The organism is Halobacillus sp. ABA4_118 (assembly GCF_056160205.1).
Map to the genome: position 1 here is coordinate 2848494 of NZ_JBSWWS010000001.1, position 56111 is coordinate 2904604.

63 protein-coding genes and 1 pseudogene (2 of these 64 cut by a window edge) are annotated in these 56111 nt (G+C 46.5%); 51 read left to right on the forward strand and 13 right to left on the reverse strand.

Going from position 1 to position 56111, the window contains the following annotated elements:
• The 4 genes from ACXAGL_RS14375 to ACXAGL_RS14390 form a co-directional block, all read left to right on the forward strand.
• Positions 1-19, forward strand: the final stretch of a protein-coding gene (locus tag ACXAGL_RS14375; RefSeq protein ID WP_027953702.1) for a lipid II flippase Amj family protein. Its footprint begins 797 nt before the window's first position; the window shows 19 of its 816 coding nt (coding positions 798-816); its start codon lies off the left edge, out of view; it ends in the stop codon at positions 17-19.
• Positions 20-37: 18 nt separating this feature from the next.
• Positions 38-481 carry a GNAT family N-acetyltransferase gene (locus tag ACXAGL_RS14380; protein ID WP_474991493.1) on the forward strand — a complete coding sequence of 148 codons (444 nt, stop codon included), beginning with the start codon at positions 38-40 and terminating at the stop codon, positions 479-481.
• A gap of 493 nt (positions 482-974) precedes the next feature.
• On the forward strand, positions 975-2027 hold the full coding sequence (locus ACXAGL_RS14385; RefSeq protein ID WP_474991495.1) for a DUF2332 domain-containing protein: 1053 nt from the start codon (positions 975-977) through the stop codon (positions 2025-2027).
• Complete coding sequence (locus tag ACXAGL_RS14390; RefSeq protein ID WP_474968032.1) at positions 2024-2554, forward strand: GNAT family N-acetyltransferase; 531 nt, start codon at positions 2024-2026, stop codon at positions 2552-2554. Before ACXAGL_RS14385 ends, ACXAGL_RS14390 begins: the two co-directional genes overlap by 4 nt.
• A 39-nt stretch (positions 2555-2593) precedes the next feature.
• On the opposite strand, the gene ACXAGL_RS14395 is transcribed toward ACXAGL_RS14390, so the two are convergent.
• On the reverse strand, positions 2594-2776 hold the full coding sequence (locus ACXAGL_RS14395) for a hypothetical protein (RefSeq protein WP_474991497.1): 183 nt from the start codon (positions 2774-2776) through the stop codon (positions 2594-2596).
• A gap of 191 nt (positions 2777-2967) precedes the next feature.
• Here ACXAGL_RS14395 and ACXAGL_RS14400 point away from each other — a divergent pair, with 191 nt between their 5' ends.
• The 9 genes from ACXAGL_RS14400 (at position 2968) to ACXAGL_RS14440 (ending at position 10582) form a co-directional block, all read left to right on the forward strand.
• Positions 2968-3201 carry a hypothetical protein gene (locus tag ACXAGL_RS14400; protein WP_474968034.1) on the forward strand — a complete coding sequence of 78 codons (234 nt, stop codon included), beginning with the start codon at positions 2968-2970 and terminating at the stop codon, positions 3199-3201.
• 572 nt (positions 3202-3773) lie between these two features.
• Positions 3774-5306 carry a glycosyltransferase family 2 protein gene (locus ACXAGL_RS14405; RefSeq protein WP_474968035.1) on the forward strand — a complete coding sequence of 511 codons (1533 nt, stop codon included), beginning with the start codon at positions 3774-3776 and terminating at the stop codon, positions 5304-5306.
• 27 nt (positions 5307-5333) lie between these two features.
• Positions 5334-6233: a UTP--glucose-1-phosphate uridylyltransferase GalU gene (gene galU / locus ACXAGL_RS14410; RefSeq protein ID WP_474991498.1), complete on the forward strand. Its 900-nt coding sequence runs from the start codon at positions 5334-5336 to the stop codon at positions 6231-6233.
• 154 nt (positions 6234-6387) lie between these two features.
• A complete protein-coding gene (locus ACXAGL_RS14415; RefSeq protein WP_474968037.1) occupies positions 6388-6549 on the forward strand; it encodes a hypothetical protein in 162 nt (53 codons plus the stop codon).
• A 96-nt stretch (positions 6550-6645) separates the two neighbouring features.
• Complete coding sequence (locus tag ACXAGL_RS14420) at positions 6646-6831, forward strand: hypothetical protein (RefSeq protein ID WP_474991500.1); 186 nt, start codon at positions 6646-6648, stop codon at positions 6829-6831.
• Between the two features lie 188 nt (positions 6832-7019).
• Positions 7020-7370 (forward strand): DUF4181 domain-containing protein, encoded by a 351-nt coding sequence (locus ACXAGL_RS14425; RefSeq protein ID WP_474991502.1) that lies wholly within the window; start codon positions 7020-7022, stop codon positions 7368-7370.
• 21 nt (positions 7371-7391) lie between these two features.
• A complete protein-coding gene (locus ACXAGL_RS14430; protein WP_474991504.1) occupies positions 7392-8660 on the forward strand; it encodes an amidohydrolase family protein in 1269 nt (422 codons plus the stop codon).
• Entirely contained in the window at positions 8660-10180 is a 1521-nt protein-coding gene (locus ACXAGL_RS14435) for an HAD-IA family hydrolase (RefSeq protein ID WP_474991506.1), read from the forward strand. Before ACXAGL_RS14430 ends, ACXAGL_RS14435 begins: the two co-directional genes overlap by 1 nt.
• 21 nt (positions 10181-10201) lie before the next feature.
• Entirely contained in the window at positions 10202-10582 is a 381-nt protein-coding gene (locus ACXAGL_RS14440) for an avidin-fold protein (protein WP_474991508.1), read from the forward strand.
• A 61-nt stretch (positions 10583-10643) separates the two neighbouring features.
• Here ACXAGL_RS14440 and ACXAGL_RS14445 read toward each other — a convergent pair whose 3' ends face one another.
• Positions 10644-11513: an SDR family oxidoreductase gene (locus ACXAGL_RS14445; RefSeq protein WP_474991510.1), complete on the reverse strand. Its 870-nt coding sequence runs from the start codon at positions 11511-11513 to the stop codon at positions 10644-10646.
• Between the two features lie 87 nt (positions 11514-11600).
• Between ACXAGL_RS14445 and ACXAGL_RS14450 the strand changes: the two genes are divergently transcribed.
• Positions 11601-12563 carry a helix-turn-helix transcriptional regulator gene (locus ACXAGL_RS14450; protein ID WP_474991512.1) on the forward strand — a complete coding sequence of 321 codons (963 nt, stop codon included), beginning with the start codon at positions 11601-11603 and terminating at the stop codon, positions 12561-12563.
• 82 nt (positions 12564-12645) lie between these two features.
• Positions 12646-13743 carry a D-alanine--D-alanine ligase gene (gene ddlA, locus ACXAGL_RS14455; protein WP_474991514.1) on the forward strand — a complete coding sequence of 366 codons (1098 nt, stop codon included), beginning with the start codon at positions 12646-12648 and terminating at the stop codon, positions 13741-13743.
• On the opposite strand, the gene ACXAGL_RS14460 is transcribed toward ddlA, so the two are convergent.
• Together ACXAGL_RS14460 and ACXAGL_RS14465 are read right to left on the reverse strand one after the other, a co-directional pair.
• Entirely contained in the window at positions 13740-14036 is a 297-nt protein-coding gene (locus tag ACXAGL_RS14460) for a hypothetical protein (RefSeq protein WP_474991516.1), read from the reverse strand. The genes ddlA and ACXAGL_RS14460 overlap by 4 nt on opposite strands.
• 551 nt (positions 14037-14587) lie before the next feature.
• Positions 14588-14776, reverse strand: coding sequence for a YjzC family protein (locus ACXAGL_RS14465; protein ID WP_027953719.1), 189 nt, complete (start codon positions 14774-14776; stop codon positions 14588-14590).
• 555 nt (positions 14777-15331) lie between these two features.
• On the opposite strand from ACXAGL_RS14465, the gene ACXAGL_RS14470 reads away from it, so the two are divergent.
• Positions 15332-16669: a hypothetical protein gene (locus ACXAGL_RS14470; protein WP_474991518.1), complete on the forward strand. Its 1338-nt coding sequence runs from the start codon at positions 15332-15334 to the stop codon at positions 16667-16669.
• A gap of 47 nt (positions 16670-16716) precedes the next feature.
• On the opposite strand, the gene ACXAGL_RS14475 is transcribed toward ACXAGL_RS14470, so the two are convergent.
• Positions 16717-17112: a hypothetical protein gene (locus ACXAGL_RS14475; protein WP_474991519.1), complete on the reverse strand. Its 396-nt coding sequence runs from the start codon at positions 17110-17112 to the stop codon at positions 16717-16719.
• A 499-nt stretch (positions 17113-17611) separates the two neighbouring features.
• On the opposite strand from ACXAGL_RS14475, the gene nfsB reads away from it, so the two are divergent.
• Positions 17612-18265, forward strand: coding sequence for an oxygen-insensitive NAD(P)H nitroreductase (gene nfsB, locus ACXAGL_RS14480; RefSeq protein ID WP_474991521.1), 654 nt, complete (start codon positions 17612-17614; stop codon positions 18263-18265).
• Positions 18266-18315: 50 nt separating this feature from the next.
• Here nfsB and ACXAGL_RS14485 read toward each other — a convergent pair whose 3' ends face one another.
• On the reverse strand, positions 18316-18789 hold the full coding sequence (locus ACXAGL_RS14485) for a hypothetical protein (RefSeq protein ID WP_474991523.1): 474 nt from the start codon (positions 18787-18789) through the stop codon (positions 18316-18318).
• A 211-nt stretch (positions 18790-19000) separates the two neighbouring features.
• On the opposite strand from ACXAGL_RS14485, the gene ytxJ reads away from it, so the two are divergent.
• A complete protein-coding gene (gene ytxJ / locus ACXAGL_RS14490; RefSeq protein ID WP_474991525.1) occupies positions 19001-19339 on the forward strand; it encodes a bacillithiol system redox-active protein YtxJ in 339 nt (112 codons plus the stop codon).
• 123 nt (positions 19340-19462) lie between these two features.
• Here the strand turns inward: ytxJ and ACXAGL_RS14495 are convergent, their stop codons facing one another.
• Positions 19463-19660: a cold-shock protein gene (locus ACXAGL_RS14495; protein ID WP_027953723.1), complete on the reverse strand. Its 198-nt coding sequence runs from the start codon at positions 19658-19660 to the stop codon at positions 19463-19465.
• Positions 19661-20040: 380 nt separating this feature from the next.
• Between ACXAGL_RS14495 and ACXAGL_RS14500 the strand changes: the two genes are divergently transcribed.
• The 13 genes from ACXAGL_RS14500 (at position 20041) to ACXAGL_RS14560 (ending at position 34932) form a co-directional block, all read left to right on the forward strand.
• Positions 20041-21561, forward strand: a complete 1521-nt coding sequence (locus tag ACXAGL_RS14500) for an AbgT family transporter (protein ID WP_474991527.1) — start codon at positions 20041-20043, stop codon at positions 21559-21561.
• Between the two features lie 456 nt (positions 21562-22017).
• Positions 22018-23223 (forward strand): iron-containing alcohol dehydrogenase, encoded by a 1206-nt coding sequence (locus ACXAGL_RS14505; RefSeq protein ID WP_474991528.1) that lies wholly within the window; start codon positions 22018-22020, stop codon positions 23221-23223.
• 216 nt (positions 23224-23439) lie between these two features.
• Positions 23440-24813: a glycoside hydrolase family 32 protein gene (locus ACXAGL_RS14510; RefSeq protein ID WP_474991530.1), complete on the forward strand. Its 1374-nt coding sequence runs from the start codon at positions 23440-23442 to the stop codon at positions 24811-24813.
• Positions 24814-24927: 114 nt separating this feature from the next.
• The gene (locus ACXAGL_RS14515) at positions 24928-25938 is read left to right on the forward strand and encodes a LacI family DNA-binding transcriptional regulator (protein ID WP_474991532.1); all 1011 of its coding nucleotides are present in this window, start codon (positions 24928-24930) and stop codon (positions 25936-25938) included.
• A 106-nt stretch (positions 25939-26044) separates the two neighbouring features.
• On the forward strand, positions 26045-28153 hold the full coding sequence (locus ACXAGL_RS14520; RefSeq protein WP_474991534.1) for an amylo-alpha-1,6-glucosidase: 2109 nt from the start codon (positions 26045-26047) through the stop codon (positions 28151-28153).
• 34 nt (positions 28154-28187) lie between these two features.
• Positions 28188-29456, forward strand: coding sequence for an ABC transporter substrate-binding protein (locus tag ACXAGL_RS14525; protein WP_474991536.1), 1269 nt, complete (start codon positions 28188-28190; stop codon positions 29454-29456).
• Positions 29457-29628: 172 nt separating this feature from the next.
• Positions 29629-30471, forward strand: coding sequence for a carbohydrate ABC transporter permease (locus tag ACXAGL_RS14530; protein ID WP_474991537.1), 843 nt, complete (start codon positions 29629-29631; stop codon positions 30469-30471).
• An 11-nt stretch (positions 30472-30482) separates the two neighbouring features.
• The gene (locus ACXAGL_RS14535) at positions 30483-31310 is read left to right on the forward strand and encodes a carbohydrate ABC transporter permease (RefSeq protein WP_474991538.1); all 828 of its coding nucleotides are present in this window, start codon (positions 30483-30485) and stop codon (positions 31308-31310) included.
• A gap of 381 nt (positions 31311-31691) precedes the next feature.
• Positions 31692-32003 carry a hypothetical protein gene (locus tag ACXAGL_RS14540; RefSeq protein ID WP_474991540.1) on the forward strand — a complete coding sequence of 104 codons (312 nt, stop codon included), beginning with the start codon at positions 31692-31694 and terminating at the stop codon, positions 32001-32003.
• Positions 32004-32021: 18 nt separating this feature from the next.
• A complete protein-coding gene (locus ACXAGL_RS14545; protein ID WP_474991542.1) occupies positions 32022-32282 on the forward strand; it encodes a hypothetical protein in 261 nt (86 codons plus the stop codon).
• 200 nt (positions 32283-32482) lie between these two features.
• The gene (locus ACXAGL_RS14550) at positions 32483-32626 is read left to right on the forward strand and encodes a hypothetical protein (RefSeq protein ID WP_474991543.1); all 144 of its coding nucleotides are present in this window, start codon (positions 32483-32485) and stop codon (positions 32624-32626) included.
• Between the two features lie 100 nt (positions 32627-32726).
• Complete coding sequence (locus tag ACXAGL_RS14555; RefSeq protein WP_474991545.1) at positions 32727-33503, forward strand: DUF975 family protein; 777 nt, start codon at positions 32727-32729, stop codon at positions 33501-33503.
• 283 nt (positions 33504-33786) lie between these two features.
• Positions 33787-34932, forward strand: a complete 1146-nt coding sequence (locus ACXAGL_RS14560) for an MFS transporter (protein WP_474991547.1) — start codon at positions 33787-33789, stop codon at positions 34930-34932.
• 655 nt (positions 34933-35587) lie between these two features.
• Here the strand turns inward: ACXAGL_RS14560 and ACXAGL_RS14565 are convergent.
• On the reverse strand, positions 35588-36472 hold the full coding sequence (locus ACXAGL_RS14565; RefSeq protein ID WP_474991549.1) for an NAD(P)-dependent oxidoreductase: 885 nt from the start codon (positions 36470-36472) through the stop codon (positions 35588-35590).
• A gap of 105 nt (positions 36473-36577) precedes the next feature.
• Here ACXAGL_RS14565 and ACXAGL_RS14570 point away from each other — a divergent pair, with 105 nt between their 5' ends.
• Together ACXAGL_RS14570 and ACXAGL_RS14575 are read left to right on the forward strand one after the other, a co-directional pair.
• Positions 36578-36769 carry a hypothetical protein gene (locus ACXAGL_RS14570; RefSeq protein ID WP_474991551.1) on the forward strand — a complete coding sequence of 64 codons (192 nt, stop codon included), beginning with the start codon at positions 36578-36580 and terminating at the stop codon, positions 36767-36769.
• 71 nt (positions 36770-36840) lie between these two features.
• Positions 36841-37344, forward strand: coding sequence for an SRPBCC family protein (locus tag ACXAGL_RS14575; protein WP_474971725.1), 504 nt, complete (start codon positions 36841-36843; stop codon positions 37342-37344).
• 64 nt (positions 37345-37408) lie between these two features.
• On the opposite strand, the gene ACXAGL_RS14580 is transcribed toward ACXAGL_RS14575, so the two are convergent.
• On the reverse strand, positions 37409-38251 hold the full coding sequence (locus ACXAGL_RS14580; RefSeq protein WP_474991552.1) for an aldo/keto reductase: 843 nt from the start codon (positions 38249-38251) through the stop codon (positions 37409-37411).
• 216 nt (positions 38252-38467) lie between these two features.
• Between ACXAGL_RS14580 and ACXAGL_RS14585 the strand changes: the two genes are divergently transcribed.
• The 13 genes and pseudogenes from ACXAGL_RS14585 (at position 38468) to ACXAGL_RS14645 (ending at position 49792) form a co-directional block, all read left to right on the forward strand.
• Positions 38468-39235 (forward strand): PAS domain S-box protein, encoded by a 768-nt coding sequence (locus ACXAGL_RS14585; protein WP_474968067.1) that lies wholly within the window; start codon positions 38468-38470, stop codon positions 39233-39235.
• A 74-nt stretch (positions 39236-39309) separates the two neighbouring features.
• A complete protein-coding gene (locus ACXAGL_RS14590; protein ID WP_474968068.1) occupies positions 39310-39711 on the forward strand; it encodes a hypothetical protein in 402 nt (133 codons plus the stop codon).
• Between the two features lie 104 nt (positions 39712-39815).
• The gene (locus ACXAGL_RS14595) at positions 39816-40922 is read left to right on the forward strand and encodes an NADH:flavin oxidoreductase (protein WP_474991553.1); all 1107 of its coding nucleotides are present in this window, start codon (positions 39816-39818) and stop codon (positions 40920-40922) included.
• A gap of 321 nt (positions 40923-41243) precedes the next feature.
• On the forward strand, positions 41244-41726 hold the full coding sequence (rraA, locus tag ACXAGL_RS14600; protein WP_474991555.1) for a ribonuclease E activity regulator RraA: 483 nt from the start codon (positions 41244-41246) through the stop codon (positions 41724-41726).
• A 68-nt stretch (positions 41727-41794) separates the two neighbouring features.
• Positions 41795-41983 (forward strand): hypothetical protein, encoded by a 189-nt coding sequence (locus ACXAGL_RS14605; RefSeq protein WP_474991557.1) that lies wholly within the window; start codon positions 41795-41797, stop codon positions 41981-41983.
• Positions 41984-42235: 252 nt separating this feature from the next.
• On the forward strand, positions 42236-43237 hold the full coding sequence (locus ACXAGL_RS14610) for an aldo/keto reductase (protein WP_474971720.1): 1002 nt from the start codon (positions 42236-42238) through the stop codon (positions 43235-43237).
• A gap of 139 nt (positions 43238-43376) precedes the next feature.
• Positions 43377-44420 carry a zinc-binding dehydrogenase gene (locus ACXAGL_RS14615; protein ID WP_474991559.1) on the forward strand — a complete coding sequence of 348 codons (1044 nt, stop codon included), beginning with the start codon at positions 43377-43379 and terminating at the stop codon, positions 44418-44420.
• A gap of 108 nt (positions 44421-44528) precedes the next feature.
• Complete coding sequence (locus tag ACXAGL_RS14620; protein WP_474991561.1) at positions 44529-45068, forward strand: hypothetical protein; 540 nt, start codon at positions 44529-44531, stop codon at positions 45066-45068.
• Positions 45069-45639: 571 nt separating this feature from the next.
• Complete coding sequence (gene qoxA / locus ACXAGL_RS14625) at positions 45640-46587, forward strand: cytochrome aa3 quinol oxidase subunit II (RefSeq protein WP_474968075.1); 948 nt, start codon at positions 45640-45642, stop codon at positions 46585-46587.
• 24 nt (positions 46588-46611) lie between these two features.
• Positions 46612-48556, forward strand: a pseudogene (gene qoxB, locus ACXAGL_RS14630) (cytochrome aa3 quinol oxidase subunit I).
• A gap of 1 nt (position 48557) precedes the next feature.
• Positions 48558-49163: a cytochrome aa3 quinol oxidase subunit III gene (gene qoxC, locus ACXAGL_RS14635; protein WP_474968077.1), complete on the forward strand. Its 606-nt coding sequence runs from the start codon at positions 48558-48560 to the stop codon at positions 49161-49163.
• 1 nt (position 49164) lies between these two features.
• Complete coding sequence (gene qoxD / locus ACXAGL_RS14640; RefSeq protein ID WP_474968078.1) at positions 49165-49548, forward strand: cytochrome aa3 quinol oxidase subunit IV; 384 nt, start codon at positions 49165-49167, stop codon at positions 49546-49548.
• A 25-nt stretch (positions 49549-49573) separates the two neighbouring features.
• The gene (locus ACXAGL_RS14645) at positions 49574-49792 is read left to right on the forward strand and encodes a cytochrome C oxidase subunit IV family protein (RefSeq protein ID WP_474968079.1); all 219 of its coding nucleotides are present in this window, start codon (positions 49574-49576) and stop codon (positions 49790-49792) included.
• A 27-nt stretch (positions 49793-49819) separates the two neighbouring features.
• On the opposite strand, the gene ACXAGL_RS14650 is transcribed toward ACXAGL_RS14645, so the two are convergent.
• Both ACXAGL_RS14650 and ACXAGL_RS14655 read right to left on the reverse strand, forming a co-directional pair.
• Positions 49820-50116, reverse strand: coding sequence for a hypothetical protein (locus ACXAGL_RS14650; RefSeq protein WP_027953750.1), 297 nt, complete (start codon positions 50114-50116; stop codon positions 49820-49822).
• Between the two features lie 239 nt (positions 50117-50355).
• Positions 50356-51759 carry a cell wall-binding repeat-containing protein gene (locus ACXAGL_RS14655; RefSeq protein ID WP_474991563.1) on the reverse strand — a complete coding sequence of 468 codons (1404 nt, stop codon included), beginning with the start codon at positions 51757-51759 and terminating at the stop codon, positions 50356-50358.
• 272 nt (positions 51760-52031) lie between these two features.
• Here ACXAGL_RS14655 and ACXAGL_RS14660 point away from each other — a divergent pair, with 272 nt between their 5' ends.
• Positions 52032-52589, forward strand: coding sequence for a GNAT family N-acetyltransferase (locus ACXAGL_RS14660; protein WP_027953751.1), 558 nt, complete (start codon positions 52032-52034; stop codon positions 52587-52589).
• A 19-nt stretch (positions 52590-52608) separates the two neighbouring features.
• Positions 52609-52956 (forward strand): VOC family protein, encoded by a 348-nt coding sequence (locus ACXAGL_RS14665; RefSeq protein ID WP_474968081.1) that lies wholly within the window; start codon positions 52609-52611, stop codon positions 52954-52956.
• Between the two features lie 49 nt (positions 52957-53005).
• Here ACXAGL_RS14665 and ACXAGL_RS14670 read toward each other — a convergent pair whose 3' ends face one another.
• Together ACXAGL_RS14670 and ACXAGL_RS14675 are read right to left on the reverse strand one after the other, a co-directional pair.
• Positions 53006-53185 carry a hypothetical protein gene (locus ACXAGL_RS14670; RefSeq protein WP_474968082.1) on the reverse strand — a complete coding sequence of 60 codons (180 nt, stop codon included), beginning with the start codon at positions 53183-53185 and terminating at the stop codon, positions 53006-53008.
• A gap of 224 nt (positions 53186-53409) precedes the next feature.
• Complete coding sequence (locus tag ACXAGL_RS14675) at positions 53410-54366, reverse strand: alpha/beta hydrolase (protein ID WP_474991565.1); 957 nt, start codon at positions 54364-54366, stop codon at positions 53410-53412.
• A gap of 157 nt (positions 54367-54523) precedes the next feature.
• Here ACXAGL_RS14675 and ACXAGL_RS14680 point away from each other — a divergent pair, with 157 nt between their 5' ends.
• The 3 genes from ACXAGL_RS14680 to ACXAGL_RS14690 all read left to right on the forward strand — a co-directional run.
• On the forward strand, positions 54524-54952 hold the full coding sequence (locus ACXAGL_RS14680) for an Rrf2 family transcriptional regulator (RefSeq protein WP_474991566.1): 429 nt from the start codon (positions 54524-54526) through the stop codon (positions 54950-54952).
• A gap of 101 nt (positions 54953-55053) precedes the next feature.
• Complete coding sequence (locus tag ACXAGL_RS14685; RefSeq protein ID WP_474991568.1) at positions 55054-55851, forward strand: helix-turn-helix domain-containing protein; 798 nt, start codon at positions 55054-55056, stop codon at positions 55849-55851.
• A 198-nt stretch (positions 55852-56049) separates the two neighbouring features.
• Positions 56050-56111, forward strand: partial view of an ABC transporter substrate-binding protein gene (locus ACXAGL_RS14690; RefSeq protein ID WP_474968086.1) — the 5' portion only. The gene runs 949 nt beyond the window's last position; only the first 62 of its 1011 coding nucleotides appear in the window; its start codon is at positions 56050-56052; its stop codon lies beyond the right edge, outside the window.

The window sequence follows — 56111 nt, forward strand, 5'->3', positions numbered from 1 at the left end:
TACGAAGTTTATCGTTTAATATAAAGGAGAGAATGGAATGATGTTTACATTTGTCCCTCTGACTATGGACCTGGTGGATGAGATTGACACCTGGGATTACGAAGGGTTCGTCGAGCAAGTAATGATGATCCCGTATTATGAATCGTACAACAGAGACGGAATGCTGAAGGGCCCTGGCGGCTGTGATGGTTATGCCGCTCTTTTCGATGGAAAAACGGTGGGGTTGTTCGAGTTTACTCAAAAGAAGGAGTTCCTGGAAATCGGACTCGCCCTGAAGCCTGAGTGGATCGGGCGGGGATTTGGAGAGACCTTCGTCCGTGAAGGGATCGCTTTTGGTGTTCGACAGTATGAGGGGATCAGTTCAATTATCCTCACTGTTTCCGTGGAAAATGAACCCGCAGTGACGGTCTATAAGAAAGCGGGTTTTTCCATTGTACGTGAACAGGCCGGGGAAGTGGAGATGGAGAAGGTCATGAATTAAACACCCGCCCTTATGTACTGGTGGTACCTTCAGGTGCTCCGACGATTCCCTTTCCGCGGACGAACGTCCGAGCCTCCTCGGGAAAACCACCCTGTGGGGTCTCGTCCGTCCGTTTTTCCGCAGGAGTGGAATCGTCTGCGCACCTTCTGGAATATAAATAGACTCCCTTGCACTCACTCTCAGCCGTAAGAACCTTGAGGAATGCCCCTTTGTTTAATAGATGTCATTCATCAAGGTCTCTTTATATGGCGGTCACGTTCCGCTTATCGGTGGTGACGCCCGCGGCAAGCATCCACCGATAAGCGGAACGTGACCACTTCAACAACCTGATGGCAGCTGCAGCTATTGATATGATATTGCGTTTAGTATGCCGTTAGCCTTTTCCTTTGTTAACACTGTTTTCTTAACTTTTCAACATCAAACGCTTTCATGTGAAAAGTGGGTATAACCTTATGCTAAGATAGTATAAAAGAGTGAAAACGTAGAGAGGAGAATGGCTGTGTCATCCATGTCTGAACGTTTCTATCAGTTTGCTGAGGAGGAGTGTAACGGGTCAAGTCCACTGTACCAGCACCTGGCTGAACAGATTGCTGAAGACAAAGAAATCCTTCAGCTGGCAGCACAGGCTCCCGCTGGACAGCCTGTGCCAAACCTGCTGCTGGGGGCTGTACATTACCTTTTAATGATAAGGAATGAGCATCCGCTGCACTCCTTTTATCCGACTTTTACAAATGTTCCCAAGCCGAAAGAGCAGGCGTATCCGGTTTTTCGGGAATTTGTTTTTTTATATGAACATGACATACAAAAGCTCATGCAGGAGAAGCGTGTGCAGACGAATGAAGTACGCCGGTGTGCCTACCTTTACCCTGTCTTCTGCCACATCGCAGCCCGTACGAACCGTCCGCTCGGCCTGATCGAAATCGGCACGAGTGCGGGACTGCAGCTGCTTGTTGACCGCTATTCGTACAGCTACGGCAGGGATACGATCTATGGTTCGGCCCGTTCCCAGCTGCATCTGAAGTCCGAGGTCCGTCATGGTAAGCTGCCGGGCTTTATTCAACAGCCGCCGGTCATGAAAGAAAGAATCGGTGTGGATCTTCACATCTGTGATGTGACCCATGAGGAGACGATGCTGTGGTTGAAGGCGCTCATCTGGCCGGAACATAAAGAAAGGCGTGAAAATCTGGAACAAGCCGTGCAGGAGCTGCGGCTGAACCCACCGGATTTCTACGAGGGAGATGGGGTAGAGGTACTTCCTGAACTGGCTCAACGTATACCACAAAATCGGGTGCTCTGCATCTTCCACACCCATGTGGCCAATCAGATGACGGGTGAAGTCAAAGCACGACTTCATGAGCATCTTGTGGACATCAGCCGTACCCGCCCTGTGTTTCATATCTATAACCATATGAAGGACGAAAATCTTCATATGGATGTTTATGAGAACGGGAGAATTGAAACCCATACCATTGGAGCGACAGACGGCCACGGCCGCTGGTTCGACTGGTTTCTTGAAGAACCCGTTCCAGAAAGGACAAAACAATGACGACGACTTTTGATAGGTTAACGGTTCCCACCGAGGAGCACGTCGCGGCCTTCAACCGCTGGAACAATGATGAGAAGCTGATCCCGCTGATCCGTCCCAACAAAAATGCCGAAGAGCTGTCCGGCCGAAGCTCTATGACACTGGCGGACTTGGAAAAACGCTTGAGCGACCATACGATTTTTCTGATCTATGAGGATGGAAAGCTTGTCGGCGAGGTGAATTACATGATTGACCCTCCACACCTTTTCAAAAAAACACCCCGGTCGGCGTGGATCGGCATTACAATCGGTGAACCTGAAGGGCGTGGAAAGGGGATTGGTGTTCTCGCCATGGCTCATATAGAGGAAAAAATCAAGGAAGCTGGGTTGAAGAGGATTGAACTTGGCGTATTTGAATACAATACAAGAGCCCGGCGGCTGTACGAAAAAATGGGCTACAGTGAACTGACGCAGCAGGCTGATTTCACGTACTGGCAGGGCCGGATGTGGGCAGACGTGCGGATGGAGAAGCAGATCATTCATATATAGGAGAAGTTGAGAAAGGAGCGGCCTGTCGGCAGCTCCTTTCTATATCTCACTCTTCTGTTTCTTTGAAAAAAACGTGTACACAACATAAGCGATAACAGCCACGATCCCGATGTTTTTGAACGTCGTATATCCAATGTCACCTTGAACGATCTCAAACACAATAAACCCAAGTATAACCAATCCTCCGAGCGCTATAAGGATGGCTTTCGTTTTCTTTTTCATAATATCCTCCCTTTCCTTTTCTTCTCCACTACCCTTTCTGGTGAGTGATAAACAGAAATTGGAAAGCGGGGAATATCCGTTCTTGTGGGATCCTTTTCTGATAATTTGCGATTTTTCTGAAAAAAAGGATTGCCAGGATGTGAAGAATTTGGCATAATTATTCTCGTCATTACATTTCAGGGGGTGGAAGGGTGGAACAGATAGTAGCCATTTGGAAAGATGAGAAGAATGGGCTCGGCATTATTGAGGTGAAAGATCAAGTGTTTGGTTCATCATTTCACCCGGTCTGTTATCAGAAAGAAAGCGAAGGAAAGTATTCCATTATCAATGGTTTGTGGTATACGACCTATCACGGTGCCCGCCAGTATTTCCGTGCGAAAACAAACCCTTATAGTGGGTACGGACGTATGCGCAAAATCCAGTAGCTCTTCCTTTAGGGAAGCAAAGCTGTAAAGGGAAACATAGATGAGGAAGCACGTCCGGAAGAATAGCTGGACGCAGCCGGTGCACGCTTGGGATTACATAGGTAAGTCCGGCTGAAAGAGCTTCTTTTTCTTCCTGAAAGCTGGAACACGTCATGTGCAGCTCAAATCATCCGCTTCATCAGCAGTCCTTGATCATCCGTGAAAACGAAGGGCTGAGACGAAGGCTGATGACCTCTGCTTTTTTGTCAGACCTATGGAAGGAACCTGGCCTTATAGGATTGTATTTTAGTTATGAACGAACCCCGGTGGATGCACCGGGGTATTTTTTATGCATCAAAAGAATTAGTTCGTTTGTTCTAAATACGTGAAATTAGTTAAAAATGGGAGGGAAATTGAAAAAAACATTGGTTTTTGGTTCGTTATAAAGGAATACCCGTGAATATAGAACTTTTCTATTTGAAAAAAGCATTTTATAATGAACACAATCATTCGTTAAAAAGAACGAAAAAGAACGAGACGTTCTGCTGAGAGTGTCCTACAGGACTGCGGAGCGAACCAATGGAGGTAATCGAATGGAAAATGTGGTATCCATCCCGTCTGTTCAGGATGACCGGCCGACGCTGAATATCCACGGCGTCAAACATACGTACATGAAACCGAGAATTACAGCATTCATTCCCGCCCACAATGAAGAAAAGTCCATCCGCGACTGCCTGGCCGGCCTCGGTGATCAGACGCTGCCAAAGGACGTGGAGCTTGATGTTATTGTCATCGCCGACAACTGTACAGACCGGACAGAGGAAGTTGCGCTCGCTGCAGGGGAAGAATTCAACCTGAACTTGAAAGTGTTGACGACCGTCAATAACAAGCAGCGCAAAGTAGGCGCCTTAAACGCTGCCTGGAAGAGCATCTACGGTGATCCTCTGGACCTCTACGATAAGAAACCGAGTGTTTATGAGGAGTTTTACAAAACCTCGGTCAAGGCGATCCTCGGGATGGATGCCGACAGCCGCCTTGCCCCGGATGCTTTGACGCAGCTCTGGGAAGGCTTGATGAGCGCCCGGAACATCGGCGGGGTGATGGCGAAGTATACGATGCGGATGCCGAAAAAGAAAAGCCTGATTTCTAAAGATGATGTTCATTATGAAGAAATGATTGCAAGCGGCCAATATGGCGGTCCGATCACGCGTTGGTGGACCCATCAGCAGAAGCAGGACATGGCAAGCTGGCTGCTCGATCTTCAGTACCGGGGTGGAAGCACCTATGTTCTCGGTGGGCAGGCAACGTTGTTCCGGCCGGAAGCTCTCCAGGATATTATTGAGGAAAACAAACTCGATGGCCCGTGGCAGGATGAAAGTGATGTGGAAGATATGCTGTTAACCTGGCAGATCCAGAAAAAATGGAAAACACTTATCAGCCCCAAAGCCCGCTGCTTCGTAGACTCGATGCGTTCCTACCACACCTTCCGTCAGCAGCGGAACAAATGGCAGGGGGGGACGGTCGAACTTCTGACCAACAGCGACATCGGCGTGAAATCGAAACACCGTTCGAAAATCTGGCGTTCCCAGATTAAAACCTTCATCGATTTGATGATCCGTCTGTTGTTCATCAGCCTTCTGACCGTATCGGTGGCAACCGATCAATTCTTCTGGGCGTGGATCTGGCTGACCCCGATCATCCTTGCTTCTGTCCTGAATACGATTCTTGCCTTGAAAACACCGATGCACCGACCCATTGACGTGATTCTCGCCGGGTTATTGATCAGTCCTGAGATGTATTTGTGGGTCAACTTTGTGACCTTTTCCCATGTCTGGCTGGGCAAGCTTTCCGCCCATAAAAAAGATGGGTGGGCGATCCAGTACAGTGCGGAAAGAGGAACAACACGGAGTAAACTGGCGGAAGGTTTGGTCGGCATCGCAGCCGCTGTCGGAGTGCTCGTTTATCTCGCCTTCCATTACCGTGACTTCCTGACAAGTACCCCTGTACAGGAAGCGGTATACCCTTATCTCGACACCGGCTGGGTGATCTTAACCGTACTTACCATCTATACCTCATTGTTGATGGCGTACCAAATCTGGACGCTTCGTGGAAGACATACAGCATAACCACTTGAAATAAAGGAGGACATTAGGATGAAAGTGAAAAAAGCGATTATTCCAGCAGCGGGTTTTGGAACGAGGTTTCTTCCAGCTACGAAAGCGCAGCCGAAGGAAATGCTGCCGATTGTCGACAAGCCGACCATCCAATACATTGTAGAAGAAGCCATTCAAGCGGGTATCGAAGAAATCATTATTGTGACAGGAAAAGGGAAGCGGTCGATCGAGGATCATTTTGACACGGCCTTCGAATTGGAAAAAACGCTGCTGGATAAAGGCAAGCAGAAACTGCTGGATCAAGTCCGTTACACGACCAACCTCGCTGATATCCATTACATTCGGCAGAAAGAGCAGAAGGGACTGGGTCATGCGGTCTGGTGTGCCCGCCACTTCATCGGGGACGAGCCGTTCGCTGTGCTTCTCGGTGACGATATTATGCGCAGTGCAAGACCGGGCATCCGCCAGCTGATGGATATTTATGAAGAAACACAGTCCCCTGTTATCGGTGTGAAAGCTGTACCTATGGAAGAGACCCATAAATACGGGATCATCCAGCCGGCTGCCCAGCAAGGACGGTGGTATGACGTGGAAGGCTTTGTTGAAAAGCCGAAACCGGGAACGGCTCCGTCCAATATGGCGATCATCGGCCGCTACGTCCTGACACCTGAAATATTCGCCTTCCTGGACCGCCTCGAAATCGGAGCGGGTGGGGAAATCCAACTGACGGACGCCATTGACCGGCTGAATACCATCCACTCTGTCCATGCCTGGGAGATGGAAGGGCGCCGCTATGATGTAGGGGAGAAACTGGGGTTTGTCCAGACCACGATTGATCTTGCTCTTGAACGTGAGGAGCTTCAAGAAGACCTGTATGAGTATATGAAAAAAGTGGTCGAAAACTATGAAACCATGCGGATGAAAACACAGATTTCGTAAATAAGAACCGTTTCTGTCTGTTCACAGACAGAGACGGTTTTTTAGATGGTCGCTTAACATGCGTATGGAAATGACGCCCCGGACCATGGCTGATCCATGTTACGATGGAAACAGGCTGGAAAATGTAGATAATTCTTATAAGGAGAGAGGGAACATGGACAACTCATACGCCGTTGGGTGGGGAACACTCGCCTTGATCAACGCCGGCCTCGCTCAGGGGAAAAATCGGACAGGATTGAACTGGTTTTTGTTATCGCTCCTCTTAGGTCCGCTGGCGACATTGGTTCTTTTATTCGTGGAAAAAAGGGGCGGGTGATCTTAAAAAGGCAGGTCGGCTTCTGTTCGGAATGGACGACATACATACAAAGAAAGATAACCTGATGATGAAAAGAAAGATGGAGGGACATATGTTGTGATTGTCGGACGGATTGTATTTGTTTTAGGATTGTTTTTTGTGTTTTTTAGTGCGGTCGCTGCGATTGTGATGCTTTTTTCAGACGGGGGAGGATCCGTCCTTCCGTGGTTTGGTCTGTTGAATGGATTCACAGCCATGGGCGTCGGCGACCTTGTGATCAAAGCGAATCAGACGGTGGAGTAGGTGATGATGATGGGTGGATTTTTGGTCCTTGCAGGCTTAGTTTTGTTGTTATATGTCGTCTTTACGGTAAGTTATATGGATAAAAAGATGAGCAAGCAGGAGAGGGATATAGAGGAAGTGAAATCTCTTTTAAAAGTAGTGATAAAGGAGCAGCGGAGTAAGGAGAATACAGGAAAGGAATGAATGCTGTGAATCTATGGATTTTTATCGTTAGCGGGATTGTACTTGTCATTGCCATGGATTTTGTGTTGAAAAAGATGCTGGGGATAAAGAAGACCCAGCATATCCATGAAACATCAGGAAAAAAAGCTTATCAATGGGTGAGAGGTGGGGTGGCCGTTGTTTTTGTAAGTCTGCTCTGGCTTGTGCTCTCCTTGGATTCCACCTTTTATCTAAGGGTATTCTGGGTCAGCTTTCTTGTTATCATGACAGGCATTGAGGTTTGGTTTGAATACCGATACATCAAAGCATCCAGGCAGTTTATCAAAACACTCGCCCTCGGGTCGGTGTTGATCTCTTTTGCCCTGTTCATCCATTAAATAGGAAAGGCGGGAAAGAAGATGAAGCTTGAAAATGCCGTTTTTTTGAATGCGGAAGGGTATTTAGAAAGGGGCGGTTTTCGCATTGTGAACGGGAAAATCACCTTTCAACCTGACGCTCAGGAGGAAGAAGTAATGGATTGTGAGGAGTACATCATTGTGCCTGGATTAGTGAATGCCCACTTTCACAGCTATTCCCCTTTAACAGCCGGGTTGATGAAAGAGATGGCTATTCAGGACTGGGCTGGGGATTCTGACCAGGGCCGCATCCAGCAGCTGTTTTTTGATTATCTGGATCATTATATGTCCCGGGAGCTTTTCTATAAGGTGGCGCAGAAGAGTTACATCGAAATGGTGAAAAGCGGGATAACCTTCGTGAGCGACTCGGATCCAGGCCCATCTCCGTGGCAGCTGAGTGAAGCGGTGAACGGCCTCGGGATCAGGGGAATCGTAGATACATATGAAGAAATCGGGGAGTATCATAACAACATCAACGGACGAGTGATGTTCGGAACGCACTTGCTGGAAGAGGAAGACCTGACCCAAGAGGAACTGCTGAAGCTGCAAGATGAGAACGAAGCGTACAAGGCGGTCCGGATGACCCACTGCATGGAAAACAAGTGGCGCCACAACCTTGTTTACGAGGCGTTCGGCCGGTCCAGCGTCGAGCTCTATCAGGAGCGCGGCCTGTTGGATGAGGAGACCGTCCTTTTTCACGGCGTCTATCTATCAGAAAGAGATATTGAAATCATTGCAGATCAGGAAAGTTCCGTTGTGCACTGTCCGTTATCCAACCTCGACACCGGGGCAGGGGTGGCGGATGTTCCTCTTATGATTGAAAAAGGGGTGAACGTCTCTCTCGGCACCGATTTCGTCCACACGAATATGTGGGACCTTATGAAGATGGTGTATTACGGATTGAAAATCCACCAGCCGGTCGACCGCTTTTCCGCCGTAGACGTGTGGAAGATGGCAACAGAGAACGGCGCGGCCGCGTATGGAATGCAGGATAGGCTGGGCCGGATCGAAGAAGGCTTTGAAGCGGATCTTGTGTTCATCAGAAAAAATGAATATACAAACACTTTTTTTGAGAACGAACAATTTTCCACTGCTCTGCACAACCTGCTGTTCCAAGTGAGGGACGAGGATGTGGCGCACGTCATGGTCGAGGGGGACTGGGTGATGAAAGATAGAAGGATGATGAACATCGATGAAAAGGAAATCAACGAGGCGTTCTCCAAAGCGTTGAAGGGGTTTCAGGAATATGTGAACGAGCGGAGGGATGGCTGATGCAGGCAGTCCTGTTTGATCTGGATGGCACGCTGCTTGACCGGGACGCTTCTGTACGGATGTTTATCACCGGGCAGTATGAGAGATGGCAGGAGGCGCTCAGCATCATACCTAAAGAAACCTACGTGCAGCGGTTTATCGAACTGGATGACCACGGATACGTTTGGAAAGATGTTGTCTATCAGCAGCTGATCGAGGAATTTGATATCAAAGGTGCAGCGTGGGAAGAACTGCTGGACGACTATTTGAAACATCTTCAAGATTCTTGTGTACCCTTTCCTTTTCTCATCGAACTGTTAGATGGGCTGCAAGGCAATGGGTGGAAGCTCGGAATCCTGACAAATGGACGCCATCCCTTTCAAATGGACAACATCCAGGCACTCGGAATCGATACTTATATAAAGGACATTCTTATCTCCGAATCTGAAGGCGTAAAAAAGCCTGATGCAGCCATTTTTCAAAGGGCAGCCCGCCGTCTGGGAGTGCCGGTGGAATCCTGTGTATTTGTTGGCGATCATCCGGAAAAAGATGTCCAGGCAGCAGCAAAAGCCGGCATGAAAACCGTTTGGAAGAAGAACCCGCTTTGGAAAACAGCAGAAGCTGATGCTGTGATTACCGGATTAGAGGAAATTCCTGTAGTGCTGCGTAACTTACAGAAAAAAGAGAAAGCGGACATCATTCAAGGGCACTGTCCCGGTCTGTCTGTGCATGCTATGGAAAAATATGAGCTTGGTCAGAACAATGACGTCTACGTCATCAATGGGAAGTATGTGTTCCGCTTTCCGAAATACAAGGAAGGGGTTCAGAAGCTCATTCAGGAAACGCGTGTCCTTGATCATATCCAAGGGAAGCTCCCTCTTCCTATTCCTGAACCTGCATACAGGTTTTTGGATAATCAGGCGCCGGAGAATATTTTTTCGGGCGTCCGGTGGATCGAAGGAGAGCCGTTGTGGCCTGCGGATATGGAAAGACTGGAGGAGTCGTTGCAGAAACACATCGCAGGACAGTTGTCCTCGTTCCTCTATAGACTTCACAACATACCGACCGATCGTAGGACAGTGGAGAAGACGACAGCGGCACAGATAAAAGCTGGCCTTGAAACGTTATATGCAGACATCCAGCACCGATTGTTTCCTTTCATGTGCGGCTCTTCCAGGATAGAGGTGAAAGATACGTTCGAAACTTTTTTTGAGCAGGAACGGTTTACGTTTTCCACGACGCTTATTCACGGAGATTTCGGTCCGTCCAACCTGCTCTGGGATAAAGAGGGCAGGCAGGTCACAGGTGTGATAGACTTCGGTGAAACAGGCATCGGCGATCCTGCCTATGATTTTGCAGGTCTTCTGGCCGGCTACGGCGAAGCTTTTGTTAAAGAGGCATGGTCTCTGTATCCAGGCGGGGCGCAGATGTTTGAGCGTGCCCATTTCTATAAACAGACGTTTGCTTTGCAGGAGGCGCTCTACGGTCTGAACTATGGGGACAGGGCGGCTTTTGAAAGCGGAATGAGCAGGTATCAGTGATGGGAAAAGGAGGGGAATGCATTGGTCAACTATCATAACCGTACGTTTGTATCCGTTGAAAACAGCCCAGGTGGAGAAGTTTCGTCCAAAACGCAGTTTACGTATTACCAGGAGGGCCGCATCCTTTATGCGGATTATGCAGGTGGAGATATTATCAAAGGGCGCCTGATTGGCCTTGTCCATGACGATGATACGCTTGAATTCAGATACAACCATATCAACACCGATCATGAAATCAGGGGAGGAAAGTGCCGGTCTGTGCCGCACATCAACGAAGACGGACAGCTGGAGCTGCATGAACTATGGCAGTGGATGGACGAGGAACAGACAACGGGCTCGTCCATCATTAAAGAGGTCGAGTCACGGGAACTGCACCGCACATTTAAAGAGAAGAACCTGTAAATGCACCATCCAGAGTAAGAAAGAAGGCACGATCACCGACAGATCGGGATCGTGCCTTTTTTTATTCCTTTACATACTTTTCAAAGTGCCGGCCCCAGTGCGGCTGAGTGCCGTCCGCATCCTTAAATCCATAAACGTCGGTGAGGCCCCATGTACTCAGTGCCTGTCCGTTAAACCGGGCGGCATCCGGATCGAGTACGAGATGTTTCAACGCTTCTCCAATGTAAGCCGGCGATTCTGAGGCGATGAAGTGGGGGTCTACCTCGGCGCCCTCCTTCCAGTTTTCCTCTGTCACACCAAAGTGTTCCAGCATCGCTTCGGAACGGAGGAATCCCGGTGTCAACGAAACAGCGGTAATGCCAAAGCCTTTCAAGTCCTCCGCCATCGCTGCGGCCATGTGGATATTCGAGACTTTGGCAAGGCTGTAATAGAAACTGCCGCGGTAATTGTAGTCGGTGCCATCCGTTATTTCTACAATCAAACCGGAGCGGTTCTTTTTCATCAGCGGTACAGCATGATGTGCCGTAATGATGTGAGCCTTCACAGCCTGATTCAGGAGCTGCAGCCCTTTGGTCATATCATGTTCCGCGATATCTTTGCCCCATTCAGTCAGCGGGTCCCCGCCCCAGATATCATTGACGAGGATGTCGAGTTTTCCGTCTTGTTCCTCTTCAATCTTTTGAAAAAGTTTTTGAACATCTTCTTCTTTCGTGTGGTCGACTTTGACCGGGATGCCTGTCCCGCCGGCTTTTGTAACAAGTTCCGCACTTTCTTCAATCGTTTCCTTCCGTTCCATCGGGGACTGTTCTTCTCTTGTCGTCCGTCCGGTGACGTAAACGACAGCTCCGGCTTCTCCGAGCTTGACAGCCATTGCTCTGCCGGCGCCTCTTGTGGCTCCTGCGACAACTGCGATTGTATTGTTCAGGGTCATGGAATCATCCTTTCTTTTGCGTTATCTTTATCCTATCTTTAAAGTATGACAAAGAGTGTCATACTTTAAAAAGGGAGGGATTTTTTTATGAAAGCGGAACGATTGATAAAAATCCTTCTGCTTCTCCAGCATGGACAGACGGTGACGACGCGACGGATGGCTGAGGAGCTGGAAGTATCAGAACGGACCATCCACCGTGATATGGAATCCTTGAGTGCTGCCGGACTTCCGGTGTATGCAGAGAAAGGAAGAGCGGGGGGATGGAGACTCGTCGATCATTGGAAACAGAAGCTCAGCTGGCTGAAGGAACAGGAGATGCTGGCTTTATTTCTTCCACCCGCAGATAAAATCATACAGGATCTCCACATGGATGATGGCGGGGACGACCGGATGCAGAAGCTGCTTTTATCACTGCCGGAACAATCCAGGGAGATGGCGCGGAATGTATGGTCCCGGATATATGTAGATATGGGAACATGGAAAGACCGGGGGGAGGAGACAGGTCCTTCTCTGGATATGTTGAAAAAAGCGGTCATGGAGGAGAAAAGGGTTCAAATGATTTACGAAAAAGCTGATGGAACGGTGACAGAGGGAACCATCTGCCCGCTCGGTCTGATTGCCAAGGCGAACCAATGGTACGTGGCTGCGCTGAATGATCAGGGAGAGTACCGGAACTATAAACACGCGCGGATCCGAACGGTAACTGAAACAGAAGAAACGTTCGAAAGACCTGTGGACTTTCATCTGCCTTCCTATTGGGAAGCGTCTAAAAAACAGTTCACACGCAACCTTCCCAAGTATCCTGTTATACTCCGCGTTTCACCGGAGGCCTACCGCCGCATCTTTTTTACTCCGCGTTTTGTCACACCGGATGGAGAAGGACGTTTAGAGGCTGATGGCTGGGTGGAGCAGTCCCTGCTGTTCAACACAGAAGAAGAAGCGGTCGGTTTTGTCACAGGCTTCGGCAGTCAAGTGAAGGTGATAGAGCCTAAAGCGCTCATTGAAAAGATTAAAGCAAAAGCACAGGGCCTTCTGGACCTTTATCAATGAATCTCAGGAAAGGCATGAACCCTCCCGTTTTTTTGATATGATAAAGAAGAAGGAAATGTCAGGAAAAGGGAGGACGAAAATCATGGGAAAAATAAAAGTAGGCCTGTTGTTCGGCGGGAAATCCTCGGAGCATGAAGTGTCGCTTCAGTCTGCGAAAAACATCATGGAAGCTGTGGACCATGAACGGTATGAAGTGACGTTGATCGGTATTGATAAGCAGGGGGGCTGGCATTTAAGCAGCCCGAATAATTACTTAATCAATGAAGACCATCCGGACAAGATTGAGCTCCATGTATCCAACAATAATGTTGCAGTGGTCCCGGGCCGGGAAAAGGATCAAATGATTTCCCTCACAGGATCAGAAGCATTGGAGCAGCTGGATGTCATCTTTCCGATCCTCCACGGTCCGCTTGGAGAAGACGGGAGTGTGCAGGGGATGATCCGGATGGCCAATCTTCCTTACGTCGGCCCCAATGTACTAAGCTCCGCGGTGTGCATGGATAAAGACATTACAAAAAAGCTGCTACAATCGGCCGGATTTCTAGTCGCTGACTGGTTTACCGTGAAGCGGTCCGCATCAAGCGCCCCATCCTTTGAAGAAGTCGAGAACAACCTTGGTGTTCCTTTCTTCATTAAACCGGCGAATCAAGGATCATCCGTGGGCGTCAGCAAAATCAGGACAGAAGCAGAGTATAGAGAAGGCCTGGACAAAGCGCTCCAGTATGACCACAAGGTGATGATCGAAGCGTGTATCGAAGGCAGGGAAATCGAGTGTGCTGTACTCGGAAATGAGCAGCCCGCCGCTTCTACAGCCGGGGAAGTGCTGCCCAACAGCGACTTCTACTCCTATGAGACGAAGTATATAGATGAAAACGGGGCATCACTGAAAATCCCGGCCGACTTGGATGAGACCGTTATGGAAGATATCCGGATCCAGTCCATCCAGGCATTTGAAGCTCTGGAATGTCAGGGGCTTGCACGGGTGGACTTCTTCCTGAAAGAGAATGGTGAGCTGATCATCAATGAGGTGAACACGCTGCCCGGTTTTACTAAAATCAGTATGTATCCAAAACTGTGGGAAGCGAGCGGTATTTCTTATTCGAAGCTGATTGAGAAGCTGCTGGATCTCGCCATCGAACGCCATCACCAGGATCAAGCATTGAAAAATACTGTTGACTAATCGACGGAAGAACGCTTCATAAGCGAGGCTTCCCGTGTAAGCAGAATCGCTGCGATAAGATGAAAGAACCAGTCCCATGGTGTGTAGAAAATCATAAGTGAAGCGGCTATCCCGACCAGGTTTCCTGCGATAGGGAGGCCGCTTTTTTTTGCGAGTAGAAGGACAAGCAAATGAACGGCTGCCATTACCGTGAACGAATAAGGAATAAAGATTAAAACCAATCCGTAAACGGGGACAATGGCCATAAACTCTATACTGCCGGTGATCCATTTTAGGACCTTGATCGTATTCATAGTCGTGCTCCCCCTTTCTCTTTCATTTAAAGGGTGGGAGGAAAAATCGTCAAGGGAATGGACTGATATATTGGGGGTTTCATCGATATATTTGGATTTTGATTGATATATCTCAAAAAAAATTGATATATCCACTATTTAATTGATATCCTTCCATAACGCCATAAAAAAGAAAGCTGTCTTTCAACCGCTTTCTCAGACAAACCTGCTTTCCTTTACCTTCCACTGCTTATCTGAATCGATGACCCGGTTCAGTTTAGTACAGAACGTTTCCGCTTCCAAGAGGGTCGTGAAGGTCTTAGTCAGATGGCTGCTTGAATCTTTTAATGTTTCTACTTTCCCATTCCGTGTGCGTTCTATAAGGAACATCTTTGCTCAGCCTTTCAATATCAACAGGTTTATTTACTATATTTATATAACATTGTCTCATGGATCTGGATAGAAAGGAACAGCTCGATGTGTTTTGAAATATTCCTTTAATATTGTAAAGGATTCTGTAATAAAAACCATAAGAAAACCCTCCAGTCAAATCTGGAGGGTTTTCTTATGGTTTACTTGGCTTTCTTCCAATAAGCAGCGTCCTTATTGGAGCGCGTTGGCGGGAATGTATCTCCGTTGCTCAGTTCAATATGTTTTTCATCTTCCGTTACATCCGCATCGTTCCCGCCGTTTACCAATCCGTCAAATTCGTATGTGCCGTTTTCAGGTGCTTTTTCTCCAGTCTTATAACGATCTGCCATTTCAAAAAACCCCTTTTCATTTATTTTTGTTACATAGAGAATATACCCATCTCGATTTCCTATAAACGTAAAAAGCACATAGAAATGGAAGTTATTTATTATTTAGGAAAAATGATTGGTGTAATAAAATGGAAGGTGTGTATAAAGGAGGAGGAAAGATGATTCCGTCTGTTACGATTGGATGAATCGGTCCGGTTAATCATGGTCTTTGAGTTTATCTTTTTCCTTAAAATGGACCAGCGTATCAGAGGGCATTTTGTTCATTTTATAAAAAACAGACGATCAGCATGAAAGGATACTAATAAAAGAGTCTTTTTTTTATATGGGTGTGAGTTGTTTCATCTGAAAATAGGCTAGAGAACAAGCGGTCTGTCCTCTAGTTAATAAAATATTAGTAAAAAGTAATGAGTGAGTGATGATATGTATTACAAATCAGGAGGTTGTATTTACTGCGGGCTGCCGGCGCACTATTGTAAGTGCCGAGGTCGTCATCGCAGGGCATCGAAATGCTCGGAGTGCTGTAATAACCGCTGCAAGGGCAGTGCGCCGTCCTGCATGTTGTGCAAGAAGAAACCATGCTGCTGCAACTGCTATTTCATAACAAGACCAAAATCTTTTCCTGTCACCTACAAATGTCCGCCTGCCAGTAAGTGTCACAGAAAACCGCTTCCTCATCGGAAAAAAAAGAAGAAGGACTGCGACAAATATTGTCCCCCGTCTTTTGTTTATAAGAAATTCAAACAGGAAGGGCAGACTCAGGTTCTTGGGGAGCAGGTCCAGAATCAGGCACAGGCTCACGGGGATCAAGGTGGCCAATTCCAAGGCCCTCAGGAGCAGAATCTTGCTCAAGGCTACGGTGATCAAGGCGGTCAGACGCAGGGGCCGCAGGAGCAGAATCAAAGTCAGGGATACGGAGATCAGGGCGGGCAGACGCAAGGCCCGCAGGAACAGAATGTATCTCAAGGGTATGGGGATCAGGCCGGCCAGACGCAGGGTCCTCAAGACCTCACCCAGAACCAGGGATACGGAGATCAGGGCGGTCAGACGCAGGGCCCGCAGGAACAGAATGTATCTCAAGGGTATGGGGATCAGGCTGGGCAGACGCAGGGGCCGCAGGACCTTACCCAGACTCAGGGCTATGGGGACCAAAGTGGGCAGAACCTGGAGGGTCATACGAATAATTCTCCACTGAATAATGAGCAGACCATTGATACTTCCGTCAGTGGAGTAACTGTGAATGTCACCACAACTTGTGATGACGATAAAGACTGTGGGTGTTATGACTACGGCTGCCGTGGGAAGAAGAAATCGAATGGAAAGCCATACAATAAAGATTGCGATTGCTGTACAAAGAATTTATCAGACCTGTTGGAAGATATACGCAGCACCCAGCAGACAGACCCAGCCGGCAATCCCATTTCCATTTATTTAACGACTCCTGAGGGAGATCCAATCGAGAATCAGCAGATTTTTAACGTGAACGGGTGTGCGACGGTAACGTATATTGAAGCTGGACAGACGACCGCTGTACCGAATGCTACGTCACAACTGTGTAAAGTGGCTGGAATCCAAGCGGATGACGCGTCAGCAGATGTGTTTGCCCTCTTAACAACATTGTCCAATTCGTGTGAGGAGGAGTACGGGTCTTCCTGTGGATGTGAAAATTGCGCGAATGGTATAGGCGAGGATTTGGCATGTACGACCAGGTTTGGCATTCAGATTAATCTTAATGTCGAGGGCCAGGCTGCACCAATCCCCGATCTATTTGTACAATCGATCTGCGGATGCTTAGGGTTTTTTGTCGACGATTTGATCAATCCGACCATTATATATGTCTTTACGTTATGTTCAGTAACCGGATATACAGTTCTTTCCCAAACATTGGGATCATAAAAAAACAACCACCTCTGATCGAATTCAGCGGGTGGTTGTTTTTATAGTCAAAGTGTTTCGGAGTCGTTATTCTGCTCCGTTTCAGAAGTGAATTTTTCCACTGTTTCATTTAATTTCTTAACTTGGTCCGACAAATCCTGTAGAAGCCGGGCCATTTCCTCATTACTCACCGGTTTTTCACTTGTTGACGATTCCTGGATGGAGTACTCTTTTCCGTTTATCGTAACTTTATTCGATTTTCCCTGCTTCGTCACGTGACCTTTTAGATCGCTTGCTTCTTTAATTTTCTTTTTCAGCTCATCGTTTTTGCCTTTGAGAAGTGCTTTTAAATCTGACTGAAACCCCTTCATCATGGTGTTCATCTCTTTGCTGAGGTTTTTTTGTTTTTCAGTAAGAGACTTTTCATCAGACCCATTTTCATTATTCATATGATTTTCACTCATCGTTCCACTCCTAAGCATGTTAGATCTACGGTATTGTATGAATCAAAAAGCTGGTTCGTGTGAAAAGTTTCAAGGTATAAAAAAGGGTACCATGCCACAAAAATGTGCATACTTACGTGGCCTTGAGTGCTGTGCTATGCTAGGTCTGCATCACCGAAACCAACCAGATTCAAGGAGGGAAGCGTGCGGGTGAAACCATCATAGGGACGATCGAAAGTTCGGAGGGAACGGACAGCGGGACGCCTGTGAAGCCTTGGTATTGGAATGGGCCTCGGAAAGAGAGAAAGCAGAGACCCTCTGTATCCAATGGGCGGATGTTGATGACAGCTCTACTTTGAATGAGCTCTATAGGCGGAAGCCGTTTTACCTTTTCAGCCGGATTTATTGTGAACGATAGTGACCGGCTGTAACAAATCCCGGTCTGCATGAAATTTTCAGGTGCTTTAAACAAACCATAGAGAGAGTAATAAAATCATTATATTCAAAGGAGACGATTGGAATGGAACCGATTCAAGCATTAAATCAAAGATACTCAACAAAGGAATTCGATCAGTCGAAAAAAATCTCAGCTGAAGATATAGAAAAAATCAAAGGGATGCTGCAGCTGGCCCCATCTTCTACAAACGTCCAGCCGTGGCATTTCATCCTGGCAGCGACAGAAGAAGGAAAAAAGCGTGTAGCTAAAGGAGCAGAAGGAATGTTCAGCTTCAACGAACCAAAAGTGCTGGACGCTTCAGCTGTTGTCGTTTTCGCAACAAGAACAGAGATTACCGATGAATTCCTGCATCATATCAGTGAAAAAGAGGATCAGGACGGCCGATTTGCTGAACAGAAATTCAAAGAGATGAACCATAACGTAAGAAAAATGTTTGTGGATACCCACAAATATGATGTGAAGGATCTTTATCACTGGTCTGAAAAGCAAACCTATTTGAATGTAGGAAGCTTCCTGCTTGGTGTGGCTGAGCTTGGAATCGATGCTGTTCCAATGGAAGGCATGGATATGAAGGCATTGGATGAGGAGTTCAATCTCCGTGAAAAAGGATTCACGTCCAGCGTAGTTGTATCTCTCGGCTACCGTACATCCACAGACTTTAACGCGGATCTGCCGAAATCAAGACTGGATCAGGCGGAAATCATTGAGGAAGTGTAACGGTATAGAGGAACAACGAAAACAGGTGGGGCTGCAGCCTCACCTGTTTTTTATTTACCGCTGTTTTTAATGGCTTTTTCCATCAAGAACTGTACGCCGTATATGATGATGGATAGATGAACGCAGATGACATACCAGATCGTATGATTGATTTTTTTCAATTTGAATAACCCCAGCCGCTCCCAGACCTCTGCTAAAGCATAGGCATTGATGATATTTAAGAGCGCATTCAGCAGTACATACTTTTTGAATGTCCCATAGGTGAATTTGAAAATCCAAATGGTTGCCAGAAAGAACGGTCCGATTTTATACGTGTAATCCACAGGTCCGGGGGAGAGGGGGTTTTTGTTCTCCCACCATTTCCTCTGATTCGACACGACGCTGAGGACGCTGATGATTAAACTCGTAAAGCTGGCGATCGGTAAATACCTGAAAAAGGTACGTCTGCCAAGCAGGAAAGCCGACAGCCAGGAAAGGATGAACAGAGTAACGGGGAAGATGGTCTTCCATTTTGGTCCAGCCATTTTTCCGCTCCTTACATACAATTGTTGCGGTTAGGATGCCCCTGAACTGATAAAACAATCCTCACTTCCACAGTCTTCAGCAGAGAATGACCACTCTTGTCACTTAGGGTTGTGAAACGTGTTTTACCGGATGCTGAAACCGAAAGGGATTTCTAATCGTACTTCTATAAAGGAGTTTGATCGATGAATATAAAAAGGGAGGAAGACGGCTATGTATGAAATGACTGCGTTGGAAGACTGGATGAGGGTATGGGAGCGATCAGTCCAGCATCCGGTATTTGTATTTAAACACAGCACCTCCTGTATGATCAGTGCCAGAGCCAACAGGCAGGTGAAAAAATACCGATTAAAGGAAGGGAGTGTGGACGTTTACCGGGTGAAAGTGATTGAAGAAAGACACCTGTCGAATCAGATCGCAGCCGATACGAATATCCCGCATAAATCCCCTCAAATTCTCCTTATCCATAAAAAGAAGATCCTGTGGCACACATCCCATTGGAAAATAACAGAACACCAGCTGCAGAAAGTGATGCGTGGAAAGGCCCTGTGATGTAAATGAGGGGGGAGGAATCAGAGGGTCCCATGGGGGTATACCTCAGCTATGTTCGGGAGAACTCAAAAAATACACAAAAAAAGACTTCCCAAAAGGGAAGTCTTTTTCAACGAGTAACGATTACTTTTGAACGTTAGCCGCTTGTGGTCCGCGGTCGCCTTCAACGATTTCGAATGTTACTGTTTGGTTTTCTTCTAGAGTTTTGAAACCTTCGCCTTGAATAGCAGAGAAGTGTACGAATACATCGTCTTGTCCTTCTACTTCAATAAAACCGAAACCTTTGCTTTCGTTAAACCATTTCACATTACCTTGTAACATAAATTGTTACCTCCTGCGTGGAACTGATCCACAATGTATTACTATAATTGCTCTGCATATTCATTCCAGACGAAAGTCACTCAATAGTTCCTTCTGCTTTCATTCCTAAACGAACAAGAATAATTAATTACTACTATATCAGCGTAAAGACGAAACGTCAACCTTCCGTGAAAAAGAAATTAACTTTCCTGACTTTGCACGAATCATCACTAGGAAAATCACTAATTATTTTCAGAATAGAGCTAATATTGATTATTATTGGAAGCGTCTTCATTTTTAAAATCATTGCATATATACTGAAAGCGGCAGGAGTATATAAAAGCGGCGGAAAGGTTTCTCAGCCGTTTTTTTATTTTGCAACAAGAGAGGAGAAATGTGTTTTGGAAAACAAACGTAAAGGATTGTTTCAAAAAGGGTTGGATGTCATTGAGCGTGTCGGGAATAAACTTCCGCATCCAATCACATTGTTTGCTGTCCTGGCTCTGTTGGTTGTTCTTATATCGGCTGTCGTCTCAAGCTTTGGAGTCAGTGTGGAGCATCCCGGGGAAGAAGGGGAAAGGGTTGAAGTTAAGAACCTGCTCAGCGCCGATGGGATCGAGTACATTTTTTCCAGTATGACAGAAAACTTTATCGGGTTCGCTCCGCTTGGAGTTGTACTCGTGACGATGATCGGAATCGGGCTCGCAGAACGGACAGGGCTGATCAGCGCGTGTCTCCGCGGTTTCGTCTTATCTGTTCCTCGAGCATTGATTACATATGGACTCGTATTCGCTGGTGTCATGTCCAGTGTAGCGTCTGACGCCGGGTATGTAGTGCTTCCGCCACTGGGAGCCGTGATTTTTGCTGCTCTCGGACGCCACCCGCTTGCAGGTCTGGCTGCGGCTTTTGCCGGTGTTTCCGCCGGGTTCAGTGCCAACTTGTTTTTATCAGCGACCGATCCCCTGCTGGGAGAGCTGACGATTGACGCGGCAGCGATCATTGATCCTGCTTATGCAGATGGCATGAACATTGCGATGAACTATTACTTTATCATCGTATCCGTGTTTCTTCTGACCTTCGTAGGCGGGCTTGTAACTGAAAAAGTTGTGGAGCCGCGTCTTGGTGAGTACAAGGGGCAGTTCCGCGAAGAGTTGAAAGGTCTTGAGGCTGTTGAAAAGAAAGGGTTGAAATGGGCAGGTATTTCCATTGTCATTGCTGCTGTATTGACGGCTCTGTTGATTCTTCCGCCGGGCGCACCGCTGAGAGGGGAAGATGGAGCGATTATCCAGTCGCCGTTCATGAGCTCTCTTGTACCAATCATAACGATTCTGTTCTTTATTCCAGGGTTGTTTTACGGCATCGCCACGAAGGAAATTAAAAATGACAAGGATGTAGCCGAACAGCTTTCAGATACGATGGCATCAATGGGGATGTTCATTGTGCTCGCTTTCACAGCTGGTCAGTTTGTCGCGTACTTTTCAGAGACCAATATGGGGCTTGTGATCGGCGTGTACGGAGCTGAACTGCTCGAATCCGCCAATCTTTCAGGCATCCCATTGATATTAGGGTTCATCCTTGTGGCTGCTGTGATTAACTTATTCATCGGCAGCGCCTCTGCAAAATGGGCGATGATGGCCCCGGTGTTCGTACCGATCATGATGCAGCTCGGCTATTCCCCGGAGCTGACACAAATGGCGTACCGGGTAGCCGATTCAACGACGAACATCATAACACCACTGATGACTTATTTTGCGATCATCATCGCCTTCGCTCAGAAGTACGATAAGAAAATGGGAATTGGAACACTCATATCCGTCATGTTCCCGTACACCGTCTTCTTCCTGATTTCCTGGACGATCATGCTGATCATCTGGATGATGACAGGAGCGGATTTAGGGCCGGGATCACCGATTCAATATTAAAAAATCAAAAGGACGTCCGCTGTTACGGCGGGCGTCCTTTTGTATTCTTCTTTAAAAAATAATTGTGTTACAATACAGATAATTACAAAAAATAGGAGGTGCCATACTTGGAGAAAGGTCGAAAGAAACGGTTGTATGGGATAGATGAGCACCGGAGTGCCAACCTGAAAAAAGCTGACAGACCACGGGCTTTATGAGCCGGTGGAAAGGGGAAGGGTTCTGATCGATTCGGAGCATCCCCATCAGCGTAAAATATGGGATATCGGTAACGAATACATCTGTATTATGAAAGCGAACAAACACCGCAGGCAGCAGAATGACACCCTTCATCCACGAGTTTGCTACCTACATAACACCTCTTTAAAACTTCAAAGCTGTACACGAGAGATCTTTCCCACCAGGCTGCGGTCGTCCGTTCCAAGTTTTGTGATTAAAAAATCAAAAGGTGGGGTTGTCGTGAAGCACTATGCCGTCTTTCAAATGCCTGAAACGATCCACTATGGGCGTGGAGCCTTTCAAACGATCGGAGAAGAAGCCGCTCTCAGGGGAAGGAGAGCGTTGATGATCAGCGATCCTGTCATGGACGAGCTGGGATATGTCAACGAAGGCCGGAAGTACTTAACTGAATCGAATATGGAAAGCGTGGTTTATTCAGGAGTTGAATCTGAACCGACAGATGTTTATGTAGCCGAAGCCCTCGAATTGTTCCGGACGAAGCAGTGTGATGTAGTGATCTCTCTGGGAGGCGGAAGCTGTATAGATACAGCTAAAGCCGTTGCTGTCCTTGCGTCGAATGAAGGGTATATCGGTGATTACCGGGGCGGGAAGAAAACAGTGGGTGTAAAGCCGGCGCCTCATCTGGCGGTGCCGACGACAGCGGGAACCGGTTCAGAAGCAACCGATGTAACCGTCATTACGAACACCACGGATGACGTGAAAATGATGATCAAACAGCCGGCCTTTTTGCCGGATGTGGCGATTGTTGATCCGACCCTCACTCTTTCTTCACCGAAACATGTGACAGCGGCTACAGGAATTGATGCCTTAAGCCATGCGATTGAAGCCTATGTATCGAAAAAGTCCCATCCAATGGCCGATGTTATGGCTCTTTCCGCAATGAATTTAATTGTCCAGCATTTGAAAACGGCTTATCATGATGGAGATAACATGGATGCGAGAGAAGCGATGTCCCAGGCTGCGATGCAGGCAGGGGTTGCATTTTCCAATGCCTCTGTCTGCCTGGTTCACGGCATGTCGAGACCGGTTGGTGCATTATTTCATGTTCCCCACGGTTACTCAAACGCGATACTGCTTCCCGCTGTTCTGGAGTTCAGCAGAAAGGAGGCGGTTGATCGACTGGCCGATGTAGGAAGGATTTTTTCTCCGGACGGGCTGTCTTCCAATGAACAAGCAGCGGATCATGCGGTGTCTTCCGTCAAAGAATTATGCCGGGAGCTGAACATCCCTAATTTAAACGAATGGGGCATCGATAGACAGGAATTTGAAAGCGTTATCAGTAAAATGTCTGCGGATGCATGGGACAGTGGAAGTCCAGCCAGCAATCCGAGAGTACCGACGCTTTATGAAATCGAAGAGCTTTACCGCGTCTGTTATGACTATGATTTTTCACAAATGTCCCCGGTGGTAAGGAACAGAGGGTAGATTGAATTGCGGAAGATCCCTCACATCCTGTGGGGGATTTTTTATGAACACACTCCCTCATCAGGAAAGAGGAACAGTATGACATGGTTATTTTAAGAAGGTCGTTTGTCGAATTCACCATGATTTCCATTGAATCCGTTTTCATTATGAGTTAAGATAGCTCATATATCCGAAACGTTTCGGGTTAGGAGCAAAAATAAGGGAGGTATGAAGCTCATGAACTTACATCAACCTATTTACCATTTCAGTCCGGAAAAAAACTGGATGAATGATCCAAACGGTCCAATTTACTATAAGGGGGAATATCACTTATTCTATCAGCATAATCCAAATGGAGACACATGGGGATCTATCCATTGGGGGCATGCCAAGAGCAGGGATTTAGTTTATTGGGAGCATCTGCCGTTAGCTTTGTATCCATCCATTGAGCATGGAGAGGAGCATTGTTTTTCCGGGTGCACAGTCGTAGAAGGAGAGACGGCTAGAATCTTTTACACTAGTATCGGTCCAAATAAGCATCCCTTTGATGGTGCTGACCAATGGATGGCTGTGAGTCAAGATGGTATGATGACGTGGCGAAAAGATGAGAGTAACCCGGTTTTGACAGCGGATATTCATGGCGAAACAAAGATTTTGGAATGGCGGGATCCGTTTGTATGGCAGGAAGACCATTTATGGTATATGGTCATCGGTGGTAAACACGATGGTCATGGATGTGCAGCTTTATATAGTTCTGAAAACCTTTATGATTGGAGATTTGTATCCATTTTTGCTTCCGGTAAAGAAGAGATATGGGAGTGTCCGAATGTTTTTAAACTGAACGACAAACGTGTCCTTTTGTATTCCCCCAGTGGACCTGTCCAATATCGGATTGGAGAAGTGCAGGATGGTCGTTTTAAAGGAGAGTTTCAGGGGACTCTGGATTTCAGCGGGTGGGAGGGTTTTTATGCACCAAACAGTCTTGAGGATGAGAATGGGGATCGCATTATTATAGGTTGGCTCACTGAAAATGCTCGTGGAGATTTATCCCTTTCTGGGATGTGGGCAGGTGTCCAGTCTATTCCTCGCAAAATTGGTATTCAATCAGACGCCCTGTACATGGAGCCTATCCCTGCTTTAAAGTCTCTTCGCTACAACGCCTCTTCTTTTCAGATGGGCCGTTTGCCGAGCGACCCGGTGAGAGCAGAGGGAAAGGGACGTGCTTTAGAAATTGATGCGGTATTTTCGCTGGCAGATCCTTCGTCTTCTTTTCAAATTTCGGTATTAGAATCTTTAGAAAGGGATGAGCAGACGAAAATTGTCTACGATGATGGAAATTTGATTCTTGATCGTACTATGTCAAGCGTGTCTGAAGAGGTACATAAGTGGAAGATCAGCGGAACAATGGCTTTCCCAGAGAATGGAGAGGTTCATTTAAGAGTGTTTGTCGATCACTCTACTATCGAAGTGTTCGCTAATGGAATGACCTGTATTTCATCCAGAGTCTATCCTCTAAAGAAAGACAGCATACATGTGAGTGTTCAATCACTACGCGGAGAGGTTTGTTTGAGGGATATGCACGTGTGGAACATGAAATCTATTTGGGATTGAAAAAGTTTTGAAAAGAATTTAAAAACAAGGGTTGAATTCGCTTTCATCATCTTATATACTTTTCTTAACTCTTATCCGAAACGTTTCGGATGAATTGGATAGTAGGAGATAATTATGGCTACGATTAAAGATATTGCCAGAACGGCAGGTGTATCCGTTACAACCGTATCCAGAGCTTTAAATGGTTACTCGGATGTAAGCGAGAAAACCAGGAAAAAAATTAAAGAGATTGCAGAGGAGTTGGAGTATAGTCCAAACTCTTTAGCTAGAAGCCTGGTGATGAATCAGACGAAAACGATTGGATTACTCGTATCTGGTATTACAAGAGAAGGTTCCAAGGATAATATCGTTTATGAAGTACTGACAGGGATTAACGAATACTGCGGACAAGTGGAATATGATCTCGTGTTGTTCAACACCAATACTTCGAAGCAGAAACAAAAATCCTACACACAGCTCTGCAGGGAGCGTCGTGTCGATGGTGTGATCATCCAGGGGATAAAGACAGAAGACCCTTACTTAATGGAAGTGGTGGAAAGTGATATTCCCTGTGTGCTGGTTGATATTCCTATTGAAGGAGAAAGCGTTGGCTATGTTTCTTCAGACAATATTAAAGGCGCTTTTGATGCTGTCACACATCTCATCGAACGGAATCATCGGAAAATTGCCATGGTCAATGGGCACGAACAAGCTTTTGTCAGTCAAGAGCGTTTAAAAGGATTCCGTCAGGGGATGATCGATAATGGCTTAGACATCCGAGAAGAGTGGATTGTAAATGGCCACTTTGAAGAAGAGCGTGCTGAAGAAGCGGCATTTCAGCTGTTGTCAGAAAATGAGGATATTACAGCTGTCGTCTGCGCCAGCGACTTAATGGCATTAGGCGTGATGCGTGCCGCACGCAGGATAGGAAAACGAATTCCTGAAGACCTTTCTGTTACTGGTTATGATGATATTATTTTAGCGTCTTATGTAACGCCGGCCCTTACAACCGTTGGTCAGGATACATTTGAGATCGGCAGTTCAGCAGCAGCATTATTAATAAATATGTTGGAAGGAAAGACTCAAAACAGACATATGTCTGTCGGTCACCAACTGGAAATTCGTCAATCAACAAGGTTTAATTAATTTTTTTCATTAGTTTCCAAAACGTTTCGGTTTTTATTTCCTTAAAGTCGGGATCGTTTTGGAACCTTTATAAATATTTTCCAAAACGTTTAAGTAGGAGGTTCTTATGGATTATCGAGTGATTAAAAGCAATGATGTTTTTCTATTAACAGACAAGGCGGGGAATATTCCATTAAATCATACTTATGGACTGGGACTTTATACAAAGGATACCCGTTTCCTCAGTCAGTTTGACATTCAGATTAATGGTGAAGATCTTGTACTTCTTTCTTCAGAAGCTGATGACAACAGCAGGAATGAATTCATTTTAACCAATCCTCATATGGAGGAAGACGGTGAAATCAAGCTTTGGAGAGAGTCTATTGAAGTGAAGAGGACCCGCTTTATTGTAGACGGGGTATGGTATGAATCGATTAAGCTGAAAAGTTACTATCCTGAGGGCGTCTCCTTCCAGACGAGCATCCATTTCAATGTGGATTTTGCTGATATGTTTATCGTAAGAGGGTTTCAAAATGGAAAGACAGGTTCAATAACGGAGAGGGAAATGACAGATCACTCTTACACTTATCATTACCTCGGGACAGATGACTTGAAGCGTTCTACGACTATTACATGGAACAGAGAAGCAGCATCTGTGGATGAAGATGGACATTTGTATTTTGATTTTAGCCTGCGGCACGGAGAGGAAGAAGAAATTGTCCTGACGATTGTTCCTGAGGTTGGAGAAGAAGCTAAAGCTATCGATGATATTGAAACCGCTTCAAAAAAACTTTTGGATTCCCAAAGAAAATGGGATGCTTCTACAGCTAAGGTGAAGACGGATCTTCATCCTTTACAGAAGTTAATTGACCGTGGATTGGATGATCTTCATATTCTTCAAACAGATCTGGGCTACGGATCATTTCCGGTGGCGGGTCTCCCATGGTTTGGTGTTCCTTTTGGAAGAGACAGCTTGATCGCTGCTCTTCAACTGCTTCCTTTGAACCCGGAAATCGCAGAAGGGACGCTTCGTACGATGGCCCGTTATCAAGGAACAACCGTTGATACATGGCGTGATGAGCAGCCCGGGAAAATTATGCACGAGCTTAGGTTCGGTGAACTGGCTAATACCAACCAAGTTCCATTCACACCTTATTACGGTTCCATTGATTCGACTCCATTGTTTTTAGTCCTCCTTGTTGAATATGTGAAGTGGACGGGGAATAAGGAGCTGGTAAAAGATCTATGGGAGAATATGGAGGCCGCTTTGAACTGGATTGATGAATATGGCGACCGTGATCATGATGGATTTGTGGAATACTTCCAGGAAGCAGGTAAGGGAATTGCGAACCAGGGGTGGAAAGACTCCGGGGACTCGATTGTTCATAATGACGGACGCTATGCAGAAGCTCCTATTGCACTGGCTGAAGTTCAAGGATATGTGTATCAAGCAAAAATGGGGATAGCAGATGTATACAAGAGTATGGGATTCCAAGCAAAAGGGGAGATACTTGTAGATCAGTGTCGTGCCCTTCAATCCAATTTTGAACGGGCATTTTGGATGGAAGATAAACAGTATTTTGCAATTGCTTTGGATAAGGATAAAAAACAGGTAGGAACCATGACCTCAAACCCAGGCCATGTCTTGTCCACTGGTATACTATTTGAACATCGTACGCAACAAGTGGCTGAAACTCTGATTTCCGACCGTTTCTTTTCGGGATATGGGGTCAGAACAATGGCTGAAGGAGAAGCTGGTTATAACCCAATGAGCTACCATGATGGAAGCGTCTGGCCGCATGATAACAGCATGATTCTTCTTGGGCTTGGCAGATGTAAGCACTTTGAAGAGGCTTCTGTCATCATGAACGGACTGGTTAAGGCTGCGGGTCATTTTGAGTATAACCGCCTCCCAGAATTGTTTTGTGGTTACAGTGACAATAGGGGCAGACCCGTGCATTATCCTGTTGCCTGCTCACCCCAGGCATGGGCAGCAGGAACTCCGTTAACCTTTATTCCATCTCTTCTTGGGTTGTTCCCGAATGTATTGGAAGGAACAGTGGACATCCATCCGAACCTTTTGGACGGGATGAATGAACTTCATATCGATACTATGCGCCTTGGAGATGGGCATATATCATTCATCATTCGAAGAGGTGAGCATGAAAACGAAGTTGAGGTCACTCAAAATACAACTGGATTAACGATAAACGTACAGCAGAGTATGCTTATTTGAAAAAACACTCAATCTTGAGAGGAGATTCAGTACCATGAAAAAAAGAGTTTCGCTGCTTGGAATGACAGCCGTTTTGGTTGGTGGTTTATTAGCTGGATGCAGTGGAGGAGAAGCTTCTGGAAATGAAGAGGGACAAGTGGAAGTAAAGATGAGTGGTTGGAGTGCCAGTCCTGAAGAGCAGGCCCTTTTAGAAGAAACCATTGCTGATTTTGAGGAAAAGCACCCTCATATCGATGTCAATTTCCAAACGATTTCTGATCAATATATGGACGTACTGAAGACGCGTCTTATTGGAGGAGAAGCAGCTGATCTTTTTTACTTAGATGCGTCAGAAGCTCCTGCACTGATGTCTAAAGGCGTACTTGAACCACTCAATGAGTATGTGACGGATGACTTTGATATCAATGACTTTGAAGATCCTCTTTTGAATGCTTTTAAACAAGGAGAGGAAATCTATGGTTTTCCAAAAGATTTCTCAACGCTGGCTCTTTTCTATAATAAACAGGCCTTTGAAGATGCAGGGTTATCAGGTCCTCCCCAGACTTGGGAAGAAGTCATCGAGTATTCGGAGAAGCTGACCGTTGATGCGGATGGAGATGGTAAGCCGGAACAATATGGGCTTGGAATTGCGAAGGAACTGGCACGCCAATTTTATAAACTGGAACCTTATGGAGCTGAACTGGTAGACGAAAATGGCAAAGCTTCTTTCGCAAGTGAGCAGGCCGTCGATGCATTACAACCGATCGTCGATCAGTACCGTGAAGATCAAACAGCGGCTTTTCCGAGTGATGTCGGAGCCGGCTGGGGAGGAGAAATGTTTGGTCAAGGAAAAGCAGCGATGGTGATAGAAGGGAACTGGGCGGTGCCGTTTATTGAGAATAATTTCTCAAACATTGATTATGGTACAAGCGAAATCCCGACCGTTAACGACCAAAAGGTGACGGCTGCCTTTCCGGTTGCTTACGTCATGAACAAACAATCAGAGAAGAAAGAAGCGGCTTGGGAACTGCTTTCTTACTTGACAGGTAAGGAAGGAATGAAGACATGGACGAGTAAAGGTTTTGCTTTGCCTACCCGGAAATCTGTAGCTGAAGAACTTGGATATGACAGCGATGAAATTAGAGGATCACTCGTGAAAGGAGCCTCGTATGCTCAGCCGTGGCAGGCAGGTGCGAATCTCTCCATTATCATGAACAACTTTGACAACCAATTTTCCAGCGCTTTACTTGGAGAACAATCGCTTGATGAGGCACTCCAAAAAGCACAGGAAACAGCCAATAAAGAAATAGAAGCGTCTAATTAAAGAAGGTTGGGAGGATACATCCTCCCAGCTCCTGATTATGACTAAGGAGGGAAAAGCGTGGAGCCTTCTCGAAAACCGGAGTATGATCTGGAACACCGTTAAGAAGCCCAGGACGGTCAAAAAGCCTATCCTAGGCAAAAAGACGAAAGAATCACTAACAGGTTATGGGTTTATGGGACCGGCAATTTTTATCATAAGTGTGTTTATTATTGCGCCTATCTTATATGCGCTGTTCTTATCTGTGAACAATGTCCAGCTTTTAGGGGGGACACAGTTTAAATTCTCTGGTCTCGAAAACTATACTCGGATGATAGATGATGAACGGGCCCTTATCTCCTTAAAGAACACAGCAGAATATGTGCTCATTGTCGTTCCTGTGCAGGTGTTTCTAGCTCTTATCTTAGCAGCCACTTTGAATTCCAATATTAAAGGAAAGAATATTTTCCGTATTATCTTTTTCCTGCCTACCGTTACATCATCCGCTGTTCTGACTTTAATTTTTATGTGGATTTATAATCCGAATGGTTTGTTGAACAGTTTTTTAACCTTTATCAATCTCCCTACCTACGACTGGCTCAGTGACCCGAATATTGCGTTAAAGTCCATCATGATTATGAATATATGGGCTACCGCACCCTTTTTCATGATCATCTACCTGGCAGCTATGCAGGATATTCCAGAGTCTTTGTATGAGGCTGCAACAATCGATGGGGCTAATTGGTGGCAGAAGTTTACGAAGATTACGATCCCTATGTTAAAACCGGTTACGTTTTTCGCCGTTGTAATGTCCGTGATTGGGACATTTCAATTGTTTGATCAATCGTATATCTTCTCCGGTGGTTCGGGGGGACCAAATAACTCTACACTGACCATTGTGCTTCTTATTTACCAATATGCTTTCCGATCACTGGAAATGGGATATGCTTCAGCTTTAGCTGTTGTCCTGGCTGTTATCATCCTTGCTGTGACCATTATTCAGAGAGTCTTCTTTAAAGAAGAAAAACTTCATGATTAGGAGGTGATCGAGTGAAGAAAAAACAAATGTTTTCTAAGCCGCTGCTTTACACGGTTTTAATTATTTATGCAGCGTTAACCTTTATTCCATTTTTATGGGCCATTTCTTCTTCTTTCAAGCCGTTGGCTGAGATTGTTTCCGGTGATATATCGTTTATTCCTAAGGATTTTACATTTAGTAACTACACCGATCTTTTTGAGCAGGAACCTCTATTTCTCAGATGGATGTTAAATAGTATGTTTGTGACGACGATTATGGTGATGTTGAATATCATCTTCAATTCAATGGCAGGATATGCGCTCGCAAGAATAGATTTTAAAGGGAAAAAGGTCTGGTTTTTTGTTATCCTATCGGTTTTGATGATTCCCGGACAAGTGACTATGATTCCAAGCTATTTGATTCTGAAAGAGCTGGACTGGCTGAATACGTATCAGGGACTTATCATTCCCGGTGCTGTAAACGCGACTTTTATTTTTATGATGAGGCAGTTCTTCATCAATTTCCCGAAAGAGTTGGAAGAAGCAGCTCAAATGGACGGTTTAAGCAGAATCGGAACCTTTTTTAGAATTGTTCTTCCATTAGCTAAACCAGCCCTGGCTGCTCAAGCCGTCTTCACTTTTATGGCGAGCTGGAACGATTTTATGCGTCCTCTCATCGTTATGTCGGACAAGGAAATGTTTACATTGACACTTGGATTGAATGCTTTTAAAGGACAGTATATCAGTTTCTGGAACTATATCATGGCTGCATCTACTTTAATGACCATCCCTTCCCTTTTGATTTATGCGTTCTTCAATCGCTTCTTCATTAAAGGTGTGACGTTTACGGGAGGGAAATAAAAGGGGTGATTATTTTGAGCTTACCATCTATGAATCATAGATGGTAAGCTCTTTTTATCTTCACCAACGTTCCACTCAGTGCCCGTTGTGCGTCATCTTAAAACTGGGGAGACGGTTTATGCTTGAGTGATTGCTTTAGAATTCATCGATGTAACGTAAAATTCCGTTTCTAAAATACTGTGTTACCAGTGCAGGCAGATGAAGAATAGATTAGGAGAAGATTTTTAAATAAAGAAGAGGAATCATTGAAAAGGATGCCAGGATCTGGAATGATAAAAACAGACCTGTTGGACGATGGAAGGAGATATTATGAAACAATCTGTTTGATCATCCTGTTCGTTATTGTATTCACCATTTTCGTTTATGAAAAGGATGAATAAAGTGAGTGAAGGAGTTTTTTTAGTGAGGCGTACATACAGTGTATGGTCAGCAGGTTTGAGTGCATCCGCGGTTCTGCTGATCGTCATGTCCTATGGGGCGGCTCCGGCTGACCCTGAGGGCTTTGGCAAAATCATAATCCAAATCTGCTTTTTCAGTGCGCTGGGTACAGCAGTGGGAAGTCTCGTGCTGGCTTTTCTCGCATGGAAGAACAAAGAGAGAGGTTTCTTGAAATGGACAGCTCCATGTATCGTTTTAGGTACTCTTCTGGTTTTTCTCGCTCTATTTGTTTTCATGGTTATCAGTTTTTTGTAGTCGGAAGGAGAAGGGAAAATGGAAAAAGAAAAATTATACAGGAGGGCAGCTGCGTCCAGTCTGGTCATCAGCCTGCTCATGTGGGTGCCGAATCTCGATTTTCAGACAGCCAGCCCTTTATGGATGCTGATTTTTATTATCGCCCCCATCGGGACTACCTTTGCCGTGCTTGCGAAAAATTACTGGCTCGTAGCTGCGAATACGGTGATGTTTTTCAGCTTTTTCATTCTTATGGCGGGTGGTTACTGGATTCAGTCCATCACAAACGGGCGCCCATGAGCCTGGAAACAGAGGCTGTCTGAACGACTTGTTTCCATACACGCAGCAGTGTAACAGCAGGGGTAAGGGATGGAATACCATAATGGGGAGGTCATACCTTTCTTGTAAATGTCATCTATCCATCTGAAATGAAGGTTCCTGCTGGATTGTAAAAGGAAGGAGCTCTGAGCAGTACATAAAGAATACAGGGAGGTGAGTGGATGTTGATGCAGTTGTTTTTCATATTTGCTGCGTTCTCCATACCTGTCTCGATTTTGTTCGATCAGGAGGCATTAGGCGTGCTGGCGTCGTTGTTTTTCATGCTGGTGGCTGCTTTTTTTAGTAAGCCGAGGTTCAATAAGTAAAGAGAGTCCGGTCTTGAAATGCAGAAATAGTTATTGATGAGAAAAGCATCTTTTGATTCGTAAGGATGCTTTTTTTGGTAGAATGACTTAGTCTGAAAGTATGAGAGGGGGTGGAAGATATCTTGGGTCTTCTATAAAAGATGGTTTTCGAATTCTTGATGGGAACTGGCTTCGGATTATCGGGGTCGTATTTCTCTGTTACATGATTATAGTAATTGCAGGCACCCTGCCTGTTCAGGGAACGGTCATTATCAATTTTGACCCATTGGCTGTGTTGAACTCAGAGACGTTGTTATCTATAGTCTTAGCTTCTGTGCTGAACAGCTTTCTCTTTTTTATCATGGTTGATTACATAACAAATACCGCTTATACGATGCGGCGTCGTTTTGCTAAGGCATGTGCTTATCCTTTTCAAAATTGGCAGCTGCTTTATAAAGGGGCTGTTGTCTTTTTCTTATTTAATCTGCTTTTAACAATGATTGGGATGATGACGATTTATGCAGCGCTTGGAGGCTTGGTTTCCATAGCAGGTGGAAGTCTCACGGTACTGGCTTTGTATGGAGCACTGCTTCTTCTGTTTGCCGGCATCGTCTGGCTGTTTTTAAGTATTTCCCAAGTCGCCTATATTCTGTACGATGACCCCGATATAGGAATGATGGCCGGTTTGAAGCAGAGCTTTTCAATGATGAAAGGCTCCAGATGGCCGCTGCTCGGGCTGTTCCTGCTCATGATGGTCGCAACAATGTTTGGAGCGTTGCTTATAGGGCTCGGTGCTTTCGTGAGTATCGCTATTTTCGAAGTCGTGCGGCTGGCTTTTTACAAAGAACTTCTGCAGAAAAGGCGCCGGGATGAATGGCACGCAAAAGTGAATGGATAACCGATTTTATGCCTGCCCGTTTCGAGCAGGCATTTTTTTATGAAACGGTTGATTGACTGTAGGAGGAGCGGTGGCGTGTTATCTGCCGGCAGGTCCAGCGCCCGCTTCCTTTTTCTTCCTGCTGAATTTCTTAAGAAGAGAATCACTTGTATATTCCAATAGTAACTCGTGATTGAAGATGGGATAATTATCCATAAAAACCTTTGTAGTTAAGCTGTTTGATTTATGTGGAACCCGGGTAATGCTATTCCAGAAAACTAAATGGAATACAAAGGATGGTTTTATGGCAAAACGAATGGAAATACCTAAGATATCAATCATTGGTTTACTGGCTTTATCTATTATATTTGGTTGGTTCAGGTATGGCTACGGCTTATTGTTCACTGAATTCAGGAGTTCCTTCGATCTTTCGGCATCACTGCTCGGAGTGATTTCCAGCCTGACGTTTATTACGTTTTTGGCCGGGGCTCTTATGGTGATTCTTCTTGTATCAAAATTCGGAGCCCGGCCGATGATTCTGGGAGGGATCTTCGCGGCCTCCACGGGTCTTTTAACTGCAGCGCTGACGGACAGCTGGCTCATTTTTGCGGCTTCCTGTCTGCTGGCCGGCTTCAGTCCCGGGTTGACCTGGTCGTCCTTTTCAAAGAGTGTGACCCAGCACGTTGAGGAAAGGGTGCAGGAGCGGACACTTGCGATTATCAGTACAGGTTCTTCTGTTGGCTTGATTTTCATATCCCTTTTATATTTACTTCTGAACGGGGATTGGCGGATCATCTGGGGCGGGGGCGCCGTGTTCGGTTATTTCATTCTTCTATGGGCCTGGCGTTCTGTTCCCGAAAAAAATGCGGAGACGATTGGGGCTCCGATTAAGATGGCCGACCTGCGTCCTCTTTTTACAAAAGAAGCCAATCCCTTTTATATCGCTTCTTTTCTGTTTGGAGTAACAGAAGCAACCTACTGGACGTATGCGGCAGACTTCGTCCAGGAAAACTTCTCGATCACGAATGCCAATGCCGTCTTCTTTTTGATTACAGGAATTGCTGGTCTTGCCGGTTTGTGTGCCGGAGACATGATCAGCAGACTGGGCATGCGGATGAGCTTTATCGTGACCATCCTTGTTTATTCGCTGAGTATTGCCGTCCTGTATCTATTCCAGAGCTGGATTCTGGTATGCATTTCCGGTGCTTTGTTCGGAGCTTCTTTTATGTTGTATGCGGCTTACCTGCCGATATGGAGCGCGAAAGTTTTTCCGAATATACCAGCTCAAGGTTTCAGTATCTGTATTGTCATTTTGAATGTCGGAGCGATTATCGGTCCGGCGGTCTTCGGCTGGATGCTGGCCTATTCCCCGTATGAGCTCATTTTTCTGCTGCTTGGAATCATCGGCTGCCTGAAAGTTTTTGCTCTTCCTGTCACAGAAAAAGCATAGAAGAAGCCCGCACGGGAGGAGGGCGTTCAGTCTGTAGAAAACGTTCGTCCTATCCAGTTAGAGTAGTCCGCATGTCGTGTTGAGACGGTACGTTCCGCTTTTCGGCGGATGCTTGCCGCGGGCACGGCCTCAGCTAACTTGGTCAAGAAACCATTGGACCAAGTGGATCTTCGGCTCGTACTGTTGCCGCAGGCGTCACCACCGAACGCTCCTCGTGCCGGTGCCTGTGGAATACAACTTTACGCTATATGATAAAAGGGAAAGGTGAGCATAGATCCTTCGCCGTTTCAATAGAACAGTACAGGCTGCGTTACTGCTGCTTGCGAGGGAAAGATCCTACCATGACCAAGTATGGATGCCCGTTCCTTTGGAGTCGCTAGAAAAGGGTTTTTTTCCAAGTAGGAAGCCCGCCCGGGAGGCGGGCTTTTTTTCGTGAAAAACGTACCTGCTGATCATACATAGATGACCTCTTTCGTGATACAATTAAATTCCAGTTATTGGAGGGAGGAAGGGTCATGGATTGGATCGATATCATAGGGTTGTCTGTCTTTACGGTTTTCTTTTTATCCATCTATAATTACTTGTTCGAGTCAGGGAAGTGAAACGAATAGATACATATGCAAAGGCTCCAGACCATCGGCCCGGAGCCTTCCTTTTATGCTTCTGCTTTTATAAGTTCATAGTATTTGTATAACGCCTGTGTTCCGTTATTTTCACCACCGGCCTCTGCCAGTTGATCATACAGCTGCTTGGCAAGCTTCAGCCCCGGAACGGGGATGTCCAGTTTTTCTGCGGACTCGATGGCAATCTGCATATCTTTAATGAAGTGTTTGACGTAAAACCCGGGGTCGAAGTTCCCATCAATCATCCGCGGACCGAGGTTGGAAAGGGACCAGCTGCCGGCTGCACCGAATTCGATGCTTTTCAAAACGGTTTTCGGGTCGAGCCCGGCTTTTTCAGCGTACAGGATCGCTTCTGTTACACCCATCATCCCGGAAGCAATGGCAATCTGGTTGGACATTTTTGTATGCTGACCGGCACCGGCTTCTCCTTGAAGGACGATGTTCTCACCCATGGCTTCGAACACGGGCTTTATTTCGTCAAAAGACTCTTGTCCGCCGCCGACCATAATCGTCAGCTTTCCGTTACGCGCACCAACATCACCGCCGGACACAGGGGCGTCAAAAGCGTGAATATTCTTTTCCTTCGCTTTGTTGGCAATCGTCCTTGCTAAGTCAGGAGAGGAAGTCGTCATATCGATGACGGTTGAACCCGGGCCAGCATTATGTAGAATCCCGGCTTCCCCGAAGTATACCTCTTCGACATCCTTGGGATAGCCGACAATCGTAATGATGATGTCGGACGCTGCTGCGAGGGAAGGGATATCCTCATACCAGTGGGCACCGTCCTCGATAAGTTCGACTGCTTTTTCTTTTGTGCGGGTGAAAAGCTGCAGCGGGTATCCGGCCTGCATCAGATTGCGGGCCATGCTTTTTCCCATCACTCCGGTACCGATAAATCCAATCGTCGGTTTGTTCATGAATAACCACCCTTTCCAATAGATTTACATGTAGTATAACAATTCTGAAAACGAAGAGATAGGTAAAGGTTTGGAAGATTTTCTGAAAAAGGAGGGGGAGAAACAATGAAGAAAATATTCTTTATCAGTTCAGCGGCCATCATTATTTTGGCAGCGACGGCTTTTCTATTGATATACCAAAGTCATGCAGAAGTGATGGAGAAGACGAATGACTGCTATGATAACGGAGGCCTGCCTGAAATGGAGAAGTCCGGGATCGTGTTGGAGCATTTTGAGTGTCATATGGAAAAGCAATAAACGTCAAGCAGGAATTCCAGCAGGGGAACGGGAAGTTAAATAGGGTAGACCATTATGAATGGAGGCTGACCATGAACTCTACTGTCAAAGGGAATATGCTTGTCTTGGAACGTGTCTTTCAGGCGCCTGTGGAACTTGTTTTTCAAGCCTATTCGGAACCGGAACGTCTGGAAAAATGGTGGGGTCCGGAAGGCTGGGAGACGAAAGTGAAAACCTTCGAGTTTATGCCGAACGGAGTCTGGCATTATGGAATGACGTGTGTGGATGAAGGCATGGGTGAGTTTTATGGGATGCAGTCCTGGGGGCTTGGAATCTTCCAGTCCATCGAACCGATGAAAAGGATTCAGTATAAAGATATGTTTTCAGACGCGGAAGGCATGGTGAATGAACAGCTTCCGATGATTGATATTGACCTGCGTTTTATTCCTGAGGGTAAGGAGACGAAGCTGATCATTGAGAGTCAATTTGAATCTGAAGCAGAGCTCCAGAAATTACTGGAGATGCAGGTCATTGACGGGATGACCTCCCAGTTCAACTGTCTGGATCAGTATTTGGCAAAAGTGAAGATGCATTAAATGAAAAAGTTTAGAGGGAAACGGCACGTTTTCCTCTAAGCTTTTTCTTTGTTCTGTGAATCTATTAAAATTCCTGATAAACGGCTGGATCCTGATTCTGGATCCGGCCATCTTCCTTGGTGAGGGAGGCGATATCGTTCATTTGATTTTCACTCAGGGAAAAATCAAAAATGGAAAGGTTCTCTTTCTGACGCACCGGATTGGCCGATTTTGGAATCGATACCGCACCGATTTGATAATGCCAGCGTAGGATCACCTGGGAAACCGTACGATTCTGTTCATCTGCGATTTTCTGGATCACATCGTTATTGAGAATATCCTGTACGCGGGCGAGAGGACTCCACGATTCCGTTGCGATGTTGTGCTCTTCATGGAAGCGTCGCTGTTCTTCCTGATGAAAGTAGGGATGAAGTTCAATCTGGTTGATGCTCGGCAGGACGCCGGTCTCATTTTTCAAACGCTCCAAGTGTTCAGGAAGGAAGTTACAGACACCGATCGAGCGGATGAGTCCCCATTTCTTCGCGTCGATCAAAGCCTGCCAAGCTTCCACAAAGCGATCTTCTTCCGGATTCGGCCAGTGGATTAAGTATAGGTCATAGTAATCAAGACCGCCTCTATACAAGGATTCCTGAATGGCTGCCACCGCTTTATCATACTCGTGGTAGCGCCCGGGCAGCTTGGATGTTATCAATAATTCTTCTCTGGAAACAGCGCTGCGCTTGACCGCTTCGCCGATGGTTCCTTCATTTTCATAGTTGTAGGCACTGTCGATCAAACGATAACCTGTCCGAATGGCACTCTCGACAGCTGCAGCCCCTTCATTTCCTTTCAATCCGGATGTTCCGAATCCCATAACAGGGAGGCGCAGTCCGTCATTCAATACAATTTCCGGGATGGATGATTCCATAAATCGTCACTCCTTGATCAAAGTATAGGTCTTCCTCTATCTTCCACTTCCTTTTTATAATAAACTGAATTTTTCAGAAAATAAAAGATTCTGTTTGAAAGACGCTTGTCTGAGGACATGTTAGAATAAAAGAAGAAGCAGCATCATAGAGACCTCCCATTTTCATCTGGTTGGATCGACAGACAGGACCCTGTCTGACTGCAAGGAGGACGAAACATGATTGAAAGCATCGTTGACGTGGATTACAAAGAAGTGATGGAGTATTCGCTCGATCCATTGATCATTCACACAGATTACAAGATTATCTACATAAACAAGGCAGCTGAAAAGCTGTTTCAAACAACGAAAGAAGAGGTGACGGGGAGCAGTCCGCTGGATATTTTCCAGGAAACGTCCAAAGGGGCCATCCAGAACCGGATTCTTTCGGCTTATGAGAAACCGGCCGATGTGATTGAGGAGACAGTGTACCGGATGGACGGAACGCCTGTACCTGTCGAATTATACTGCCACCCTGTCAAAATGGGAGAGCGCAGAGCCATTCAATCCTATATCCGTGATATTACCGAAAGAAAGGCTATCGAGGAGAAGCATCAGGCAGTCGTGAAGGAAATTAACGAATTATCCGCCACCATCGTACCGATAATGAATGAGACAGCTGTGCTTCCCCTGACAGGGAAAATCGATCAGGAAAAAGCCGGACAGATTCTGGCTGTCATTCCTGAGAAGGTGCAGATGCAGAAACTGAATCATTTAATCATTGATTTTTCCGGAATATATACGTTCGATCGTGTTGTCATCGATTCATTGTTTAAAATCAACCGCGTGCTTTCGCTTCTCGGTGTCAAAACGATTGTTACAGGACTGCGTCCCGAAATGGCCATAGAAGCCGCTCGCATGCACATGGATTTATCGGAAATTCCGGCCATGGCGGATGTGAAAGGAGCCCTTTCCCATCTCGGTATCCATTCCACACAGTCATCATGAATGTGGGTGAAAAGTGAAGGACCTTGGTACCATCGGGGTCCTTTTTTTATTGTAATGTGGAAGGAGGACATACAGTGGAAAACCGAAAACGAACGAACCAACCACCTAAAGGAGTTGTGCGTGGCGTTCTTCTGTTAGGCACCGCTCTCCTATTATCCATAATTCGTGGAGTGACAGGGCTGGATTCAGCTGGACTTGGAGAGGGTTACATGCCTTTGCTGATCGGGGGATTCCTTCTGTTTCTATCATTCAGCCTGTTTCTGCTTTGGAAGATCTACCAAGGGAGGGAATGGGCCAGAATCACTCATCTCGGATTGTTTACCTTCAGTCTAATCAGCAGCATGGGAGAGACCGTTACGTGGTTCGATTCCGCTCCTTCCTTCTTCTGGCTGTACGTTATGGAGACGCTTCTCGTCATTGGGGGCTTTGTGCTGTTGTTTCAGCGGAGGTCGTCCCATTGGTTTATGAAGGAATAAGGTGAGTCCATCGGCTCATGTTTACCGGTCTCAAAACGTATCGCTTTTGTTTGTCCTTTTCCTCTGCAATAATAACTAGCAGAGAAAAAGGAGGAGGAAAGATAATGACAAACAATGTTCCAACATCTGTCCAACCATTATTCGAAAAATTCAATAGTGATCAGCTAGAACTTGCAAACCGGACCGTTATGGCCCCGATGACGCGTGGATTTTCCCCGGGCGGTGTACCGAATGAGGAAGTCGCCGCCTATTACCGCCGCCGTGCGGAAAACCATGTCGGTTTGATTGTCACAGAAGGTACAGGGATCGGTCATCCGGCCTCTGTATCCGGAGAAAACATTCCTCTTTTCTACGGCGAAGAAGCGCTGGAAGGCTGGGAAAATGTCGTGAAGGAAGTACACGAAGCCGGCGGTAAAATCGCACCGCAGCTCTGGCATGTGGGCATGACCCGTAATGAAGGCGACCTTCCGAATCCGGAAGCCGCTGCTGTCGGCCCGTCCGGTCTGAATCTGGATGGGGAGAAAATCAACGAACCCCTCACAACGGAAGAAGTGGAAGATCTTGTAGAAGCCTATGCGGCCGCTGCCGGCCATGCGAAACGTATCGGCTTTGATGCGATTGAAATCCACGGCGCCCACGGCTATTTGATTGACCAGTTTTTCTGGGAACAGACCAATAAGCGTTCAGACCGCTTCGGTGGAGATCTTGTGGGACGCACCCAGTTCGCGGTGGAGATCGTAGAAGCCTGCCGACGTGAAGTCGGTCCGGATTTCCCGATCATTTTCCGCTTCTCCCAATGGAAGATGAATGATTTCCAAGCGAAACTTGTAGAAACACCGGAGGAGCTGGAGCAGTTCCTGAACCCGCTCGTTGAAGCCGGCGTGGATATTTTCCACTGCTCCACCCGCCGTTTCTGGGAGCCGGAATTTGAAGGCTCTGATTTGAACCTTGCTGGATGGACGAAGAAAATCACAGGCAAACCGGTTATTTCCGTCGGTTCTGTCGGACTTGATGGTGTTTTCACATCCTTCACCAGCACAGAGACTTCAAGCCTTGATGGATTGATGGAGAAACTGAAGAACGATGAATTCGATCTTGTAGCGATCGGCCGTTCCCTGCTTCATGACCCGGCATGGGTGAAGAAGGTGGAAGAAGGTCGTTCCGATGAACTGAAGCCGTTCGATAAAGAAGCTCTTGGTAAACTCTATTAATATCGTAGAAAAGCAGGTATGGAATTTCCGTGCCTGTTTTTTTTGATGGTCTAAATAGGAATGATCATCCAGTGGAACAGCCCCGATGGCTGATCACGTGCCGCTTATCGATGGATGCTCCCTCGTGACTTCATCCAATGAGGCGTTTAAGAAAAAGGATTATTTATTAAATAAGGCCCTGATTTTTCTCTTGCAAAATTATAGGCTCATCCATTGTTATCCTCCCTGCCCCCCCCCTGGGTAGAGAAGGATAATAGAGGTGGAGAGGCGAATGGTTTGTATAGGCGTTTTCTATACTTTCCCTTTGAAGGAGGAAGATCAATGGAAGTGAAGACAGCAGACTTATGTGATGACTATCCGGACAAGCTTCGCATAGCCTCCCCCGGATTAAAAAGCTTTGGCAGGAAGAAAAGCTTTCATGGCCCAATTTCCACAGTTCAGGTGAAGGATGACAATGTGCTCGTGAGAAAGGCGCTTGAAACCATCCCTTCAGGAAATGTATTGGTCGTCGACGGCATGGGCTCGCAGAACTGCGCCCTTATGGGAGGGAATCTAGCCGCTATCGCTGAGAAGAGGAACCTGGCGGGGATCATTATTCACGGGTACATAAGGGATTCGCTCGAAGTGGCAGACACAGATGTCGGCGTTCTTGCTCTCGGAACTTTTCCGTTGAAAAGCAAAAAGGAAGGCAAGGGAGAGGAGAATATTCCTTTAACTTTTGGGAACGTCGTCTGGCATCCGGGGGAGTATGCGTACGTGGATGAAGACGGAGTCGTTCTTGCAGAAGAAAAGCTCCATGATTGATTCATAGGGTTGTCCATGTATAAAAAGCTATCATTCTGTCTAACCTTCTAGTAGAAAGGGTGATGGTGATGCAGTATATGGAGAAAACGAATCAAGTAATGCTCGAGCTGATATCCGGAGAACGCCTGTCATTTGGAAACTTTTCCTACGAAGAAGACAGATTTACAGACGGAAGAAATACAATTCCTGAATGGGAAGTCCGTCAATTTGTTCTCAACTATTTTCTGACACTGGAAAACTTAAAAATTAACGCGTAAAGCTGCTGATGAGGCGAAGAGACGAAGAGTTTCCAGTTGGAGAGATACTCCGTGTTATTCCTGGAAAAAGTAGTCTGAGTCCGTACCCGCAGCATACATTCTCGTATGAGCAGAATGTGACCATGAATACAGTGATACTTTTGAAAAAAACTTCTGACAGGGTTAGAAGTTTTTTTGTTTTCTAAGAGTTTCCATGTTTGGAAAAGAGAGAGATGGGTTAATGGTTCCCATAAAAAGGAAGGGGGCTCACTTATGAAAAAAGTGAAGCTTGGCCGCAGTGAAGTGGAAGCTACCCGCATCGCTCTTGGAACATGGGCCATCGGCGGCACCGGATGGGGCGGTACGAACGAGGACGAATCCATCCAGACGATCCAGGCCGCTTTGAGTAAGGGCATCACGACGATAGATACGGCACCGGCTTATGGGAAAGGGTTGGCGGAAGAGCTTGTAGGAAAAGCCATCGCCTGTTCACACGTTCCGAGAGATGAACTGGTCCTTGCTACAAAAGGCGGGGTGGATTGGACGAGGGAAGGCAGCTGGCGGGACAGCCGTCCGGATCAACTGGAGCAGGAACTTGAAAACAGCATGAAGCGGCTGCAGACGGATTATCTTGATATCTATCAGGTCCACTGGCCGGATCCGGATTTTCCTATCAAGGAAACAGCGGAAAAGATGCGGTCGTTTTATGAATCCGGCTTGATCAGAGCGATTGGTGTGAGCAATTTCAGTCCGGAGCAGATGGACGAGTGGCAGAATTACGCTCCCATCCATACCGCCCAGATGCATTTGAATCTGCTGCAGCGCTATCTTATCGACTGGTTCGAATACAGTCACAATCATGAAATTGCCACCCTTTCCTGGGGATCGCTTGCTCATGGAATGTTGACAGGAAAGTTTGGCGAAAATGCTTCTTTTCCTCGAAGTGACCTAAGGAGTCATATTGAGCTCTTTCAAGGGGACCGTTTTCCACAGCTGATTGAAGCTGTAGAGTCCTTAGGGGCATTTGCATCTAAACGCGGGCACAGCCTCATTGCATTAGCGGTCCGCTGGCTGCTGGATCATAAGCCTGGTGCCGATGTAGTCTTGTGGGGAGCGCGGAAACCGTCCCAGCTGGAAAGAGTAGAAGAGGTGGATGACTTCCAGCTTTCCCGGGAGGAATTGTTGATGATAGACGAAATGTTGTCCAGCTATACGAATGATCTGCGAAATGGATCACTGAAAGAGTATGGTCCGCCTGTACGGTCTGAAATATAAGTGGCAATGGATAGAGCAGGGAATTTTATAGTCCTTCCTGCTCTTATTCGTGTATACCGAACGGTTTAACTGGATAATTTTTTTCAGATTGCTTATCCTGTACATAGAGAACAAAAGAGTTGAAGGAGGTCATTCATAGATGAAAGCCATGCAGGTCACAGGTTATGGTGGTATCGAAATGCTTGAAGAAAAAGAGGTGCCTGTTCCAGAACCGAAATCTGGTGAAGTTCTTATAAAGGTGAAAGCGTGTGCCATTAACAATACGGAAATCTGGATGAGGGAAGGGGCATACGGACAGGGCAGCCAATCCGGCTGGCGCCCGGAAGGTGTTCAGTTCCCGAGGACTCCAGGATCGGACATTACGGGTACGGTCGTAAAAACGGGAGATGGGGTGGAAGCTTCCCTTGAAGGAGAGAATGTCGTATTATTCCCGTTCACATCGAGCGGAAAAGAAGGACTGGAGCACATCTCAGAGGATATGTCCTTTATCGGCTCTGAATATGACGGGGGATATGCGGAGTATGTCGCCTGGCCGGCTGAACTTTGTATGCCGATGCCGTTGGAGGATTTCACGGAGAGTGCGGTCTTCTCCGTCAGTGGATTAACGGCTTGGCATATGGTTGAACAGATTCAAATCAAGCCCGGTGAAAAAGTGATGGTGACGGGAGCCAATGGCGGCGTTGGATCTTTGAATGTCCAGATTGCTTCCCAGGTATTTGGAGCAGAGGTGATCGGTGTTGTGGGAAACCTTGATAAAGCAGACCAATTGAAAGAACTGGGTGCTTCTCATGTCGTTTCCTATAAATCTGCTAACCTTGATGAGGATATCCTTGAAGCCGCCGGCGGTCCGATCGATGCTGTGCTTGATGTGGTTGGAGATGCCTTATTCTCGACTTCGCTCCAAGTGTTGAAAAAGGGCGGACGCTTCTGCACATCCGGTTCTGCAGGCGGTCAAAAGACAGAGCTCGATTTCCGTACGCTCTATTTGAAACACATTACGATGTATGGCTCTGTGCTCGGAACAAGAGAGGAATTCAAGAAGATGCTGAAAGCGATATCGGAAGGTAAATTAAAACCCGTGATCGAGCGCACCTTCCCGCTTACAGAGGCGAAGGAAGCCCAGCAATTCTTTAAGGAAGCTGGAAAGCTCGGAAAAATCGTCCTGCTGCCGGAAGATAAATAAGCGTAGAAAGCCGGAACCTTAAGTGGTCCGGCTTTTTCTTTTGTTACACAGGGAATTTTACCCATATATGATAAAATGAGTCATAAACAAGGCAAGGAGGAGAGTGGATTGAAACAGGTGTATACGATCGTGCTCCTCGTTCTGCTCTTCAGTATTTCAGCAGGATGCAGCAAAGGGGAGTCCGTCCAGGAGGGGAAAGAAAAGTCTTTTTCGTCTGAGAAAGAAGCGGTTGAACATTTTCTTGATGAACACCCTGGAAGTGATGTGGAATCCATTGTGACGACGGTCGGTGAAAAATTGTGGGTCACACGTTCAGCCAATCACGCGTACAGCATCTTCGGTATGAAAGAAGAAAGGGGAAACTATGCAGTCGTACGGATTTCCGCCCAATCATCCTTTCATAATACAATCGGTGGAAAAGCGGAAGTCACGTCTCCTCAAGGAACAGATTATACGGTGTCGTTCGTGAAAAAAGGGAAAAGGGATGAACTCGCAGGAGCGGTGACAGCTTCATATTTTACCATCTTTAATGGCGGGGCAGAGGCCGCTGTACATGAGGGACACGTTCTGGATACGCAGGATCCTCATAGAGTAGAGAGTGCGGTGCAGTCGTCTGTGGCCATACAAATGAAGGAATCTGCAAAATGAGTGAGGGAAACGGCTTCCGGTGAGGAGGCTTTTTTTATGACTCCAAAAACCGATTCAGATACGTGGACTGCCGATAAATAGTAGAGAATTGTCGAAAGATGTGATTAGATGATAGGTAGAAGGATGCAAAGTTGCTTTAAGGACATGTTCAGGAGTTTGAGAAGCAGACAGAAAGGCAATAGATTCCCAGACCGTTAATGGGCAAGTTCAGCACCCAGAGGAAAGGAGGCATCATGAACGGCTTCTGCTGATTACTCTATACATCATGACGGACCCCTGTCGAAGTGAGTCGGCACATCTTTAACAGCAGTTTACAAAATCTGCTTCTCTTCAAGGGGAATGCAGGTTTTTTGTATGTAAATATGACTATTATTTCCTTATATTTCCTTGAAAGCGTCTAACTTGTGTCGATTTATTAACAATGTCTTGACTCTTCTTTGACAAAATCGTGAACGGTTGTTTGCATTTTTGTAATTTCTGATATAATTTATCAAGCGTTATGATCTATAAGAACAATATAGATTCTTAGTTTCATACTTATATAGGTTGGTTGATAGGAGGGTGAAAACTAATGAAAGCTAAGCATCTTCGTAAAAGATGGTTAGGGCTGCTTCCACTTGGATTGATTTTGTTCCTTAGTGGGTGTGGGCAGCTTGAGATGACAGTGCTCGATCCCAAGGGGCCTGCAGCAGAAAGTCAATATGAACTGATTAAATATTCTCTTTGGTTTATGTTAGGCATCATCGTTGTCGTATTCGCTCTTTTTGCGTTCATGGTCATTAAATATCGTGAGAATCGTCCCGGACGTAAAGAAAGCGATTATGCTCCGAATCTGCACGGCAATACCACGATTGAGATTATCTGGACTGTCATTCCGTTAATCATCGTTATTCTACTGTCGATTCCGACAGTGACAACATTGTTTGACCTGGAGAAACCTGCAGAGCCTGCAGAAGGGGAAGAGGCTAAAGAGCCGCTTGTCATTCATGCAACCACAGCCGACTGGAAATGGTTCTTCAGCTACCCTGAAGAAGACATTGAGACAGTCAACTATCTGCACATTCCAGTGGATCGTCCGATCGAATTCCATTTGACATCCGCGGATTCCATGACAGCCTTGTGGATTCCTGCTCTAGGCGGGCAGAAATACAACATGGCGGGCATGATGAACATTCTTTATCTGGAAGCTGACGAAGAAGGCGTCTATGACGGACGTAACTCCAACTTCAACGGCGAAGGGTTCGCTGCTCAGACGTTCAAAGTCCACGCAGAACCTGAAGAAGACTTTAATACCTGGGTCAGTGGCATCCAGAATGAAGCCCCTGAGCTGTCCAAAGAACAGTATGAGGAGCTTCTGAAGCCGGGCTTGACGGAAAAAGATGCTTATTCATCCACTCACCTGGAGTACTATGATCATGGTACTCATGAGGGAATGGGCTTTGTAGCCGAAAACTATGCAGAACTCTTTAAAGAGAAACTGCACCTGGATGAAATTGAAAAACAGGAAGAATTTCAATAGAACGTTAAGAAAGCAGGTGAAAACATGGGCATTACAGATATATTAGTCACCGGTGAGCCGATTATATATGCCGCCATGGTCTCCATAGCGCTTGTATCCATCGCCATTCCTGTCCTATTAATCTTACTTTAAGAAGTGGGGCTGGCTCTGGCGTGAATGGCTGACGACCGTTGACCACAAAAAAATCGGTGTCATGTACATTCTCAGTGCATTGCTGATGTTATTCCGCGGCGGTATGGACGCCCTGATGATGCGTGTCCAGCTCGCTTTTCCAGATTTGGGATTCCTCGATTCCCAGCACTATAACGAAATTTTCACAACGCACGGAACGGTCATGATCATTTTCATGGCGATGCCGTTCCTGATCGGTTTGATGAACATTGTTGTTCCATTGCAGATCGGAGCCCGTGACTTCGCGTTTCCTTGGTTGAACGCCATGAGTTTCTGGTCCTTCTTCATTGGAGCGATGCTCTTTAACATTTCCTTCGTCATCGGTGGATCACCAGATGCCGGTTGGACAAGCTACACACCACTTTCCGGTGCGGCACTAAGCCCGGGACCGGGTCAGAACTTCTACCTGATGGGACTGCAGCTATCCGGTATTGGTACACTGGCAACGGGAATTAACTTGATGGTAACCATCCTTAAGATGCGTGCTCCTGGAATGAAGCTGTTCCATATGCCGATCTTTACATGGTCCACTCTTGTCACATGTTTCATTATCGTATTTGCGTTTCCGATCCTGACCGTTGCGCTTGCACTTCTTACGATCGATCGTATCTTCGGAGCTCACTTCTTCACGCTGACAGCGGAAGGACTTCCGATGATGTGGGCCAACTTGTTCTGGATGTGGGGCCACCCTGAGGTTTATATCGTTATCCTTCCGGCTTTCGGTATCTTCTCAGAAATCATTGCCACATTCGCGAAGAAGCGTTTGTTCGGTTATCACGCGATGGTCTGGTCGATGATCATCATTGCTCTGTTAAGTTTCCTTGTATGGGTGCACCACTTCTTTACAATGGGAGCCGGAGCCTTTGTTAACTCTGTATTCTCTGTATCTACGATGCTGATCGCAGTGCCGACAGGGGTTAAAATCTTTAACTGGCTTGCGACGCTGTATAAATCGAAAATTGAGTTTACGGTTCCGATGCTTTGGTCTCTGGCCTTTATTCCGAGTTTCATTCTCGGCGGGGTTACAGGGGTTATGCTCGGAATGGCCGCAGCGGACTATCAGTTCCATAACTCGTACTTCCTTGTGGCGCACTTCCACTATGTACTGATCGCGGGTACAGTCTTTGCCTGCTTCGCGGGTCTTGTATTCTGGTATCCGAAGATGTTCGGTCACAAGATGAACGAACGACTTGGAAAATGGGCATTCTGGATCTTCTTCTTCGGGTTCCACGTCTGCTTCTTCCCGCAGTACTTCCTTGGTCTTGACGGAATGCCGCGCCGCCTGTTCATTACGAACGTCGTCGAGTGGCTGCCATTGAACGTCATTTCCACCGTCGGAGCATTCGGAATGGGACTTGGGTTCATCGTCTTTGTCTACAACGTTTACTACAGCTTCCGTCATGCGGAACGCGAAAAAACAGGAGATTCCTGGAACGGGAATGGCCGTACGCTCGAATGGGCGACAACGACGCCGGTACCATTCTACAACTTCGCTACCGTGCCTTACGTGGATGAAATCGATCCTTACGTACGCATGAAAGAAGAAGGTAAGACAACATTTGACGAATCACAGCTGAAGCCGATTCACATGCCGAGCTACAAAGCAACGCCGATCATTATGATGGCGTTCCTCGGACTTGCAAGCTTTGGTCTTGTATTCGAATGGATGCCAGTAGCCATCTTTGGTCTGATCGGTGGAGTCGCTGTTATGATTCTCCGCTCCTTCGACTATGATGACGGCTATTACGTATCTGTAGAAGAAATCAAACGCATTGAGCGAAAAGCAAGGGGGTTATGATATGGCTGCTGAAGAACTGAAAACCGGACCATTGGAATACCGGACTCAGGAAGGACGCATGACCATTCTTGGCTTCTGGATATTCCTTGCCGCAGAAGTTGTCCTGTTTGCGACACTTTTTGCGACGTATGCCGTGTTGTTCGGCCGTACAGGTGATGCGCCGACACCCATGGAACTATTTGAGCCGGGCATTGTCCTTGTCATGACCTTCCTGCTTCTAACGAGTAGTTTTACCTGCGGTCTGGCCATTCACCAGATGCGCAGAGGGAATGTCAAAGGCCTGATGACGTGGATGATCGTCACACTCGCACTTGGCTTTGGATTCCTCGGCTTTGAAATATACGAGTTTGTACACTATGTGCATGAAGGAGCCAGCTTAACGTCCAGTGCTTACTGGTCTGGATTCTTCGTCCTTGCCGGAACACACGGGCTTCACGTAACGCTTGGTACCGGCTGGGCCATCCTGCTGCTCATACAGATTGCAAGACGCGGTCTGACGAATGTAACGAGCCGCAAATTCTTTATCATCAGTCTTTACTGGCACTTCCTTGATGTTATCTGGATCTTCATTTTCACATGCGTATACCTCATAGGGATGGTGATCTAAGATGGCAAAAACAGATAAGAAAGTACCTATGAATCACGTTATCGGTTTTGCATTGTCCCTCATTATGACACTGCTTGCTGCCTGGGCGGTCATTCAATCCGACCTGCCTGTCACTTGGGTGATCGTGTTCATCATGGTTCTCGCGTTACTACAGGCGGGCGTCCAGTTGTTCATGTTCATGCACATGACTGAAAAGGAAAGCGGCGGTGGGGCGGTTCCATGGAACATGATGTTCCACGGATTCGCTCTTGCGGCTATCCTTGTAGCCGGCTCCCTCTTTACGATGTCATTCGGGTTTGACCACGGCGATCATGGCGATCACGGGGGAGAGCACGAAGAACACATGGAGATGGATGATAGTGAAGGAGACCACAGCGGTCACTAAAATACACATACGGGGGTGAGAAGGAATGGAAAAGAGAGATGAGATCAATCAGGAAGAAGCCAGGGTCAGCCATTGGCCCTGGAAGGACCTGGTTGGGTTTATCCTATGTATTGCATTAACAGCATTTTCGCTGACAGCGGTCTTGTATTCCTCTTACCAGCCCACGTATGTATTTATGATTCTGACCGGACTGGCGTTTACACAAGCGATGATTCAGCTTGTGAAACTCCAGCCCGGGCATTAAAAAAAAGACACGCCTCTTCCTGACGTATCAGGAAGGGAGCGTGTCTTTTTCTTTGGCGAGATTTGCCTGATATCCGGGGCTTTGTTCAACCGTAGCAATGATGAACAGGATCCAGGCGATTTGTGATCCGATCAGACCCGCGTAAAACATGGACCACGTAACGGAAAAGGCTGCGGGAGCCGTGTATAGGATGATTTGGAAGTAGTACACCCACATCCCGACGAGCAGGACGGATTGGGCAACTGCAAGAGCCGGCTTTTTCAACTGTAAGAATAAAAATGGCGTAACGGTAGACAATAGAAGGAACATGACTAATACACCCACGATATTCATCTCCTTTTCATTCTGTAGATGTTGAAAACGTTTTCTTTATATTTATATTGTAACAGAAAGTTCTCATTTTGGACACAAAATGTTCGAATTTATTTCAAAAAAAGGCTTGCGCCCTTATTATACGGTGGTTGGGGAGGATTTATACATGGAGAATCCGTGATAAAAAGCAGAAAAGCCGCCGGGGATATCCACGGCAGCCTTGTTATCCGGTGGCATCCACCGAAAAGATTTTAGTCAAACAGATCCCAAATATCGTCTTCCACATGTGCACTGACCGCACCTGTACCCCCGAGAATGGTGAACATCAATGTATCATTCTGCTTCACATAAGCTTTGACGGTGGGATCCAGCTTCGTTTTTGGAGTAAGCAGAAGAGGAGTGCCATAAGAAAGGACAGAGCCCGATAACGCATCAGCGAAGTGGTCCCCTGTAGCGATCGTCACTTGGAACGGATCAAGGTCAAAATAGTCAGCAATGGCGACGGAAGTATCGTAGCGGTTTTTACCGGATATACGATCTGGATCAGGAAGCTGCTTGAACACGTTTGAACCGACTGCACCTGTGCCACCGACGACAAAAGAAGTGTCATAAGACTTCAGCGCCTCAGCCGTCGCCTTCGGAAGACGGTCTTTTTCCGTTAATAGAATCGGCATCATGTACATGGAAGCGACAGGCCCCATGGCTAAAGCATCCGGGAAGTTGCGTCCATAGGCAACAATGACTTCATCTGTTGGAGGAAGTTCATCAGCGATAGCCGCCGCTGTCGCATACCGGTCTTTACCCGCGATACGGTCGACGTCCATACCAAGCTGCTTCAAGGATTTTTCTACTTGTTTAGAAACCGCTCCCGTTCCTCCAAGAATGGTCACAGATTTCGTATTCAGTAATTGGAGCGTGGATTTCGTAATGTCAGGAAGGCTGTTCTGCTTTGTTAACAGAATCGGAGCCGCATACATAGAAGCCAGAGGCGATCCGGCCAAAGCGTCCGGGAAATCCTGTCCAGTCGCAAGGATAACGTGTTCGACCGGGTAGCCGCCGCTGCTTCGGGCTGCGATGAACGCAGAGGTTTCATATCGGTCCTTTCCGGCAATGCGCTCGATGTAAGGCTCTTCTTCATACACGTAAGAGTAAAGGTAATACATGTCCCCGCTGTTCACATTTTTCAGGTCGGAAGCCTCCAGATAATAGGTGCCTGGCTGCAGGTAATAATCTCCGAAGTATCCGAATTCATCCGTCCATTCATCGAAAGCGTCCATTTTCTTTTGTTTTTCATCGTAAACAGTGATGTTCAAGTCCATCTTTGTTTCTTCCTCTGTATGAATAGAAAGGCCGATGTTTACTTCTTCATCGCCGTCAATGGTCAGCTTATAAAGGTCTTTGTCTTTGTTTGTGAATGTCCCGGTGACAAGATCATCTGTGGAGATCTTATTGGCCTGGGTAAAGGTATTATTGGGTTCCTTTTCTTGGATAAAACCCCAATCCTCATCATTTGTACCCAGAAGCCGGATTTCATTAAGGTTCGGTTTTTCAACCTCCGTCCCCTTTTTCGATGTATCCACCGCTGCCTCTGCGGAAGGTGCGAATAGTGTGGCTGCAAGTAATAGTGCTGCTGTCAATCCCCATGTTTTTTTCAATTCGTTCGTTTCTCCTCTGCCCCATTTTATTCGTGCTTTTTGTACAGGTCACTCAAGGTCCATCGTTTCAGGCTTCACCTTCCATTTCTTAACACTAATAGTATTATATAGGAATAGATAAGAAAAGGGTATCTATTTTATCTGCCAGAATTCGACAAGGACATGAACTTGACAGATCTTTTATTGAACAATACGGTTTAGTTTGAAATAATAAGGAAGAAGACAATCCTAAGTAAAACACTGGTACGGACATGGAAAGGAAGCGTAATTTTTTGACACAGACAAACGAAGAAACCCTGTATCTCGCTAAAGCAACGAAACAAGATATAGCTGACTTATACTACTGGTCATTCATTGAGGAGCGGCAGGAAGCGAAGGAATGGAATGCTCCCTATATAGAGGAGAAGAAAATGAACCTGGATGAATATGAAGTGCTCTGGCAGAAAGAGCTTGCTCCAGGAATACCGGACGGCCTCGTTCTAAGAATGGACGACCACGTCATCGGCTATGTGGGGTCCTACTGGCTGGACCGCCAGTCCGGCTGGCTGGAGACAGGTATCGTTATCTTTGACTCGCGGTATTGGAACGGAGGGTACGGTTCCTTCGCCTATGAGAAGTGGATCGAATACATCTTTGAAAATACATCCATCCACCGCCTCGGCATGTCGACATGGTCGGGGAATACACGGATGATCCGGGTGGCTGAGAAAACCGGGATGATTGAGGAAGCCAGAGTGAGACAGGCCCGTCTCGTTGATGGAGAATATTACGATGCAGTGAAAATGGGGATGCTCCGCTCGGAATGGGAAGCCTTCCGCCGTAAGCCGTAAATAATAAAGGGGGAGACCAATGAAACATCGTATCCATACATGCTTTATTCATCTGGTATATTTTGATCGGACGAAGGAATGGTATAAACGTGTGCTGCCTTTTGACATTCAGGAAGAAGGAGATGGGTACTTGACGTTTGATTTGGAAGGAACCGGCCTTGTCCTGCTCCAGGCACAGACAGACGCAATACGGCCGCTGCCTTATGCTCCTTTTTTTCTGGAAACGGAAAATATTGAAGAGACGTACCGGGAGTTAAAAGCAAAAGGAGTCAAAGTCGATGAAGTGGAGTCCTTCGGAGGTTCCATCTATGGCTGTCACTTTTACGATCCGGAAGGGAATCAGCTTTTAACCTGTTCGGTCGAATAAAAAAGAACCGGGACTGAGTACAGTCCCGGTTTATTGTTATCCCTTATCCTCAGCTTTCTGCAGGCATTAGGGAATGGTCGTTGTTTCCGCATTCCGGACATTGTGTCCAGACAACGTAGGTTACTTTTTCGTCAAAGTTTTTCTGTACGACTTTAATAACTTTCAGCTGGTGATGGAAGCAGCTTGTGCAGCGATCTTTAACCAACTGTCCGACTTTCGTTTTCATCATGTGTATCACTCCTGAACTCTTAAAGATTAGTACCGAAGCTTCAAGAGTTTTTCCAGTATAACGTATTAGAAGGAGCAGCGTCAAAGAAAGTTCGGCTTATGCTGTCTATTTCCGTTGACTTGTTTATGTTCACTGGTTTGTACTACACGGTCCATGGTCAGCCGTGGAGGCTGTCTCGCATTTTTTAAACCATAAAAAGACCGCCCCGGTACAGGGGCGGTCTTTTACGTTTGGACTCGGGTCTGTGCGTTTAACCCTTTTTTCAAGGCTTGGATATATTCGTCTTTCGCCCGGACGGCCAGATCTGCATCCGGGTTAACTCCTTCAAAACCGTGATAGGCTCCTGGGAACAGGTGGAATTCTACATCTACACCAGCTTCGGCGAGCTTTGTCACATAGGCCATCGTCTCACTTCGGAATGGATCGAGCTGACCGACGCAGGTATACGTATAAGGCAGGCGGCTGTAATCCGTTTCTCTTGCAGGGGCGGCGTAAGAGGGAACGTTGTTTGTCCCATGCAGGGGTCCAAGGTACATCTGCCATCCAGCTTCATTCGTTGTTTGGTTCCATATCATGCCTTCCTTGATTTCCTTTGCAGATGGGGTATTGTTCCTGTCATCAATCATCGGATAAAGAGGCATTTGAAAATGGATGGATGGATAGCCGCGGTCTCTTGCGAGCAGAGTTAAGGCAGCGGTCAGCCCTCCACCGGCACTTGCTCCTGCCACACCAATCCGGTCACCGTCAATATTCAAGGTCTCTACATGGCCGGCCATCCATTTCAGTGCGCTGTAGCAGTCTTCGATGGGGGCCGGATACGGATGCTCCGGAGCGAGGCGGTAATCAACAGATACGACGACGCAGCCGGCCTCTTTAACAAACTCAGCACAGAGCGGATCGCTGCTCTCCACAGTACCAAGCACATATCCACCCCCGTGTATCCATAAAAGGGCAGGGAGTTTCTCGTCCCGTTCAGCCGGCTGGTAGATTCTGAGTTTAAGGGAATGGTTGTCCGGACCTGCAATGATTTCGTCGTGAATGGACAGTGAATCATCCGGAGGAAGAGGGGAATACATCTGGTCAAATCCTTCCCGGATGGACGGCAGGAATTCAGGTTTGAGATCAATATCCTGGAACGTGTCCAAGCCGGGAAGAAGCGATGGATCTACACGATTTTTCATAGAAACACTCCTTTTTGTAATCGTTTTCAAATAAACAAAAAGAAACACACAACCCTAAGACTTTAATTGTGATGATTGTTGCACAATTAAATCATAAGCCTATTATGCTATAATAGTCAATAGAATTTTCAGAAAATAATAAGGGGGAGAGGATCTTATGCAGTTGATGATTCAATCCGGCGATTTAGGACCGAAATGGTTCCATGTGGCTTTGAGGACGCTCGTACTGCTGGCTTCCTCTGATACGATGTTGAAAAGCCATCACATGGCAGAAAAGATGGGGGAGGATCCCACATTCGTAAGGAAGATTTTATCGAAGCTGACCCATGCAGGTTATGTAACAGCACAGGGTGGAAGATATGGAGGTTATCAAATGGCCAAGTCTCCCGGTGAAATTACAGTGAAGGAAGTCTATCAAGCGCTGGGAGATACCCGGATCACACCGTTTTACACCGTGCAGTCGACAGGCGTCGAGTATTTCATTGCTCAGATGATCAGTCATGCAGAAGCACGCTTTCAGGAAGAGTTGGAACAGTTTACGATCCAGCACCTTCTCGATCAGAAAGATGGACGGAGGAAATCTTAAGGTTTTCTCCATTTTTTTGTGGAAATTTCAAAAAGATAGACACCAACTCCCATCCTGGTTTCGATTATCGTGTATACCGGATTTTTTGGGAGGCGGAACAAATGATTGGGATAAACATAAAGGAACAGCAGCGTTTCCAGACAAAGCAGGAGCTCGACCGGCATGTACGGAGTTACTTATACCAGCGAAAAGCCTTTTTATCGGAAGGAACGATGGAAGTCCTCCGCTATGTATGGCGGCACGCTGTCAAATTTCCAGGCGTCGCTTTCCCGAAACGGTCGACCATCGTTTCGGCCGTCTCCTGTAGTGAAAGCACGGTCGTCCGCGCTCTCCGTACTCTCGAAAAAGAAGGCCTGATAGAGAGAGTGAAAACAAAAAAGCCGAACGGCCGGCAGGGAGTGAATTTGATCGTATTTCTTCCACAGCCGGATGTTTTTTTACCTTCCGATGACACCCCTGATGATCCCCTTCGTGACACCCCTCTACCCTCTGCTGAGTCAAGCGGCTCTAGGTCCCATCCCTCCAAAACCCTTCAGGAAACAGAGACGAACCTGAGAAAAGCTTCTTTTAGTAAGGTTGACCCCCTCGATCATTCCCACCTGCCATCGTTCATTGCCATTCCATTTATTGAAGCCGCGCGCCCTTTTCTATCTCCGTCTGATGTTCTTAAAGCCTGGCGTACGGTTGAACGTGCGTGCCGCCGGTTGGAGGTCGAGGTGATGGATTACATATCAGAAGTTGTATTAACATTTAAGCAGGCGGTTTTCGCCTGGAAGCATGGATGGGTGAAAAAAGGATTATTCCCTTATTTTTATGGAGGACTCGTCAAACAACTACATGCAGCAGTGAAGAAAGAAACAAGGAAAAGATTGGTGGGATATGACTGGGTGGATAGCTGAGAAGTTTTTTGTCGAAGGAAAGGAGGTATAGAACCGAAGAGTCTGAAAAATTCCAACAACCGGCATTGACAGGTGCGGGGGAGTGGGGTAGCATATGAAATGTAATGAGATTGAGAATCTTTATCATTTAGTTGATTTAAGGGTATAAAGAGAACTGGATGATGGATTCCGAATTGAATAAAAGAGAGGATGCTACATATGAAGAAATTTTGGCTGTTTGCACTTATACTCGGCCTCGTTCTGCTGGCTGCCTGCGGCGG

Excerpts from the sequence above, each read along its gene's own strand:
- ACXAGL_RS14465 (WP_027953719.1), bottom strand. The coding sequence starts at position 14,776 with ATGGCAGATCGTTATAAGACTGGAGAAAAAGCACCTGAAAACGGCACA.
- ACXAGL_RS14445 (WP_474991510.1), bottom strand. The coding sequence starts at position 11,513 with ATGACCCTGAACAATACAATCGCAGTTGTCGCAGGAGCCACAAGAGGC.
- ACXAGL_RS14570 (WP_474991551.1), top strand. The coding sequence starts at position 36,578 with ATGAAGAAAATATTCTTTATCAGTTCAGCGGCCATCATTATTTTGGCA.
- ACXAGL_RS14510 (WP_474991530.1), top strand. The coding sequence starts at position 23,440 with ATGAACTTACATCAACCTATTTACCATTTCAGTCCGGAAAAAAACTGG.
- nfsB (WP_474991521.1), top strand. The coding sequence starts at position 17,612 with ATGGAACCGATTCAAGCATTAAATCAAAGATACTCAACAAAGGAATTC.
- ACXAGL_RS14430 (WP_474991504.1), top strand. The coding sequence starts at position 7,392 with ATGAAGCTTGAAAATGCCGTTTTTTTGAATGCGGAAGGGTATTTAGAA.
- ACXAGL_RS14585 (WP_474968067.1), top strand. The coding sequence starts at position 38,468 with ATGATTGAAAGCATCGTTGACGTGGATTACAAAGAAGTGATGGAGTAT.
- ACXAGL_RS14545 (WP_474991542.1), top strand. The coding sequence starts at position 32,022 with ATGGAAAAAGAAAAATTATACAGGAGGGCAGCTGCGTCCAGTCTGGTC.
- ACXAGL_RS14525 (WP_474991536.1), top strand. The coding sequence starts at position 28,188 with ATGAAAAAAAGAGTTTCGCTGCTTGGAATGACAGCCGTTTTGGTTGGT.
- ACXAGL_RS14580 (WP_474991552.1), bottom strand. The coding sequence starts at position 38,251 with ATGGAATCATCCATCCCGGAAATTGTATTGAATGACGGACTGCGCCTC.
- ACXAGL_RS14575 (WP_474971725.1), top strand. The coding sequence starts at position 36,841 with ATGAACTCTACTGTCAAAGGGAATATGCTTGTCTTGGAACGTGTCTTT.
- ACXAGL_RS14595 (WP_474991553.1), top strand. The coding sequence starts at position 39,816 with ATGACAAACAATGTTCCAACATCTGTCCAACCATTATTCGAAAAATTC.
- ACXAGL_RS14685 (WP_474991568.1), top strand. The coding sequence starts at position 55,054 with ATGATTGGGATAAACATAAAGGAACAGCAGCGTTTCCAGACAAAGCAG.
- ACXAGL_RS14475 (WP_474991519.1), bottom strand. The coding sequence starts at position 17,112 with ATGAGTGAAAATCATATGAATAATGAAAATGGGTCTGATGAAAAGTCT.
- ACXAGL_RS14415 (WP_474968037.1), top strand. The coding sequence starts at position 6,388 with ATGGACAACTCATACGCCGTTGGGTGGGGAACACTCGCCTTGATCAAC.
- qoxA (WP_474968075.1), top strand. The coding sequence starts at position 45,640 with ATGAAAGCTAAGCATCTTCGTAAAAGATGGTTAGGGCTGCTTCCACTT.
- ytxJ (WP_474991525.1), top strand. The coding sequence starts at position 19,001 with ATGTATGAAATGACTGCGTTGGAAGACTGGATGAGGGTATGGGAGCGA.
- ACXAGL_RS14560 (WP_474991547.1), top strand. The coding sequence starts at position 33,787 with ATGGCAAAACGAATGGAAATACCTAAGATATCAATCATTGGTTTACTG.
- ACXAGL_RS14555 (WP_474991545.1), top strand. The coding sequence starts at position 32,727 with ATGAGAGGGGGTGGAAGATATCTTGGGTCTTCTATAAAAGATGGTTTT.
- qoxD (WP_474968078.1), top strand. The coding sequence starts at position 49,165 with ATGGCAAAAACAGATAAGAAAGTACCTATGAATCACGTTATCGGTTTT.
- ACXAGL_RS14565 (WP_474991549.1), bottom strand. The coding sequence starts at position 36,472 with ATGAACAAACCGACGATTGGATTTATCGGTACCGGAGTGATGGGAAAA.
- ACXAGL_RS14460 (WP_474991516.1), bottom strand. The coding sequence starts at position 14,036 with ATGAATACGATCAAGGTCCTAAAATGGATCACCGGCAGTATAGAGTTT.
- ACXAGL_RS14645 (WP_474968079.1), top strand. The coding sequence starts at position 49,574 with ATGGAAAAGAGAGATGAGATCAATCAGGAAGAAGCCAGGGTCAGCCAT.
- rraA (WP_474991555.1), top strand. The coding sequence starts at position 41,244 with ATGGAAGTGAAGACAGCAGACTTATGTGATGACTATCCGGACAAGCTT.
- ACXAGL_RS14530 (WP_474991537.1), top strand. The coding sequence starts at position 29,629 with ATGGGACCGGCAATTTTTATCATAAGTGTGTTTATTATTGCGCCTATC.
- ACXAGL_RS14390 (WP_474968032.1), top strand. The coding sequence starts at position 2,024 with ATGACGACGACTTTTGATAGGTTAACGGTTCCCACCGAGGAGCACGTC.
- ACXAGL_RS14385 (WP_474991495.1), top strand. The coding sequence starts at position 975 with ATGGCTGTGTCATCCATGTCTGAACGTTTCTATCAGTTTGCTGAGGAG.
- ACXAGL_RS14380 (WP_474991493.1), top strand. The coding sequence starts at position 38 with ATGATGTTTACATTTGTCCCTCTGACTATGGACCTGGTGGATGAGATT.
- ACXAGL_RS14675 (WP_474991565.1), bottom strand. The coding sequence starts at position 54,366 with ATGAAAAATCGTGTAGATCCATCGCTTCTTCCCGGCTTGGACACGTTC.
- ACXAGL_RS14405 (WP_474968035.1), top strand. The coding sequence starts at position 3,774 with ATGGAAAATGTGGTATCCATCCCGTCTGTTCAGGATGACCGGCCGACG.
- ACXAGL_RS14615 (WP_474991559.1), top strand. The coding sequence starts at position 43,377 with ATGAAAGCCATGCAGGTCACAGGTTATGGTGGTATCGAAATGCTTGAA.
- ACXAGL_RS14550 (WP_474991543.1), top strand. The coding sequence starts at position 32,483 with ATGTTGATGCAGTTGTTTTTCATATTTGCTGCGTTCTCCATACCTGTC.
- ACXAGL_RS14665 (WP_474968081.1), top strand. The coding sequence starts at position 52,609 with ATGAAACATCGTATCCATACATGCTTTATTCATCTGGTATATTTTGAT.
- ACXAGL_RS14515 (WP_474991532.1), top strand. The coding sequence starts at position 24,928 with ATGGCTACGATTAAAGATATTGCCAGAACGGCAGGTGTATCCGTTACA.
- ACXAGL_RS14435 (WP_474991506.1), top strand. The coding sequence starts at position 8,660 with ATGCAGGCAGTCCTGTTTGATCTGGATGGCACGCTGCTTGACCGGGAC.
- ACXAGL_RS14680 (WP_474991566.1), top strand. The coding sequence starts at position 54,524 with ATGCAGTTGATGATTCAATCCGGCGATTTAGGACCGAAATGGTTCCAT.
- ACXAGL_RS14485 (WP_474991523.1), bottom strand. The coding sequence starts at position 18,789 with ATGGCTGGACCAAAATGGAAGACCATCTTCCCCGTTACTCTGTTCATC.
- ACXAGL_RS14395 (WP_474991497.1), bottom strand. The coding sequence starts at position 2,776 with ATGAAAAAGAAAACGAAAGCCATCCTTATAGCGCTCGGAGGATTGGTT.
- ACXAGL_RS14610 (WP_474971720.1), top strand. The coding sequence starts at position 42,236 with ATGAAAAAAGTGAAGCTTGGCCGCAGTGAAGTGGAAGCTACCCGCATC.
- ACXAGL_RS14495 (WP_027953723.1), bottom strand. The coding sequence starts at position 19,660 with ATGTTACAAGGTAATGTGAAATGGTTTAACGAAAGCAAAGGTTTCGGT.
- ddlA (WP_474991514.1), top strand. The coding sequence starts at position 12,646 with ATGGGAAAAATAAAAGTAGGCCTGTTGTTCGGCGGGAAATCCTCGGAG.
- qoxC (WP_474968077.1), top strand. The coding sequence starts at position 48,558 with ATGGCTGCTGAAGAACTGAAAACCGGACCATTGGAATACCGGACTCAG.
- ACXAGL_RS14450 (WP_474991512.1), top strand. The coding sequence starts at position 11,601 with ATGAAAGCGGAACGATTGATAAAAATCCTTCTGCTTCTCCAGCATGGA.
- ACXAGL_RS14520 (WP_474991534.1), top strand. The coding sequence starts at position 26,045 with ATGGATTATCGAGTGATTAAAAGCAATGATGTTTTTCTATTAACAGAC.
- ACXAGL_RS14470 (WP_474991518.1), top strand. The coding sequence starts at position 15,332 with ATGTTGTGCAAGAAGAAACCATGCTGCTGCAACTGCTATTTCATAACA.
- ACXAGL_RS14670 (WP_474968082.1), bottom strand. The coding sequence starts at position 53,185 with ATGATGAAAACGAAAGTCGGACAGTTGGTTAAAGATCGCTGCACAAGC.
- galU (WP_474991498.1), top strand. The coding sequence starts at position 5,334 with ATGAAAGTGAAAAAAGCGATTATTCCAGCAGCGGGTTTTGGAACGAGG.
- ACXAGL_RS14605 (WP_474991557.1), top strand. The coding sequence starts at position 41,795 with ATGCAGTATATGGAGAAAACGAATCAAGTAATGCTCGAGCTGATATCC.